Raw genomic sequence first — 57,097 nt, forward strand, 5'->3', positions numbered from 1 at the left:
GCGCAGGTGGACCTGCCGCAGCAGGAATTCGCCAAGATCAGGGCAACCCGCGACGCTGAGAACCGTGCGGCCCGGGAACTGGCTGAAATCATCCGCACCGATATCGCCGCCACGCTCGGCCGCTGAGAGCGGCGGCCGTGACGGAGATAAAGTCCCATGAATTTGAGCGCTTCGCCGAAAATCCGGCGGAGCGCTTTCGCGTTTTCGTGCTTTACGGCCCGGATCGCGGTCTCGTATCGGAACGCGCAGGCGTCATCGCCAAAAAGACCGGTATCGATCCCGATGACGCTTTCGCATCGCTGAAACTGACCGCATCCGATCTGCAGGGCGACCCCGGCCGTCTGCTCGACGAGGTGAATGCCATCGGCCTTTTCGGCGGCGAAAAACTCGTCTGGGTCAAAAGTGCTTCGGCCGAAAAGGCGCTGGTGGATGCACTCCAGATCCTTGCCGAGACGCCGCCGGAAGCAAGCTTCCTCATCATCGAAGCAGGCGACATCAAGAAGGGTACGGGACTGCGCAAGATCGCAGAACCGGCGCGCTCCATCGCTGCGATTCCCTGTTACGCCGACGATGCGCGCTCATTGAACGCATTGATCGATCAGGAACTCTCCGCCGACAATCTGCGCATTGCACCAGCCGCAAGACAGAGGCTCATCGAATCCCTGGGTGGTGACCGTATCGCCTCGCGCAATGAAATCCGCAAGCTGGCACTCTATTGCCGTGGGGCCGACGTGGTCGAGGAAGACGATGTGCTAGCGATCATCGGAGACGCCAGCACGGTTTCCGCAGACGATGCCGTCGACGCCATTCTGAAAGGCGACAGAAACGCCTTTTTCCACGCGACGCAGAAGATCGTCTCTTCGAAGACCCCGATCTTTCTTGTGCTCCAGGGGTGCCTCAAGCAATTCCAGTTACTCGACCAGATGCGGGCCGAAATGGATGAGAAAAAACTGCAGGCCGGTCAGGTCATGCAGACACTCGGACGCCACATCCATTTCCGCAGAAAACCCATCATCGAAAGAGCCCTGCGAACCTGGCAGCCAGCGGCGATCGCACGCGAGATGAACCGCCTGCAGGCCGCCATCCTGCAAAGCCGTCAGCGGCAAAGCCTGGAGGAAAGCGCGGCCCTTCTGACATTGCTGTCGACCACGCTGCAATCCGGCCGCGGCGGATGAGGCCCAGCAAAAAGCCCTCGCGCTGCTGCTGCGAGGGCTTTTTAAATCATGGTTTCGCGGTCAGGCCGTAAAAACTCAGTCGCCTTGTCCGGGCTCGGCGGAGAAATAGAGCTCGAGCTTGCCTTCGACACCGTCCATTTCCTTGGCTTCCGGCATCGGGTCGCGCTTGATCGTGATATTAGGCCAGATTGCCGCATATTCGGCATTGAGCTTCAGCCATTTGTCGAGACCCGGCTCCGTATCGGGCTTGATGGCTTCGGCGGGACATTCCGGTTCGCACACACCGCAATCGATGCATTCATCGGGATTGATCGCGAGGAAATTTTCACCCTCGTAAAAGCAGTCGACGGGGCAGACCTCAACGCAATCGGTATATTTGCAGCGGATGCAATTGTCGGTCACGACATATGTCATGATGAACTCCAGAATATGCAGGCCGGGTCTGTGGGCTTCGGAACACAAGCCGTCGCCCGGAATTCAGACAGGGCAATTTCGCAAGTGACGTAATGCCTTTGCTTGCAGATAGCAAGGATAAACAATTCTGAAAAACGGGTGCGACCCGGAGGTTTATTCTAATCTTTGCTTCCGTCGCTGTCAGACAGAAACCTGTCGAGCGCCCTGCGCTCTTTTTTGGTGGGACGCCCGCTGCCCGGCTGGCGCAACGCCTGCTCGAGGGGTGTCAGCCTGTCGGAAGGTTCCCGTGGCGGCGTCTCGTCGTCATAGAGAAGTCTGGCTTCCTCATAGGGTCCACGCCGTGTTCCGCCGGACCTGACGACAAGCACCTTGTGCATCCGCTCGAAGCCGATCTCCAGCCTGTCACCCGCCTTCACCACATGGCTGGACTGGCGAATGACAATGCCGTTGACCTTGACGTGGCCAGACTGAATGTAGCTCTGGGCAAGCGAACGGGATTTTGCCATGCGGGCAAAGAACAGCCACTTGTCCAGACGCTGACGCGTGCTTTCCAGTGGCTGTTCGTTGCTTCCCATGGGCTTACTTCTTCAGCTGCTCCTTGAGAGCAGCGAGCTTTGCGAAAGGCGAATCCGGATCGAGCGGCTTTTCCTTGCGCGGCGGCTTGGCTTCGAAGCGCTGCTGACCCTGCGGCTTTCCGCCACGGTCATTGCGTTCCGGCCGGTCCTTGCGCTCCCCGCGATCGTGACGATCATTGTTGCGGTTGTTGCCACGGTCCGGACGGCCGCCATCGCGCTTGCGCTCGCCGTCGCCACTGCGATTGGCAGCTTCACGGTTTGCACCGTCACGATTGTCGCGACGGCCTTCGCCACGACGCTCGCCCTGTTCACGTGCTCCTTCACCACGGCCCTGACCGCGATTGCCGGGACGACGGTTTTCGCCACGCTGATTTTCGTTGCGACCACCCGGACGCCACAGAAGAACGGGCTTGGGCTCGGCAGCCTCGGCGCCTTCCGGCACGGCCTCGGCTGCGACAGCCTCTTCGCTGGCAGCTTCCGCAACCGGCGCCTCGACAGCTTCGCCTTCGACAGCAGCCGCCGTCTCGGGCACCTGTTCTTCGGAAGCCGGCTCGTGTTCCTCGGTCTCGACGCTTTCCTCTTCAGCCGTCGCCGCTTCCGCGGCAGCCGGAGCAGAGGCACCGGCGTGGCTGGCGAGGAAGGCCTGCGCCTCTTCCGCCGTCACCTGATCGGCGCGGTAACCGAGGCCCTTCAGAATTTCTTCCATGTCGTCAAGCGTCGCGCCGAGAATGGAAAGCATGGCGGTCGTTGTCGTGAAACGGCGACCGTCATAAGCGCCTTCCGGCCGCGGCTGCTGACCGGGCTTCCACTGCAGCAGCGGGCGGATGAGATCGGCCAGACGCTCGAGAATGTCGATACGCACGGCGCGCTTTCCGAGGAAGCGGAAACCGGCAAGCTTGTAGAACATGCGCTCGAAGCTGGCATCGGTGACGACCGAGGTACGGCCTGCGGCCAGCACCGGAATGAGATCGCCGTAACCCGGCTTGCCGAGACCGTCATTCTTCAAAGCCCAGAGCAGCGTCACAAGCTCCGCCGGGGCGGGCTTGAGAAGCGCTGGCAGGAAAACGTGATAAGCGCCGAAACGAACGCCGTAACGGCGCATGGAGGCGCGCGCATCCTGATCGAGAGACTTCACGTCTTCGGCAACGTCGCGGCGGAATAGCACGCCAAGATTTTCCACGAGCTGGAACGCCAGACCCTTCGCCAGACCCTGAAGGTCCTCGGCGCGGGAAATATCGTCCAGTGGCTTCAGCACGGTCGCAATCTGATGATTGACGAAACGCTCGACGCGCGCCAGCGCGTGATCACGGGCATTGCCGTTCAGCTGCTCGTCGGCAAGCAGGATCACCCGCGGCTTCATGATGTTGTCGCCGGCCGAAAGGCGGGCGACCGGTTCGCCCAACCAGCGAACCAGACCATCGGAGCTCAAAGCGAGATCGCCATTTCCACTGGCATGCAGACGCGCGGCACGCGCCTCGAATTCGAGCGCGAGCGCCTTCTGCGCCGCAGCCTGCACGGCCTTCTGATCCGGCCCTTCCATTCCCGGCACCGGCGTGAACCGGAACCCGGCCAACTGGCCGACGTGATGACCTTCTACGAAGACATCACCATTTACACTGATTTCAGCTTCAAGCATCGCATTCTCTCTCAGGCGCCTCATGAGCACAGATGTCCTGCGATCAACAAAGCGTTTCGTCAACCTTTCATGTAGCGCATCGGACAATCGATCCTCGATTTCCCGAGTCTTTTCTTGCCAGTGTGTCGGATCGGCAAGCCATCCTGGGCGGTTCGATACATAAGTCCATGTTCTGATCTGCGCAATCCTCGCAGACAAGGTATCGATCTCTCCATCCGTCCGGTCGGCGCGACGCACCTGCTCGGCCATGAAATCCTCGTTCACCGCCCCGCGTTTGACGAGGTCGAAATAGAGCGTGGAGATCAGGTCCGCATGCTGGGCAGGAGCAATGCGGCGATAGTCTGGAAGCGCGCACGCCTCCCAGAGTTTTTCCACCCGCGCATCGCTCGTCGTCACATCGATGATCTCGGGATAACGCGACAGATATTCCAGCGCCTGCTGGTCGATTGCCGGCAGGGCGCGCGAAAGTCCCTGGATCGCCGGCGCGGCATCGAGGCTCAGGCGCAGATTGGCGATGGAGGAAAAATCGAAATTTTTCGTCCGCCACTGCAGAACCTTCACCGCATCGAACTGATGGGTTTCGATCCGCTCCACCAGCTCGTCATCGAACGGATCGACACGCCCCGTCACGCCGAATGTGCCATCGCGAAGATGGCGGCCGGCGCGGCCGGCGATCTGGCCGATTTCGCCCGGATTGAGATTGCGGAACTGATAGCCATCGAATTTGCGGTCCTGCGCGAAGGCGACGTGGTCGACATCGAGGTTGAGACCCATGCCGATGGCGTCCGTCGCCACCAGATATTCGACGTCGCCGGATTGGTAGAGCCCCACCTGCGCATTGCGCGTGCGCGGCGAAAGCGCGCCCAGCACCACAGCCGCACCGCCGCGCTGGCGGCGCACCAGCTCGGCGATGGCATAGACCTCATCGGCGGAAAAGGCGACGATCGCCGTGCGTTGCGGCAGGCGGGTGATCTTCTTCTGACCCGCATAAAAAAGCTGCGACAGGCGCGGGCGTTCCACAACGGTAATTCCCGGCAGCAGTTTTTCGAGGATAGGACGCATCGTGCCGGCGCCAAGCAGCAGCGTTTCCTCCCGCCCGCGCAGATGCAGCACCCGGTCGGTGAAGATATGCCCGCGTTCGAGATCGCCCGCCAGCTGCACCTCGTCGATCGCGACGAAGGCGGCCGTCGTCTCGCGCGGCATGGCTTCCACCGTGCAGACGGAATATTTGGCTTTGGGCGGTGCGATTTTTTCTTCGCCGGTAATCAGCGCCACATTCGGCGCCCCCACCTTTTCAACGAGACGGGTATAGACCTCCCGCGCCAGAAGACGCAGCGGCAGGCCAATGACACCGCTGCCATGCGCGACCATCCGCTCGATCGCGTAATGGGTCTTGCCGGTATTGGTGGGGCCGAGAACGGCCGTGACACCGCGGCCGCTCAGGATCATGGGGCGAAAATTCAACGTACTATCCGCGAATCGACTTCATCTGCTTGCCGTGCGCCCAGCATTGCTGATGCGGGCCGCACGCACCACACATGGCAACGCCCGCCGACAAAGGCAATAGGCCTCACCCGCAAAGTGGCGCAGGGCGACCGGTCGACGGAATTTTCCGTTCAGATTCAAACAGTTGAACGAACAAAAAGAATCCGGCGAAAATGAAATCGATTCGGCTGCGGAACAGTCTGCGAACGAATCGAATACGAATCGCTGACTCGATGGGATTCAGCTTTTGTTCTCCGCAATATCTGGTTGGTGAGGGCGCAGACCATACCAGATTGTGAATCCGGATAAGTCCTTGGCCGGATTCGGCTTTACGGTAAAGCCGCCGGGCAGAAAATCCCGGAATCGGCTGTCAAGCGGCAATCCCGGAAAAGCCGATCCGAAAGATGACGAAGGGTCGGGTCAGAGCGCCTCGCCGGCAAGCAGACGCGGCGCATTAGCGTCCGTCGTGCCGGCGGCCTGACCGATGAAATAGGATTTGAGACCCGGCAAACGATCCACCACGCCGAGACCGAAATCACGCATGATACGGATAGGGCCAATATCGTTGGAGAAAAGCCGGTTCAGCACATCCGTCGTCACGCCCATCCGCAACGTGTCGAAACGCCGCCACGACTGGTAACGCTCCAGAACGTTGAGTGAGCCGATATCGAGGCCGAGCCGGTCGGCCTCGACCACGGTTTCGGCGAGAGCCGCCACGTCCTTGAAGCCAAGATTGAGGCCCTGCCCGGAAATCGGGTGAATGCCGTGGGCCGCATCGCCCGCAAGCGCGAAACGCGGTGCAACGAAAGAACGCGCCAGCGTCAGACCCAGTGGGAAGGCGCGGCGGGGACCGACCGGACGAAGAGGACCCAGCTTGTGACCGAACCGGCGCTCCAGTTCCTCCTCGAACACCAGATCGTCGGAGGCTACCAGCCTGTCGGCATCGGCCGTGCGTTCGGTCCAGACGAGCGAAGAGCGGTTTCCCTTCAGCGGCAGGATGGCGAAGGGGCCGGATGGCAGGAAATGCTCTTCGGCGCAGCCCTCATGCGGCCGCTCATGCTCAACGGTCGTCACGATACCGGACTGATCATAAGCCCAGTGCACGGTCTTGATACCGGCCATGTCCCTGAGCGCGGAGCGAACGCCGTCACAGGCAATCAGCAATCGCGCTTCGAGCGTCGACCCGTCGGAAAGGCGAATGGCCGTCGACTGGGGACCCGCGGTAAAATCGGAAACACTGAGACCGTGACGGATTTTTATGCCAAGGCGCTCGCACAGGCCTCGCAATGCGCCCACCAGGGCGACGTTCGGAACCATATGGGCAAACGGCCTGTCTTCTTCCACGGCGCCGTCGAAAGTCAGGAACACAGGACGCACCGGATCGGCGGTCTTCGAATCGGTGACGATCATCTTGTGTATCGGCTGCGCTTCCGGCTCGATCTCGTTCCATATGCCGAAAACATCGAGCATCCGGGTGGCTGCGGCAATAATGGCGGAAGCGCGAACGTCCTTCGACCAGACATCCTCGGGAGAGGCCTCAACCACCTGCACATCAAGATGCCGGGCCGCCTGCTTGATTGCGACAGCAACGGAAAGACCGACATATCCGCCGCCTGCCACCACTACGTCCAGCATCGCGCTTCTCCTCGAATCTTGTGCACGCATCATCGGCGCACTATAGACCATGTGACGTCTTCCTACAGCCGGAGCAGGCCGAAAAAATGTCGCATCCCTCGCAAACGTCAGACCCGATGGCCAATCTCATCGCCACACTCGATCTTGAGAAGCTGGAAGAGAACCTGTTCCGGGGCGAAAGCCCGCAGATCGGCTGGCAGCGGGTTTTCGGCGGCCAGGTCATCGCGCAGGCCCTGATCGCCGCGCAAAGAACCGTGGATAACGACCGTTTCGTGCATTCGCTGCATGCCTATTTCATGCGCCCCGGCGATCCGCTGGTGCCTATCGTCTACCAGGTGGAGCGCATCCGCGACGGCGCGAGCTTCTGCACACGCCGGGTGGTCGCCATCCAGCATGGCAAGGCCATTTTTTCCATGTCGGCGTCGTTTCAGATTTTCGAGGATGGTTTCGACCATCAGATCAAAATGCCTGACGTGACGCCGCCTGAAAAACTGATGAGCGAAGAGCAGATGCAGGCGGCCTTTCTTGCCAAGGCGCCCGCCTCTATCCGCAAATACTGGAGCAACAAGCGGCCGATAGAGATACGGCCGGTATCGCTGACCCACTATATCTCCAGGGAAAAACTCGAACCGCAACAGGATATCTGGGTTCGCGCCGTCGGCGATGTGCCTGATGATCCGCGCCTGCAATCGGCCATTCTCGCTTATCTGTCGGATATGACCCTGCTCGACACCTCCCTCTACGCCCATGGCACGACCATCTTCGATCCGTCCATTCAGGTGGCGAGCCTCGACCACGCCATGTGGTTCCACCGCCCCTGCCGACTGGATGACTGGCTGCTCTACACACAGGACAGCCCCAGCGCTTCCGGCGCACGCGGTTTGACCCGTGGCAATATTTTCACCAGACAGGGTGAACTGGTCGCCTCCGTGGCGCAGGAGGGTTTGATCCGCAAAAGGGCAAATGATTAAATAATGTGCTTTTTTTTAAAATCGCACATTTAATAGACGCAAATTTTGGCGACAAATGCCCCTTTTTCAGACGCCCTTCATATAAATTTTATATTTCAATACGTTAGATACACACTCAAAACTGGCACGCCCTTTGAATGTATGTCCGCAGTCGCTGTTACTGATCTGCCAGCGGCAGGAGAGTCGGCTCCGTGCCGAGGACAAAACAAAGGATGGGAAACCAGATGAAAATTGTGATGGCCATTATCAAGCCGTTCAAGCTGGATGAAGTGCGCGAAGCGCTCACCGGCGTCGGCATCCAGGGCCTGACCGTGACCGAGGTAAAGGGTTACGGACGCCAGAAGGGGCATACCGAGATTTATCGCGGCACGGAATATGCGGTGAGCTTCCTTCCCAAGCTGAAGATCGAGATCGCAGTTCCATCCGACGTCGTCGACAAGGCTGTCGAAGCGATCGCGTCTGCGGCAAAGACCGGGCAGATCGGTGACGGCAAGATCTTCGTCTACTCTATCGAACAGGCCGTGCGCATCCGTACCGGCGAAACCAACACAGAAGCGCTTTGAAGCACGGCTGACAGGGGAGTTTTCTAGCTATGCAACTCAACAAGTTTTCAACGCTCGGCAAGCTGGGCGCCGCAGCGGCGGCCCTGATGGCTCCGGCCATCGCCTTTGCCCAGGATGCAGCGCCGGCAGTGGCCGCGGCCGCTCCCGTTCCGGAAAAAGCCGACACCGCATTCATGTATGTCGCGACGATCCTCGTACTTTTCATGATCGTTCCGGGCCTCGCCCTGTTTTACGGCGGTCTTGTCCGCACCAAGAACATGCTCTCCGTTCTCATGCAGTGCACGGTCGTCGGCGCAGTCATGATGCTCGTCTGGGTAATCTACGGTTACTCCTTCGCCTTTGGCGGCGGCACCGGCCCTTATTTCGGCGGTTTCGGCAAGCTGTTTCTGTCGGGCGTTTCGCTTGACAGCACCTCGGCAACCTTCTCTGAGGGCGTCGTGATCTACGAATACACCTTCATCGCCTTCCAGATGACCTTCGCGGCCATTACGCCGGCGCTGATCATCGGCGCCTTCGCAGAACGCGTCAAATTCTCCGCCGTCATCCTCTTCACCATCCTGTGGGCCACCTTCGTCTATTTCCCGATCGCTCACATGGTCTGGGATGCAAACGGCCTGATCTTCGGCATGGGCGCTCTCGACTTCGCCGGCGGCACTGTCGTTCACATCAATGCCGGCATCGCAGGCCTGATCGGCGCGATCATGGTCGGCAAGCGTACCGGCTTCGGCAAGGACATGATGGCCCCCCACTCGATGACGCTGACGCTGGTCGGCGCAGCCATGCTGTGGTTCGGCTGGTTCGGCTTCAACGCCGGTTCCAACCTCGAAGCATCGGGCGGTGCGGTTCTCGCAACCATGAACACCTTCCTCGCAACTGCAGCCGCCATCGTTTCCTGGTCGCTGGTTGAAAGCTTCACCCGCGGCAAGGCCTCCATGCTGGGCGCCGCTTCGGGCATGATCGCCGGTCTCGTCGCCGTCACGCCCGCCGCTGGCTCCGTCGGCCCGATGGGTGCCATCGTTCTCGGCCTCATCGTCTCGCCGATCTGCTACTTCTTCGTCTCCGTGGTGAAGAACAAGTTCGGTTACGACGACACGGCTGACGTCTTCGGCGTACACGGCATTGGCGGTATCATCGGCGCTCTTGGCACCGGCATCTTCACCTCGCCGCTGCTTGGCGGCACAGGCAAGGAAGACTTCTCCATCGCCTCGCAGGTCTGGACGCAGTTCGTCGCCGTCGCCATCACCATCGTCTGGTGCGCCATCGTCTCCGCGATCCTCTACAAGATCGTCGACGTGATCGTCGGTCTGCGGGTTCCGGTCGAAGCCGAACGCGAAGGTCTCGACCTCGCAACCCACGGCGAAGCCGCGTACCACTCCTGATATCCGGGAAAAGGGGTTCTCCATCCCCTCTCCCAAAAGAAGGCCCGCTCCGGCGGGCCTTTTTCTTTGCCGTAAATCTGAAGCGCTTCAAAAAACCGCATGGTTAACACGACATTAACCAGCAAGCGGTTAGTTTTCCCTGTCAATCCGGGATCAGGTCTCCTGCCGGATCTTGCCGAAACCATAAAACGACGGGTTCAGGGACATGGGCAGAATGCATTCTCCGACATTCGATGGTCGTCACACGCGCTTCGTGTTGACGGCGTTTTTCGTGCGTCAGATCATGGCTCTCGCCGGTTTCGCTCTGCTGGCCACGATTGCACTGGGCATCGCCGCGCTCGCGACATGGAATGTCGCGGATCCGAGCCTCTCCTACGCGACAGGAAACCAGCCCACCAATCTTCTGGGTTACGGCGGTGCGATTTTCGCCGATATCGTGATGCAGTTCCTCGGGCTTTCCGCAATCATCTCGCTCCTGCCTGTCATCGCCTGGGCGATCGCGCTGATCGCCGGCTGCAAATTCCACCGCATACCCGTTCGCCTTGTGGCCTGGGTCGCAGGCGCCATCGTCTGCGCCGCCTCGCTCGGCTGCTTTCCGGCCCCCGTGACATGGCCGCTGCCGAACGGCATCGGCGGCGTCATCGGTGACATGATCCTGCGTTTTCCCGCCCTTTTTATCGGCGCTTACCCCACCGGCACGATTGCCACGGTACTGGGTCTGATATTCGCGGCGCCTGCCGCATGGCTGATGCTGTTTGCCGCCGGTGTCGTTGGCGGTCTGGATGACGAGCTGGAACGCGAAGAGGCCGCTCCCGTCGCCCCCAGCAAGGCCCGCGCCGCCCGTGAGGCCGAAGAGGATGACGAAGACGACGGCGAGGGTTTCTTCGCCAATATGCTCGCCTTCGGCGCGCTGGCGCATTACTGGTACATCACCCAGGCGCGCCTGCGCCGCCTGTTCGGCCTGAAGTCGAAATCACTGCACGATGAATTCGAACATCCTTACGACTTCAACGAATATGAATTCGGCACGCTGAACGAACCGTCGCGCCTCAAGACCGCGATCAACCGCCTCGACCAGCGCGCAGAGCCGTCTTTCGAAGAACGCGCCGCATCGCGTCGCCAGATGTCACCTCCCTCCATCGCGCTCGATCATGACGAGGACATGGATGACGAACAAACCTTCGACGCGGATGGACGCAGGCTGCCGAACGGCATTCTCTCCGACGACGAGTCCGACCAGAAATTCACGGCCCGACAGGCGCCGGGACGCGGGCAGCCCAGAATAACCGCCCCTTCCGCACGCCCGAAGCCCAGTGAGCGCGTGGCAAGGGAAGCGCAGGCCTCTTTCATCGCCGCAGACGGTTTCCAGCTCCCCACCGTCCACCTTCTGGCGGAGCCGAAGAATGTCGTGCGCGACAATATGCTAAGCGAGGAAGTGCTGGAACAGAACGCCCGCCTTCTGGAAGGCGTTCTCGAGGATTTCGGCGTCAAGGGCGAAATCATTCATGTCCGCCCCGGCCCGGTCGTCACGCTCTACGAACTGGAGCCCGCGCCCGGCATCAAATCCTCGCGCGTCATCGGCCTTGCCGATGACATTGCCCGCTCCATGAGCGCGATCGCCGCCCGTGTCGCCGTCGTTCCCGGCCGCAATGCCATCGGCATCGAACTGCCGAACCAGACGCGCGAAACCGTGTTCCTGCGGGAACTGATCGGCAGCCGCGATTTCGAAAACAGCAAGGCCAAACTCGCCATGGCGCTCGGCAAGACCATCGGCGGCGAACCCGTCATCGCCGATCTCGCCAAGATGCCGCATCTGCTCGTTGCCGGCACCACAGGTTCGGGCAAGTCGGTCGCCATCAACACCATGATCCTATCGCTGCTTTACCGCATGTCGCCGGAACAGTGCCGGCTGATCATGATCGACCCGAAAATGCTCGAACTGTCGATCTATGACGGCATTCCGCATCTGCTCTCTCCCGTCGTTACCGATCCGAAAAAGGCCGTCGTGGCGCTGAAGTGGACGGTGCGCGAGATGGAAGAGCGCTACAAGAAGATGTCGAAGATCGGCGTGCGCAATATCGACGGCTTCAACAGCCGCGTGCAGCAGGCGCTCGACAAGGGCGAGATACTCACCCGCACGGTGCAGACCGGCTTCGACCGCCAGACCGGCGAGGCGATCTACGAAACGGAAGAGTTCGATCTGAAGCCCCTGCCCTATATCGTCGTCATCATCGACGAGATGGCCGACCTGATGATGGTCGCCGGCAAGGACATCGAAGGCGCGGTGCAGCGCCTAGCGCAGATGGCGCGCGCCGCGGGCATCCATGTCATCATGGCGACCCAGCGCCCCTCCGTCGACGTCATCACCGGCACGATCAAGGCAAACTTCCCGACCCGCATTTCCTTCCAGGTGACGTCGAAGATCGACAGCCGCACCATCCTTGGAGAACAGGGCGCCGAACAGCTGCTCGGCATGGGCGACATGCTCTATATGGCAGGCGGCGGACGCATCCAGCGCGTGCACGGTCCTTTCGTTTCCGACAACGAGGTGGAAGAGATCGTCGCCTATCTGAAGACACAGGGCGCACCGGAATATCTGGAAGCGATTACCGAGGAAGACGACGAGGAAGGCAATGGCGGCGGCCCGACCGGCGCCGGCAGTTTCTCCGATTCCGAGGACCCTTACGATCAGGCCGTGGCCGTCGTGCTTCGCGATGGCAAAGCCTCCACCTCCTATGTGCAGCGGCGTCTCGGCATCGGTTACAACCGCGCCGCCTCGCTGATCGAGCGCATGGAGCAGGAGGGCATTATCGGCCCCGCCAACCACGCCGGAAAACGTGAAATACTCGTACCGACGGAAGCAGACATCATCGAGCGGTAACGTCCGCAACCAAGCGGGGCGAAGAAGCGTTATTACACGCTTTCAACGTCATGAAGCCGCCGCCTTTTATGCGGACAATCGCTGCGATGAAGGAGAATAGAATGAACGACCTCACCACCGGCGAAACGGCCAACGCAAACACACCGCAAAACAGCGTGACGCGTCGTGGCGTGCTGACGGCATTTTCCATGGCCGCAATCATGGCCGGCCTGTCGCCGCTTGACGCCTTTGCCCAGGCAGCCGGCAACACGGCGACAGCGCAGAAAATCGCCAATCACTTCTCATCGGTCAAAACCATGATGGGGGAATTCGTCCAGTTCGGCCCGCGCGGTGAACAGACCGGCGGCAAGTTCTACATCGAACGCCCCGGCAAACTCCGCTTCAACTACGAAGACCCCTCGCCCATGCGGGTCATCGCCGACGGCAAGAACGTCGTTATCGGCAATATGAAGCTCAAGACGTGGGATCTTTATCCGCTCTCCAAGACGCCGCTCAGCCTGCTTCTGTCCGACAAGATCGATCTCGGCAATCAGAAGGTTCGCAACGTCAAGGAAGAATCGGACCTGACCACCATCGTGCTGGGCGACAAGAGCGTCTTCGGCGATTCCACAATTACCCTGATGTTCGATCCGAAGACCTTCGATCTGAGGCAATGGACCACGACCGATGCCCAGAACAAGGACACGACCGTCATGATCTTCAACGTCCAGACCGGCGTGAACCTGGATGAACGCGTCTTCAACATCAATTACGAGGAAGTCCGCAAAGGCGGCTGAGGCTTCAAGCCCCAAGGAAATTCTTGGAAAGGCGACCCTGCGGTCGCCTTTTTCATTTTACCGCTAAAATACATTCCCGTTTTCGTCGCAATGTTATAAGCCTGCGCCCCGGAAACATGTCACGAGCCAGGCGGCTCGCGGCAGTAAAAGCGGAGCACATGCATGTCGTTTTCGATAACCACCTGGAACATCAACTCGGTCAGGCTCAGAATGCCGATTGTTGAGCAGTTTCTGGTACGTTACAAACCCGACATTCTCTGCCTGCAGGAAACGAAATGCCCGAATGGCGAGTTTCCGATGAAGCCGCTGAAGGCGCTCGGTTATGAGCATGTCATCATCCATGGCCAGAAGGGCTATCACGGCGTCGCCATCGCCTCGAAGATTCCGCTGATCGAAGACCATCGGCAGGATTATTGTGGCGTCGGCGATGCGCGGCATATTTCCGCGATTTTCCAGGTCGGATCGCGCCGCGTGCGACTGCATAATTTTTATGTGCCGGCAGGCGGGGACGAGCCGGATCGCTCGATCAATCCGAAATTCGGCCACAAGCTGGATTTTATCGAGGAAATGAAGGCGCTGCGCGCCGATGGCGTGCCTGGCACCTCGTCCATTCTCGTCGGCGATCTCAACATCGCACCGCTCGAAAATGACGTCTGGTCGCACAAGCAGCTTCTGAAGATCGTCAGCCATACGCCCGTCGAAACCGAAGGCATGCTTGACATCATGAAAAAGGGCAACTGGCTCGATCTGATGCGCCTGAACGTGCCGGAGACAGAAAAGATCTATACCTGGTGGAGCTACCGCGCCAAGGACTGGGAAGCGGCTGATCGCGGCCGCCGCCTCGACCACATCTGGTCTTCGCAGGATCTCGGTTCCTCGCTCGAAAAAATCGACATATTGCGCGAGGCCCGCGGCTGGAACCGGCCATCCGACCATGTTCCCGTCACCGCCCATTTCCGATTCTGAACAGGCTGAATTGTCTGGCGTCAGACGAAGCGGTTCTGCAAACGAGCCGCCCCTGCCGCCAGCGACGCGATATTGTCGCGAATACGCGCCGACACGATATCGGCAACCTCCGGAAACTCCTCCACCAGCCGGTGGAAGAGGATGCGCGTTATGCGGATGACTTCGGAATCCTCCACTGCCACGGCAGTAAACTTCCGTTCGCAGAGCGTGAAAAGCGCAAGCTCCGAAAGCAGCGCCCCCTTGCCCGGCGTCGCCTGCAGCACGGGCTTGCCATCCCGCCCTGCCGTGAAAAGCTCGAAATGGCCAGCCGTCACCGCAAAAGCGCATTCGGCCGGCGAGTGTTCCCGAAACAATGTCTGTCCGGCCGATACACGGCGGCGCTCCGCACCGAAGGCGATAAGCCGCAACTGGTCATCGCTGAACCCCGCAAATAACGGCACTTGCCCCAGCAGCATGATATCGTCCGTCAAGGCCATGTCGATCGTTACTCCGGAAAAACGCCTGCACCACTATAGCGGTTTTCCAATATCGGCCCTCAAAATACAAGCTGTTAGAACGCCGCGCGCCTTTTCGGACGCGCAGCGTGAGCTTTGGACACATAACAGGTAAAAAGAAGCACCTGCTCAGGGAACGATCTTGTATCCGCCGTTCTCGGTCACCAGAATCTCGGCGTTGGACGGGTCGCGTTCGATCTTCTGGCGCAGACGATAGACATGCGTTTCCAGCGTATGCGTTGTCACACCGGAATTGTAACCCCAGACCTCTTCCAGCAGGACGTCGCGGGTAACGACGGTGCTGCCGGCGCGGTAGAGATAACGGATGATCGCCGCTTCCTTTTCCGTCAGCCGGATTTTCTTGCCGTCCTCCGTCGTCAACAGCTTCTGGCTGGGCTTGAACTGATAGGGACCGACGGTGAAAACCGCATCCTCACTCTGCTCGTATTGACGCAGCTGCGCCCGGATACGCGCCAGAAGCACGGCGAAACGGAAGGGTTTCGTCACATAGTCATTCGCCCCGGCTTCCAACCCAAGAATAGTATCGGAATCGGTATCATGCCCGGTCAGCATGATGATCGGCGCCTTGAAGCCGCCCTTGCGCAACAGCTTTACCGCCTCACGGCCGTCCATATCCGGAAGGCCGACATCCATGATCAGAAGATCGACCTGGGCGGTCTTGGCGGTCTGCATCGCCTGCGCGGCATTGGCGCCGCTGAGCAGCGAGAATTCCTCATAGGGAGACAATTGCTCGGTCAGCGTCTCCCGAAGATCGTCGTCATCGTCCACCAGAAGGATAGTGCGAGCCGTCATTCGGATTCTCAGCCTTTCTTACTTTAGCGCATCGGCCCAAAAATCAGGCTCGATTTTCGAGAGACACGATGCGTAGTTTAAAAGAGTTAGAGCGTCCCTTATGCATCCCAAAAGACGCCCGGCGCTCTAATTATCAGCCAATTCAGCGGTTTGCCGATAAAAGGTCAACCCATTGCCATGATATAACGAAGTGCTATGACTTCACGTTAAATAACCTGCAAAGCAAAATCTCGTGAAAAACATGAGCACCCAGCCCGTAAGACAACGTAAACGCGCATCGACGCTCATGGTTCGGCCGGTCCCGTCGAAAATCAGCCGCGCCATCGTCCAGCTCGGGCATCTCACCTTTCCAGCCGCGATCGGACGCAATGGCCGCACTGCGCTGAAACGCGAGGGAGACGGAAAATCTCCCATCTCCACCATCGGCCTGCTGCACGGGTTTTATCGCGGCGACCGCCTTCCCGGCATCGCCACGGCACTGCCGATGCAGCGAACACGCAAGTCCATGCTGTGGTGCGACGAGCCCCGTAGCCCCAGTTACAACAGGCTGGTCAAGGCGCCCTTCGCCCCGAGCCATGAAGAGATGATGCGGAAGGACAGCCTCTACGACGTCTGCCTGGTGCTCGACTGGAATATCACCTCGAGACGCCGCAACCGCGGCTCGGCGATCTTCATGCATCTGATCAGGCCGGGATATGAGCCGACCGCGGGCTGCGTCGCCCTTCATCCCCGTGACATGCGGCGCATCCTGCCGCATCTGCGCAAAGGCACGAAAATCCGCATCCTGTGAATTTCAGCCTGCAATCGGGCAACAAAAAACCCGCCATCAAGGCGGGTTTTTTTAGAGGGAGAAAGCCGGTTATTAAGCGGCTTCGTCCTGAGAATCGTCCTCTTCGACGGTCTTGCCGCGCTTGGGGCCCTTGGCAAGGTTCACTTCCACCAGGCGAACAGCCTCGGTTTCGGACATCTTGTTGACGGCGGCGATTTCGCGCGCCATGCGGTCGAGAGCAGCTTCATAAAGCTGACGCTCGGAATAGGACTGCTCCGGCTGATTTTCCGCACGGTAGAGATCGCGCACGACTTCCGCAATCGCGATGAGATCGCCGGAATTGATCTTCGCATCATATTCCTGCGCGCGGCGCGACCACATGGTACGCTTCACACGCGCCTTGCCCTGCACCACTTTCAGCGCCCGCTCGACAAAATCGCCTTCGGAAAGCTTGCGCATGCCGATGCTGACGGCTTTGGCGACGGGAACTTTAAGACGCATCTTGTCTTTTTCGAAATCAATGACAAAAAGCTCAAGCTTCATGCCGGCGACTTCTTGTTCCTCGATGGCAGAAATGGTACCGACACCATGAGCGGGATACACAATCGCTTCACCGGTCTTGAAACCGTGATGTGCTGGAGATTTCTTCTGCTGGGTCGTCATTCGTTCTAAAAACTCCCTGTTACATACCCGGGGATGCCGGGGTTGGGTCGGTCAGGCCCTGATGAGACGGGGGAACCGTCAGGTGACTCCGCACTGGTCCAGCCGTGCACGCAAAAACACACCTTCCCGTCTTGCGGGGTTCGATAACGTAAACGCTCGATATGTCACGGAAACCGCGTGCAAAAGAGGTGTTGCTTTCGTGGTGTTTTTGGGCACACAAATGCCACGCTGTGGATCAGTGTCGTTGGTGTACCACAAAAATAGGCGCAAATCAATAATTTGCTTCGACCGTGGCCGCAACATCACATGGCAGCCAAAGAACCGCCTAAAAATTAGCCGCAGAAATACTGTCAAAATGCTTCGAGACAGGCCTCACGGCAAAAGGAGCAAAAAAATTTCGTTTCCAAACTGAAGAAACACGAAAGCCTCTTAAACTCTTCGTAATTCCACGCCAATATCCGATTCGACTGAAAAGGCAAAATCCGCAAATTGGCGATGCTTTTTTATATTAAAGTGTGATTTTTGGAGGAATCCACGTCAAATGGGCTACAGAAACAATCCAAAACGCGAAAAACAGATCGAAAAAGCGCGCCAGCAGGCAATTGCCGAAAATGTCCAATTTCTTGATCCGGGTATTCTTTATGGAAGGGCAAGCGCCGACGATATAGAATATTATTCCGCTGAGATGCTGGCTGCGAGCGCCGCTCACAGTTTCGAGGCGCTTTCGCACTGGACCGGAGACGCTCCGTACATCGACATCTCCCAGGTGGAGGGCGTTTCGCCGCGGGATATTCCGGTAACGGTCCTGACCATTATTGGCCGCAATATGCCCTTCCTTTACGATTCTGTCATGGGCGAAGTCACCAGCAGCTATCGCGGTCTTTACCTCGCGGTGCATCCGATCCTGGTGCGCGACGAAAGCGCGCAGGCAGGCTACCGTCTTGCGGAACCCGAGGATGATCCCGCTGAAAATATCAGCCTCATCCAGCTGCATATCGCGCCGCTCACGCCGCAAGCCGCAGCAGCGCTGGAAGAAAGACTGCGCTTCGTGCTGACGCAGGTTCAGTTCGCCTATCGCGACTGGCGGCCCATGCTGGCGAAACTCGACGAGGCGCTGGATGAATTGTCCAAGCGCGGCTCGTCACGGCGCAAGACCGAGCGTGCAGAAGCCGTCGAATTCCTCAACTGGCTTCGCAACGACAATTTCACCTTCCTCGGCATGCGTGACTACACCTATTCCGGCAAGGGGAAGAACGCGAAGATCGAGCGCGGTGACGGCGTCGGCCTCGGCAGCCTCAGCGATCCGGATGTCCGCGTGCTGCGCCTTGGCAAGAATGCCGTGACGACGACGCCGGAAATCCTTGCCTTCCTCGACGGCCCGGATTTCCTCATCGTCACAAAGGCCAATGTGAAATCCATCGTGCACCGCCGCGCCTATATGGATTACATCGGCATCAAGCGCTTCGACGAGGACGGCAATGTCATCGGCGAACTGCGCATCGTCGGCCTCTTCACCGCCACCGCCTATACGCGCTCGGTCAAGCAGATACCGCTGCTGCGCGCCAAGGTGGCGGAAGTCGAGCGGCATTTCGGCTTCGATCCGAACAGCCACTCGGGGCGCATCCTGCAGAACACGCTGGAAGCCTATCCGCGTGACGATCTTTTCCAGATCGAAACCGATCTTCTGATCCGCTTCGTCGAGCAGATCATGGAACTGAGCGACCGGCCGCGCGTGCGCGTGCTTGCACGTATCGACCGTTTCGACCGTTTCGTTTCGGCCCTCATCTTCGTTCCGCGCGAGGAGTATAATTCTTATGTGCGCGAGAAGATCGGCGATTATCTGAGCAGGGTCTATGACGGGCATATTTCCGCCTATTACCCCGCCTTCCCCGAAGGCGCCGTCGCCCGCGTCCACTTCATTGTCGGCCGAACGGAAGGCAAGACGCCGCGCATCGCCCAGGACAAGCTCGAAGACGCCGTCAGCGACATCGCGGCGCGCTGGATAGACCATTTCGTCGCCCTCTCCGAGCCGGGTGCACCGGTGCTGGAGGTCGATCAGGCCTATCAGGAAGCCTTCACGCCGGAAGAAGCGATCGGCGACATGCCGGATATTCTCGGTGCCGCGAAGGGCGAACCGGTCCGCATCGAATTTTACCAGCAGGAAGGTCAGTCGGCGGAAACGCTGTCGCTCAAGATTTTCCACCGCGATGGCCACCTGCCGCTTTCGCGCCGCGTGCCGCTGCTCGAAAATCTCGGTTTCAACGTCATCAGCGAACGCACCTTCGATATCGGCGTCGTTTCGGATGGCGAAAAGCGCGACATCGTGCTGCACGACATGGAACTGTCCGTCGCCAAGGGAACGACGCTCGATCTGCCGCACTATGGACAGAAACTCGAAGAAGCTTTCCTCGCCGCCTTCTCCGGCAAGGTAGACAATGACAACTTCAATCGCCTGATCCTCGCCTGCGGCCTCACCGTGCGCGAAGTCTCCGTGCTGCGCGCCTATGCGCGTTATCTCCGCCAGACCGGCATCGTCTATTCGCAGGAGCATATTTCCGAAACGCTCTATAAGTATCCGGCGATTTCCCGCAATATTTTCGCGCTGTTCAAGGCCGGCTTCGATCCGTCTGTCAATGAAAAGAAGCGGCTGAAGAAACTCGCCGAAATACACAAGGCAATCGAAGCGGCATTGAGCGGCGTTCCCAATCTCGACGAGGACCGCACGCTCAGGCGTTACGTCAACGCCATCGACGCGACGCTGCGCACCAACTACTTCCAGAAAAATGCCGACGGCACGCCGCGTGACCTGCTGGCCTTCAAGTTCGATCCGAAACATCTGGACGGCCTGCCCGACCCACGTCCCTTCCGCGAAATCTTCGTCTACGGAACAGAGGTCGAAGGCGTGCATCTTCGCTTCGGCAAGGTCGCGCGCGGCGGTCTGCGCTGGTCGGATCGCGGCCAGGATTACCGCACGGAAGTGCTCGGTCTCGTCAAGGCGCAACAGGTCAAGAATGCGGTGATCGTTCCGGTCGGCGCCAAGGGCGGCTTCTTCCCGAAGAATCTGCCGGCCGGCGGCTCCCGCGACGAGGTCTTCAATGCCGGCCGCGAGGCCTACAAGACCTATATCCGCACCCTGCTGTCCATCACCGACAATATCGTCGACGATGCCATCGTGCCGCCAGCCGACACGCTGCGGCTCGACGGTGACGACCCCTATTTCGTCGTTGCCGCCGACAAGGGAACAGCAACCTTCTCCGATACGGCAAACGGTCTTGCCCATGAGGCCGGTTTCTGGCTGGACGACGCCTTCGCATCGGGCGGTTCGGCCGGTTACGACCACAAGAAGATGGGTATTACCGCCCGTGGCGCCTGGGAAACGGTGAAACGCCATTTCCGTGAAATGGACACCGACATCCAGACCACCCCCTTCACGGTGGCGGGCGTGGGCGATATGTCCGGCGACGTTTTCGGCAACGGCATGCTGCTGTCGGAAAAGATCAGGCTTATCGCCGCCTTCGATCACCGCGATATTTTCATCGATCCGGACCCCGACACCGACGGGTCCTTTGCCGAACGCAAGCGGCTTTTCGAACTGCCGCGTTCCAGCTGGCAGGATTACGATCGTTCGGCCCTCTCCGCCGGCGCGATGATCATCTCGCGCTCCGAAAAATCGGTGACGCTGACACCGGAAGCCGTGGTCGCCATCGGCATCGACAAATCCGTCGCCACGCCCTTCGAGATCATGACGGCCATCCTGAAGGCGCCAACCGATCTTCTGTGGTTCGGCGGCATCGGCACTTACATCAAGGCGGCGGTGGAAACCAATGCCGAGGTGGGTGACAGGGCGAACGACCCGATCCGCGTCAACGCAACCGAGCTGCGCGCCAAGGTCATCGGCGAAGGCGCCAATCTGGGCATCACCCAGAAGGGGCGCATCGCCTATGCGCTTTCGGGCGGCCGATGCAATTCCGACGCCATCGACAACTCGGCCGGTGTGAACTCCTCGGACGTCGAGGTCAACATCAAGATCGCGCTTGCCTCCGCCGTTAACAGCGGTCGCCTGACGATGCCGAAACGCAACCAGCTTCTCGCTTCCATGACGCCGGAAGTGGCGCAGCTGGTATTGCGCAACAACTACCTGCAATCGCTGGCGATCTCGCTGACGGAGCGGCTGGGCCTTTCGAACCGCGAAGAACTCGGCCGCCTGCTGAGCGCGCTGGAGGCGACCGGACAACTGAACCGCAAGGTCGAGACCCTGCCGAACAATGCCGAATTCAGCGAAAGATACGCCACCGGCAAACCGCTGACCCGGCCGGAAATCGGCGTGCTCCTTTCCTATGCCAAGCTCACCTTGTTCGATGCATTGGTGGCAAGCACGCTTCCCGACGAACCCTATCTCCAGCATCTTCTGGTCGATTATTTCCCGGCCAAGATGCAGAAGAACTACGCAGACGATATCAAATCGCATCGTCTGCACCGCGAAATCGTCGCCACCGCGCTCGCCAATGCCGTCGTCAATCGCGGCGGCCCGGGCTTTGTGCAGAAACTTGCCGATGCGAGCGGCCTTCTGGCGGCCGACGTCGTCAAGGCTGCGGTGATCGTCGAAGATGGTTTCGGCCTCAAACGCCTGTGGAGCGAAGTCGACGCGCTTGACGGCAAGGTCGGCGGTGAAGTCCAGAACGAGCTTTATGCCACGATCACGCGCATCTTCTCGGATGCGAGCAGGCTTTACCTGCAAACCGGGAGCGCCGGTGCGGCCGCAGGTGACATGGCGACCGAAATCGAGCGCCTGAAAACCGCCATCAAGACGCTATCGCCGGCAGCTGCGAAGTATCGCCGCGAACTCGGCGTCACGGAAATTGACGGCGTTCCCTCCGGTCTTCTGGAGGAACTCGATACGCTTTCCCTGCTCGTCTATGTGCCGGAGATCATGCGCATCGCCGAAAGCGCCGGTACGACGCTTGCCCGCGCCGCCGAAAGCTATGCCACCGTCTCGTCGACCTTCCGCGTCGCGCGTCTGCTGGATGCAAGCCAGCGCATCACACCGGCGGATCATTACGAGAGCCTGGCTCTCCTCCGCAGCCAGGACCAGATCTCCTCGTCGAGACGCCGGATCGTCATCTCCGCGCTGACCGAATATGCAAAAGAAAAGGATCCGGTTCAGGCCTGGTACGCAGCGGACCGCGTGCGGGTCAACCGCATCGTCTCCGAACTCGGCGCGCTCAGCGACAGCGGCGATACCAACCTTGCCCGTCTGACGGTCGCGGCCGGGCTGCTTGGCGATATCGTTCAGGCACGCTGATCGGCAGCCTCAAAAAACGCCATCCGGGTCCCCCCGGATGGCGCCAGACAAGACCGATGCACGCGCGTCGCGCATTTTATTTCCCGATTTTCCGATAGGACGATGAATGACTGTCCCTTCCCCAAATGCGGAAACAGTGGTTGCCAAACGCGGCATCTGGGGCTGGGTGATGTTCGACTGGGCGGCGCAGCCGTTTTTCACGGTCGTCACGACCTTCGTTTTCGGACCCTATTTCGTCGCACGGCTTACCGATGATCCGATTTCGGCGCAGGCAACTTGGAGCAACATGGCGACGGTGTCGTCGATCATCATCGCCCTCTTCTCCCCCATTCTCGGCTCCATCGCCGACCAGTCCGGCGCACGCAAGCCGTGGATCGCCTTTTTTGCCGCCATCAAGATCGTCAGTCTTTTCTTCCTGTGGTTCGCAACACCCGGATCGCCGCTCATCCTGCCGATTATCTGTATTATCCTCGCTTCCATCGCGGCCGAATTCTCGATTGTCTTCAACGATTCCATGATGCCGCGGCTGACCAACCCGCAAAATGTCGGGCGCATTTCCAATGTCGCCTGGGGGCTTGGTTATCTCGGCGGGATGGTGGTGCTGACCGCCGTGGTGACGCTTCTGGCCGCAAGCCCTAAAACCGGGCTGACATTGGCCGGAATTACGCCGCTCTTAGGACTGGACCCCGCCAGCGGTGCGGATGCGCGAGTAACCGGGCCAATTGCCGCAATCTGGTATCTCGTCTTCATTCTACCAATGTTCCTGTTCACGCCCGATGCGAGAAGGGGCCTGCCCTTCGGCGTGGCGATCCGCTCAGGGCTTTCTGAACTTAACAACACGTTGCGTGAGCTGCGCAGCCGCCCGCTTCTGCTACGATTTTTCATCGCCCGGATGCTGTATCAGGATGGCGTGAATGGGCTCATCATCCTCGGAGGAACGTTTGCTGCCGGAATGTTCGGCTGGGAGACTATGGAAATAGGCCTTTTTGGCATTTTGCTTAATATAGTTGCCATCGCAGGCTGTTTCACGGCCGGGCGCGTCGATCAGACACTCGGTTCTCGTATCACCATTCTGATTAGCCTGTCGCTCCTGCTGCTCGCGACGCTCGGACTCGTCTCGACGGACAAAGACTCCACCCTGTTCGGCCTGCTACAATTGTCGACCGCAGATAATGGCGGCATCTTCGCCACCGGCGCGGAAAAGGCCTATCTGCTTTATGGCGTTTTGATCGGCCTTGCCTTCGGCCCCGTTCAGGCCTCGTCACGATCTTATCTCGCCCGCAACATCACCGTGGCGGAGGCGGGCCGTTATTTCGGTATCTATGCGCTCTCCGGACGCGCCACCAGCTTCATGGCGACGCTGTCGTTTTCCATAGCAACCACAATAAGCGGCTCAGCCCATATCGGCATGGCGACGCTCATCGTATTTCTGGGATCCGGATTCCTGCTGTTGCTGCGCGTGCCGGAAAGAACGGCAGGCTGAAAGTCTGAAGCAAAAGCCGATGCGGTTTGCTGAAACCGGGCATCGGCCCGACAGGATCAAAGCTGATCGAGCTTTTGCTGCAATGCGCGCAACTGCGCCTTCAGCTCATCGATTTCGGATGCATTCGGCTTGCGGGTTTCCTTGGGCGCCTGCGGCATTGCGAAAGGTGTGAAACCCTGCATCGCCTGCCGGAACAGTTCCGTATTACGACGGATCTGCTCTTCCATCATTTGCAGCGGCGCCTGAAAATTGCGGGCAAGCGAGCCATCGCCGAAAGCCTTGGCCATATGTTCCTGCATCTGGCTCTGCTGATCGGAAAAGGTCTTCATCGAATGTTCGAGAAATGTCGGCACGACCATCTGCATCTGGTCGCCGTAATAGGAGATCAATTGCCGCAGAAACGCCGTCGGCAGCAACGTATTGCCGGTTTTGGCCTCCTGTTCGACGATGATCTGCGTCAGCACCGCATGCGTGATGTCTTCGGAAGACTTGGCATCCTGAACCTTGAAGTCCTCGCCGCGCTTGACCATCTGCGCCAGATCATCGAGCGTCACATAGGTGCTGGTGCCGGTGTTGTAGAGCCGCCGGTTAGCGTATTTTTTAATGATTGTTTCGCCGTCGTGTTTCGCCATGCCCGCCTCCTCGCGATGATGGTATTTTCTTGTTTTTTGGTCTTCTTGCTCTTCCCGGCGCAAAGTGTATGCGCAAAACGAGCCCTCTGACAAATGTTTTGTGCATCGCAACAGTTTGTTTTTTGCGCAGCAATTTTCCGCAAGATTTTAGTGTGATTTAGCAACATCTTTTAAAGCAACTTTCGCCATTTGACTTGTATTGAAAGCTTTGCCAGTCTCCGCCCGCAAGTGAGGAGAAAACTGATGACCCTGCCTTCAATCGTGATTGCCAGCGCCGCGCGCACAGCCGTCGGCTCTTTCAATGGCCACTTCGCCAATACGCCAGCCCACGAACTCGGGGCGACCGTCATCAGCGCTGTGCTGGAGCGTGCCGGTGTCGCGGCAAACGAAATCGATGAAGTCATTCTCGGTCAGGTCCTGACGGCGGGCGAGGGGCAGAACCCGGCGCGGCAGGCTGCCATGAAGGCCGGCATTCCACAGGAAGCGACCGCCTTCGGTCTCAATCAGCTTTGCGGCTCCGGCCTGCGTGCCGTGGCCCTCGGTATGCAGCAGATCGCGACCGGCGACGCAAATATCGTCATTGCCGGCGGACAGGAATCCATGTCCATGGCTCCCCACTGCGCCCATTTGCGCGGCGGCGTGAAGATGGGCGATTTCAAGATGATCGACACCATGCTGAAAGATGGCCTTACTGACGCCTTTTATGGCTATCACATGGGCATCACCGCTGAAAACATCGCCCGCCAATGGCAGCTTTCCCGCGACGAGCAGGACCAATTCGCCGTCGCATCGCAAAACAAGGCCGAAGCCGCGCAAAGCGCTGGCCGTTTTGCAGATGAGATCGTGGCTTTCACGGTGAAGGGCCGCAAAGCCGATATCGTCATTGATACAGATGAGCATATCCGCGCCGGAGCTTCGCTGGAAACCATGGCCAAGCTGCGCCCCGCCTTCGACAAGGAAGGGACGGTCACGGCCGGCAACGCCTCCGGTCTGAACGATGGCGCCGCCGCCACGCTTTTGATGTCGGAACAGGAAGCAGGAAAGCGCGGCATCAGGCCGCTCGCCCGTATCGCCTCTTGGGCAACGGCAGGCGTCGATCCGCAAATCATGGGCACCGGTCCCATCCCTGCCTCCCGCAAGGCGCTGGCCAAGGCCGGCTGGTCGATCGGTGATATTGGCCTTGTGGAAGCCAACGAAGCCTTTGCGGCCCAGTCATGCGCCGTGGTGCGCGAACTTGGCCTTGATCCTGCGATCGTCAACGTCAATGGCGGGGCGATCGCCATCGGTCATCCGATCGGCGCCTCCGGCGCGCGCGTCCTCAACACCCTGATTTTCGAAATGCGCCGCCGTAACGTGTCGAAGGGTCTCGCAACGCTCTGCATCGGCGGCGGCATGGGTGTCGCCATGTGCATCGAAGCGCTCTGAAACCGCCGCACGACTTGCCAAAAAGCAATTCCGGTTCAGCGCGCAATAGGGTAGAAGCGGCCTCCCATTGGCCGCATTTCTGTGGCCGGTGAGCACGACGAACAAGTTCTGCAAGATATGGAAGCATCCTTGCATATGCAGGCGCTTCAATGACAGGTCATGGAGGCCGATATGAGCCGGGTTGCGTTGATTTCCGGCGGGACGAGCGGCATAGGCGCCGCAATCGCCCGCGCCCTGCAGGCAGCCGGCTACCGGGTGGCCGTCAATTATGCCTTCACGACGGACAGGGCGGAAGCATTCCAGAAAGAAACCGGCATCCCCGCTTTTCAGTGGGACGTGCGCGACTATGACGCCTGCGTCAATGGCATAGCCAGGGTGGAAGAGACCTTCGGTCCCGTCGAGGTGCTCGTCAACAATGCCGGCATCACCCGCGATGCGATGTTCCATAAAATGTCGCCGCAGCAATGGCGCGAGGTTATCGATACCAACCTTACTGGCGTGTTCAACATGACCCACCCCGTATGGCCGGGCATGCGCGACCGCGGCTTCGGCCGCATCGTCAACATCTCCTCCATCAATGGCCAGAAAGGCCAGGCGGGACAGGCCAATTATTCCGCCTCGAAAGCGGGCGACATCGGGTTTACCAAGGCGCTCGCCCAGGAAGGCGCCAGCCGCAATATTACCGTTAACGCCATCTGCCCCGGCTATATCGGCACGGAGATGGTGAGAGCTATACCGGAGAAGGTTCTGGCAGAACGGATCGTGCCGCAAATTCCCGTTGGACGGTTGGGTGAGCCGGAAGAAATCGCACGCTGCGTTCTGTTTCTGGTTTCCGACGAGGCCGGTTTCATCACCGGTTCGACCATGACGGCCAATGGCGGACAATATTTCGCCTGAGGGCCGTCGATCCTGACTTCCCGGCCTCCTGAACCCAGTAAACTTTCCGTGATCTCGGCTTCAATAATCTTGCCGCGCACAAAAACTTGAAGATGAAACACTGGAATGACACGTAGCCTAAACTAATGAAAATACGATAGTTTTTGTATAGTTTAGAATGAGTCTAGAAAATCCTCAGCGACTCATTAAGAGGTTTTTCTTGACATTTGCTGTCCTGTTTTGGTTTAAGAACGAAAACAACGTGTTGCGTCATACAGGCAGTCCATCATGCTGGTTTGCAGCTGCAATTACATCACCGATCACGATATCCGGGACGTCATCAACGAGCTCCTCGACGAGGACTGTTGGCAGCTCATCGTTCCTGCAAAAGTGTATCACGCCATGGAAAAACGTGGCCGCTGCTGCGGCTGTTTCCCCACCGTTGTCGACCTGATCATCAAAACCACCGAAGAATATCATGCCCGTCGCCACTCGACTGAGGCCGATGTTTTTGATTTTATGTCCCGCCTGAAGCAATTCCATGAAGAGAACAGGAGAGCGGACATTGAAAGGCGACAAAAAAGTCATCGAGCGGCTTAACGAGGCCCTTTTTCTCGAACTCGGTGCGGTAAACCAGTACTGGCTCCACTATCGTTTGCTGGAAGACTGGGGCTACACGAAGCTCGCCAAAAAGGAACGTGCTGAATCCATCGAGGAAATGCAGCACGCCGACAAGCTGGTCGCACGCATCATCTTCCTTGAAGGCCATCCCAACCTTCAGACCGTCGCGCCCCTGCGCATCGGCCAGAACGTCAAGGAAGTTCTGGAATCCGACCTTGCCGGCGAATATGACGCCCGCACCTCCTACAAGAAATCGCGTGATATCTGTTATGAGGCCGGAGACTACGTCTCCATGAAGCTTTTCGAAGAACTGCTGATCGACGAGGAAGGCCATATCGACTTTCTCGAAACCCAGCTCGAACTGCTCGGCAAGATCGGCGAGGAAAAATACGGCCAGCTCAACGCCGATTCCGCCAACGAAGCGGAATAAGCACTGGCGACAAAACAGAAAAGGCGGCCTTGGCCGCCTTTTTTATTTGCCGGAAAGGTGCTGGAACTCCGCCACGACCTGCTCGTATACGGCGCGCTTGAACGGTACGATGAGCTCCGGCAGGCTTTCCATCGGCTTCCAGTCCCACGCGTCGAATTCGGCCGTGTGCCCGGTCGGCGGCGGATCGATCTGGATCTCGCTTTCGTCGCCTTCGAAACGGAACGCAAACCAGCGCTGCGCCTGCCCGCGATATTTGCCCCTGAGACCGATACCGATCAGTTCGGGTGGCAGGTCATAGTGAATCCAGTCGCTCGCCTCCGCAAGCAGGCTCACCGTTTTCATGCCTGTTTCTTCGTAGAGTTCGCGAATGGCGGCCGTCAGAGGCCGTTCACCGTCATCGATGCCGCCCTGCGGCATCTGCCACAGATGCGGTGAGCCATCATATTCGGAATTGCCTTCCTTGATGCGCCTGCCGGCCCAGACAAGGCCCTCGGCGTTCAGCACCATAATTCCCGCACAGGGACGGTAAGGTAAATCTTCTGCTTTGATTGTCATGGGAAACCCGCACTGTCTGAGCGCCAGAAATGGCCGCACGCAAGGTTTACTGCCCTGCCTGCCCGGAAACAAGCGCAGAAACACCGACAATCTCGACGCCGCGCCCGCCAGCCTCGCGCGACCACTTGGAGATCGCGGCAACGCTTTCATCGAAAGCCGAAGCAACGCCGATCGCCTGACCGTTACGCCGTGCAATTCGCTCCAGTTCGTCCAGCTTGCGCAGAATGGCAGCTTCGGTGACTTCACTGTCGAGCAGAATATCGGCAAAACCCTGTGGCGCGGAAATCGCCTTGGCAATGCCGCCGCTCAGCGACTGCGCCGAAGAACCATCATCCAGAAACAGCAGGCCACGCTTGCCGATGTCGCGCATTACCGGCTCCAGTGCCGCCTGCTCGGCAAGGAAACGCCCGCCGAGATAATTCATGATGCCAGTGTAATTGGTGATCTTCGCCATGGAGCGATGCAGCCGGTCGATGTTGACCTTGGCGGGATCACCCGCCAGCAGCGTGTCCGGGCCGGGATTGGTGCCGGGGTAACCGAAAGGCTCAAGCGGTATCTGCAGAAGGATTTCATGTCCCTGTCGGCGCGCTTCCTGCATCCAGCGCTGCAGGCTGTTGCCGCTGGCGGCAAAACCGAGCGTCACCTCCGGCGGCAGCTCCCGGATCGCTTTTTGCGATCCCGTCTGGCTGAGACCCAGCCCGCCGACCACGATCGCCACCCGGGTGCCGCGTGCGCCAGACCAGGGCCGCGCATATTGCTCCATCGGCCGCAAACCGTCCGCACCGACAACCGGCAATTTGCCAAACGCGGTTTCTTCCAGCAGTTCCTCATTGGGTCGCGTCGCCATCCGCGGATCCTGACCATAGGTCTGGCCGCTCATCAGCACCGGTCCGTCACCCTCGCGCGGGCGGGGAGAGTACACCGATACGACATTGCCATCCGGCATTGTCTCGCGATTGATATTGGCGCCGGAGCGGCCGCTTTGCGGCTGGAGACCGGCGGCGTCGCCGGGAGTCGTTACATCGGCCGGTGCGATTTCAGGTGTCTTTTCGGCAAGCTGAGGCTGTGCATCCGGCCCGCTCGCCGTCTTCTGCAAATTGCCGGGCGAAAGCGCCGTATAGACGGACAGGCCGCCGATTGAGAAAACCGCAAGCACCGACAGGGCCATAATGACGGAAAAGCGCCGGTTGATACCGGCGCTTTTTTTCTGACGACCCAGAAGCGGTTTTCGCAGGTCCGAAGGCAATGAACGATCCGTCCAAACGGTTGGGCAATAGATGGAATGCGCCGGCTGACCGGCGCACTATCTTACTGCTTGTTGACCACAGCCTTTTCCGGGTTCGGCGGGAAAGACGGATCCGTCTTTGCGCCGCGCAACAGGTCCAGAGCATAGTTGAGCTGGATGTCATCCTTGGCTTCCGGCGGAACATAAGCGGAGGAACCCGAACCTTCGTCGGTTTCGCTCTGACCCTTGATGTGGCCGGAAAGACCGGATTCACCTTCGGTGGTCACCTTGCCCTGCAACTCGGGCGGCAATGGCTGTTCGACCTTGATGTCAGGCTCAATGCCCGTACCCTGGATCGATTTACCCGACGGCGTATAATAGAGCGCCGTGGTCAGGCGCAACGCACCCGCCTCGCCGAGCGGAATGATCGTCTGGACCGAACCCTTGCCGAAGGAACGCGTGCCGACCACGGTCGCACGGCGCAGATCCTGCAGGGCGCCGGCAACGATTTCCGAAGCCGAAGCCGAACCGCCGTTGACGAGCACGATTACCGGCTTGCCATCGGTCAGATCGCCAGCCGTCGCGTTGAAGCGGCGGGTCTCGTCGGGGTTACGGCCACGGGTCGAAACAACCTCGCCACGCTCGAGGAAGGCGTCGGAGACATTGATCGCCTGATCGAGCAGACCGCCCGGATTGAGGCGAAGGTCGAGCACATAACCCTTCAGCTTGTCGGCCGGCACATCCGCCTTGATCTTCTTGATCGCCTTTTCGAGATCGTCATAGGTCTTCTCGGTAAAGGAGATGACGCGCAAATAACCGACATTGTCGCCCTCGACGCGGGACTTCACCGCGCGAACGGCAATGACATCGCGCATGACGGTGAATTCGAGCGGCTTGTCAGCGCCCTGGCGGATGATCGTCAGCTTGATCGGCGTTTTCACCGCGCCGCGCATCTTTTCGACCGCCTGTTCCAGCTTCAGGCCACGAACCGGCGTACCGTCAATTTCCGAAATGAAGTCGCCGGCGAGAATGCCTGCACGGGAAGCCGGTGTATCGTCGATCGGCGTAATGACCTTGACGAGCTCGTTCTCCATGGTCACTTCGATGCCGAGACCGCCGAATTCACCCTTGGTCTGGGTGCGCATGTCGTTGGCATCCTTGGCATTCATGAAGCTCGAATGCGGATCGAGCGAGCTCAGCATGCCGTTGATGGCGTTTTCCACCAGCTTCTCATCATCCGGCGGCGTCACATATTGTGCGCGCACGCGCTCGAACACATCGCCAAAGATCGACAGTTCCTTATAGGTCGAAGGCCCGGCCGCCTGTGCCGGCATGCTCGCCGAATAAATCACGCTCATCGCCGTGGCGCCCATAAGCCCACCGATAAGGAGAAGCGAAACCTTACGAATCATTGTGCGCCCTTCCGGTATTTTTTGCGGTCCACCACGGTTGAGAATCAACCGGTACACCATCTTTCCTGAACTCAATGTAGAGCGTTGGCCTGTCGGTTTCCAGCGCCAATGCTGCTGCACTCGCTACTCTTTTTGCACCCATGGAGGCGATGGGCTCTCCGGAGAACACGAACATTCCCTGCCGCGTCCTCACATTGTCCATGCCCGTCATCACCACATGATATCCATCACCCGTATTGAGGATGATCATCCGGCCATAACTGCGAAAATCTCCGGCAAACACCACGAAGCCGTCTGCAGGCGCCGTCACGATGGCTTCCGGTCCGCTCGCGACGACAATTCCCTTGGAAAAGTGGCCCGTTCCGTCCGCATCGCCGAAGCGCCGCAACACTTCGCCGGTAACCGGCAGCTCCAGCTTTCCCTTCAAACTCGCGAAGGGATATGCGGGCGCAATACGGTTTTTATCGGGCATTCCAGCCTCGGCCGCGGCCCGCTCCTTTTCGCGTTCCGCCTCCGAAAGACGGGCCAGACGCTGCTCTTCCGCCCGCGCCTTTTCCATAGCCTCCCGCACCGAGGTAATCTCGCCTTCAAGCGAACTGACCAGCCCCTCGAGGCTCGTCGCCTTGCTTGCAAGCTCCTCAGATCGCTTGCGTTCCGCCTCCAGCTCCGCCGCCGTCTGGGTGTTCTTGCGGTCATTTTCGGCAATCAGCAGGTCGAGGCGTTTTTCCTCTTCCAGACTTGCCGTCATCATACCCGTAAGATCGTCCTTTTCGCGAGCGATTGCCTGTCTCAGATCGGTCAATTCTTTGAGAGCGGCAACCAGCTTGTCGGTTTCACCGCGAATGCCGGGCACGACGGCGCCGAGAAGAATGGCGCTTCGCACGGACGCCAGCGCATCCTCCGGCGAGACGAGAAGGGCGGGGGGCGGGTTTCGGCCCATGCGCTGCAACGCCGCCAGAACCTCCGCCAGCACGCCGCGTCTTTCCCGCAGCGACGCCTTGACGCCATCCTCGCGCACCGAAAGCTTGGCCAGTCGATCCTCACCGTCGCTGATCTTGGTTTCCAGCGCCTTGCGCCGGGCAGCCGATGCGATCAGCTCTTCCCGGATGCGGGCGCTATCCTGATTGAGGGAGGCGATGCTTTCCTCAAGCTTCCTTGTCTTGTCTTCCGAAAGACCGATGCTGTCGACCAGCTCCTCCAGATCCTGCCGGTTCTGGTCGCGGCGCTTCTCCAGCGTCTGCAGCGCATCCGGCGACGAATCATCGCCTGCGGCGGGAACGGCGCCCGCATCGTCGCGCGAATAGGTCGGACCGATCCCCATGACGAAAGCAGCAATAACCGCGCCCGCAAGGGCAGCGTGCCGTTTTCGTTGAGGCCTGTTGTCCATGTGAACTTTCTTTGATGCCGAAGCAGAAGCGCCGATATTAGGGATTTTGCTGCGATCTTCCAAGAGGCCCTGGAAAGGCCGCTGCCAAAGCCGTGCGCTGTCAGCGGTGTCGCGAAGCTTCATGTTGAAATTGAGACAATTCTCCGAATCGAAACCCGATCAAACGCGATGATAGGGATGACCGGAGAGGATCGTGACGGCACGGTAAAGCTGCTCTGCGATCAGGATACGAACGATCTGATGCGGCCATGTCAGCTTGCCGAGATTGAGAACGGCCGTCGCCTTGTCGTAGAGCGCGGGATCGAGCCCATCGGCTCCGCCTATGGCGATCACGAGGTCTCGCTTGCCGCTATCGCGTAAATCGCCAAAGAATGAAGCAAAGGCAGGACTGTCCAGCGCCTTTCCGCGCTCGTCCAGCAGCACGAGGGCAGCACCATCCGCCAAATGTTTTTCCAGCATCGCGGCTTCTTCGCGCTTGCGGGTCTCCGCATTGGAAGCGCGGCTTTCGGCAACCTCGATCACCCGCGAAAACTCCAGCCCGATCGCCGGGCCGGTCTTTGCCAAGCGCTCGATATAACGGGCCGCAAGATCCTTTTCGGGGCCGGATTTCAGCCGTCCCACCGCAAAAATTGAAATCCGCATCGCAAACCTGCATTCGTCGTGACCCAACAGGGTCACGCTCTTAACAGCATAGCCCGCGGATTCCTATGCGGCCGGTCTGATTTCCGGCCAGAGGCACCGTTTCCGAAGTCAGATATGATCTTCGGCAAAAGCGATGCACTCGCTCAAAGGCTCACCGCATCAATGCAGCGTCTCTTCCGGGATGTCCGGCGTCGCCCACATTTTTTCAATGTTGTAGAAGGCGCGGATTTCCGGTCGGAACACGTGAACGATGATGTCGCCGGTATCGATCAGCACCCAGTCTCCGGTCTCGAGACCTTCGACGCGGGCGTTTCCGAACCCTTCATCCTTCATGTCCTTGAGAAGATGCTCGCAAATCGCCGAAACATGCCTGTTCGACCGCCCGGAGACCACGACCATGTAGTCCGCAAGCGCCGATTTTCCGGCAATGTTGAGAGAGACGATATCTTCAGCCTTGGAGTCCTCGAGGCTCGCGAGGACGGTTTCGAGGGCATGGCCGGCGGCATCGGCGCCACTGTCCTGGCCCTTCGGGATAGCAACAAATGCTCTTCCCTTGGCGTGTACTGTTGTCAGAGGTTTTCCTTTCCAAGAATGACAAAACAGGTACTGGCGACGCGATTCTCTGCGTCACACAATAAAGGTGGCATCAAAGCATTAACTTTTCAAGATATGGACCCATCGACACCCGGCACATACATCATTTGTGATCGAAGGCGTCATTTACGACCGTTGCGCAGCGCCGTGGAGCTGAGCGTCGAGCGCGGACCGTGAATGAAAACCCAGGCAGGCGCGCGTTTTTTCCACAGAACCCCGGCATCGTCCTCATCGATCCGCGCCTGGCTGAAGGCCTGCGCCATGGTGGAGGAGAGATAAGAGAGCGTGGAGCCTGGCCGATCGATCACGGCAATCGGAAATGTCTCGGCGATCCGCCGCCATTTCTGCCAGCGATGGAAGCTTTTCAGATTGTCCGCTCCCATGATCCAGATGAAACGGACATGCGGATTTTTCGCCTTCACCTTGGCGAGCGTATTGGCCGTATAGCTCATCCCCAGTGATTTTTCGAAGGCCGTCACCTTGATGCGCGGATCGTGAACCAGCTTTTCGCAGGCGGCGATACGATCTTCCAGAGACGCCAGCTCCGAACGGCTTTTCAGCGGGTTGCCCGGTGTGACGATCCACCAGAGCTGGTCTAGACCGAGCCTGCGCAGCGCAATCTCGGCCACAAGCGCGTGACCCGCATGCGGCGGATTGAAAGAACCACCGAACAGGCCGACGACCATGCCGCGCTCCACATGCGGCATGGTGAGATAACGTCTGTCGAGGCGCTTGTCAGCCGGCAAATATCAGGTCCGTGTCTGGCCGGTGCCATGCACCCGGTATTTGAACGAGGTGAGCTGCTCGACGCCGACCGGGCCGCGCGCATGCATCTTGCCCGTGGCAATGCCGATTTCAGCACCCATGCCGAATTCGCCGCCGTCCGCGAACTGCGTCGAGGCATTGTGCAGGAGAATGGCCGAATCGAGTTCGTTGAAGAAGCGCGCGACTACATCGGGATCCTCGGCGATAACCGCCTCGGTGTGGTTGGACGAATAGGTGCCGATATGCTCGATCGCGCCTGAAATACCCTCCACCACGGCGACCGAAATGATCGCATCGAGATATTCGGTGCGCCAGTCCTCTTCCGTTGCCGGTGCGAGACCCGCCACCACGTCGCGAACGGCCTGCGAACCGCGCACTTCGCAGCCAGCTTCGATCAAAGCTTCGACGAGCGGCGCAAGATGGGTGGAAACGGCAGCGGCATCCACCAGCAGCGTCTCAGCCGCCCCACAAATACCGGTGCGGCGCATCTTGGCGTTGACGACGATACGTTTCGCCATGTCGAGATCGGCCGATTTGTCGATATAGACATGACAAATGCCTTCCAGATGCGCGAAGACCGGCACACGGGCTTCCGACTGCACCCGCGCCACGAGGCTTTTGCCGCCGCGTGGCACGATGACGTCAACCGTGCCGTTCAGGCCGCTGAGAAGCGCGCCGACAGCGGCGCGGTCGGTCACCGGCACCAGCTGAATGGCATGCTCGGGAAGACCGGCTATCTTCAGACCTTCCACGAGGCAGGCATGGATAGCACGCGATGAATGTTGCGAATCCGAGCCGCCGCGCAGGATAACGGCATTGCCCGCCTTCAGGCACAATGCGCCGGCGTCCGCCGTCACGTTCGGGCGGCTTTCGTAGATCACGCCGATGACGCCGAGCGGCGTGCGCACGCGCTCGATCTTCAGCCCATTCGGACGATCCCAGGCGGCGATGACTTCGCCTACCGGATCGGGCAGCGCCGCAACCGAACGGATGCCTTCGGCAATACCGGCGATCCTTGCATCGTTGAGGGTCAGCCTGTCCACGAAGGAAGCGGCAAGGCCTGCGCTTTCCGCCGCAGCCAGATCTTTCCTGTTGGCGGCAAGGATCGCATCCCTGGATGCCTCGATGGCGGAGGCCATGGCAAGCAGCGCGCGGTTCTTCTGGTCTGTACCGGCGATGGACAACGGTCGCGAAGCAGCTTTCGCCTGAGCGCCGATGGTGATCATCAGCACGTCAATATCATGGCTCTGCTTCACGGCCTGTTCAGGCATGGACCTCATCCTTTTTTGCATTTTTAACTTTGACGGCAGCGCCCGTCATCACCAGATCGTCACGATGAATCATGGCCGCCCGCCCGACATAACCGAGGATCGCCTCGATCTCGTTGGACTTGTGACCGATGATAAGACGCGCCTCTTCAGCATCGTAACCCGCAAGACCACGAGCGACTTCACGGCCTTCCGCACCGATAATGGCGATTGCGTCACCACGGCCGAAATTGCCCTTCACCAGTCGCACACCCGCCGGAAGCAGGCTTTTTCCGGCATAAAGAGCCTTTTCCGCGCCAGCATCAACATGGATTTCACCAGCCGGCTGCAATTGTCCGGCAATCCAGGTCTTGCGCGCCGTCACCGGCGTGCCCGAAGGCGCAAACCATGAGGAGCGCGCGCCGTTTTCAATAGCCTTCAAAGGATTAAGCGTCTTGCCGGAAGCGATGATCATGCCGCAGCCGGCAGCCGTCGCGATCTTGCCCGCGTCGATCTTGGTGCGCATACCGCCGCGTGAAAGCTCGGATGCCGCACCGCCTGCCATGGCCTCGATTTCGGGGGTAATATCGGCAATCGTCTCAAGGAATTTCGCGTCGGGATCGAGATGCGGTGGAGCCGTGTAAAGCCCGTCAATATCCGAAAGCAGCACCAGAAGATCGGCGCCCGTCATGGTCGCCACACGCGCCGCCAGACGGTCATTGTCGCCATAACGGATCTCGGTTGTCGCAACCGTGTCGTTTTCATTGATGATCGGGATGGCGCCGATCTTCAGCAACTGGTTGATGGTGGCGCGCGCATTGAGATAACGGCGACGCTCTTCGGTATCGGAGAGCGTCAGAAGAATCTGGCCGGCGACGATCTCATGCCGCGACAGGCTTTCCGACCATGCCCGCGCCAGCGCGATCTGGCCGACAGCCGCCGCCGCCTGGCTTTCTTCCAGCTTCAATGCACCGGAAGGCAGGCCAAGCACGGTGCGGCCAAGCGCGATGGCGCCCGAAGACACAACCTGCACATCCGCGCCATTTTTCTTCAGCGCGGCGATATCCTCGCAGATGGCGTCGAGCCAGTCTTTCTTGAGACCGGTCTTCCGGTCCACCAGAAGCGCCGACCCGATCTTGATGACGATTCGGTGATGGCTCGCCAGCGGCTTGCGCGTCAGGCTCATAGACGGTCGTCCTCTTCCTCGGCCTCGCTGTCCTCATGCGGCATCGACCGGTCGGGCAGGGCGGTTTCGCCACCATTGCTCGCCGAGACGATGACATCGCGAAGGGCGCGCAGTGCTTCCGTCATGCCGATATGGGCGGCAGCGGAGAGAAGTAGCGGCGGGCGACCGCAGGCCTTCTCCAGTTCCTTGGCTTTCTTTTTCAGCTCTTTTTCATCAAGCACGTCGATCTGCGACAGCGCCACGATTTCCGGCTTGTCGGTCAGCCCGCCGCCATAGGCGTCCAGCTCGGCCTTAACGGTCTTATAGGCCTTGCCGACCTTTTCTTCCTGCGCGGAAACGAGATGCAGAAGCACACGGGTACGCTCCACATGGCCGAGGAAACGGTCACCGATGCCCACACCCTCATGCGCGCCTTCGATGAGGCCGGGAATATCGGCCAGCACGAATTCACGGCCATCGATTGTCGCGACGCCTAGGTTCGGATGCAGCGTGGTGAAAGGATAGTTGGCAATCTTCGGTCGCGCGCGGGTAACTGTCGCAAGGAAAGTGGACTTACCCGCATTCGGAAGGCCAACGAGACCCGCATCAGCGATCAGCTTCAGCCGCAGCCAGACAGTTTTTTCCTCGCCTGCAAGGCCGGGATTGGCGTGCGTCGGCGCCTGATTGGTCGACGACTTGAAATAGGCATTGCCGAAGCCGCCGTTGCCGCCGGCGGCAAGGCGAAAACGCTGGCCTTCCTTGGTAAGGTCAACGATCAGCGTCTCATTGTCTTCCTCGAAGATCTGTGTACCGACGGGCACCTTCAGCACCACATCCGAGCCCTTGGCGCCGGTGCGGGTCTTGCCCATGCCGTGCTGTCCGATCGAGGCCTTGAAATGCTGCTGGAAACGGAAATCGATCAGCGTGTTGAGGCCGTTGACCACCTCAACCCAGACATCGCCGCCGCGTCCGCCATCGCCACCGTCAGGACCGCCGAATTCGATGAATTTTTCGCGCCGGAAGGAAACGGCGCCCGCGCCACCGTCACCGGACTTGATATAGACTTTTGCTTCATCGAGAAATTTCATCGGACTGCCGTTCTGTCGGTTTGCGGACACAACAATCTTGCCATTGCGTCGAACAAAAATATCGTCGTTTCGAATACAAGCGCTTCTCCGCAAGGTCAAAGACTATCGTGCGGGAAGCCCATGCGTGAGACAAGGCCGGTTTGGGACAAACCGGCCTTGTTTGGGTTGCTAGCGATGCGGCGGAATGAAATCCTCAGCCGTGATCATCGTATCGATATGCGCCACCATGGCGGCGCGCGCCGTGGCATAGATTTGGTGGCAACCGGTCACCCTGAAGCCGAGTTTTTCCTGCACGCGCAGCGAAGCGGGATTATCCGCAAATACGCCGGAGTGAAGGGTCACTCCGGGCATACGGCGGAAGAACCGCTCGACCACGGCGGCCACCGCCTCGGTCATGTAACCCTTGCCCCAGTAGAAGCGGTTCAGCCAATAGCCGAGATGCCACTCGCCGTGCCGCAATTCCACCGAGACGACACCGATCAGGGTATCGTCGCCGCTGGTAATGGCGAAATCCCAGTCGGGCAGGGTGCCGGAGGTGCGCAAGACCAGCCATTCCAGCGCATCCTGCTTGTGGTAGGGCGCGGGAACGCGGGCCAGCATTCTGGTCACGGCGAAATCGCCAAGCGATTCCGCAATGCTGCCGGCGTCGGAAAGCCGCTGCGGCCGCAGCACCAGACGCGATGTCTCGATGACGGGGCAGGGGCCGGGCGGCGCCACGGTGGGGGCAGTCCGCCGTCGGGTCAGTTCGAGCGCACTCATCCCATGTCCCCCCAGCTCTTCAGCGAAACCCAGGTCTTGCGGTCGAGCCTGTACCATTCGACCGGCACCATGCCGCCAAGCGCCAGAGACCCGACCATGCCGGAGCCCTGGAACTGGAAACCGCACTTCTGGATGACGCGGCGCGACGCGATGTTGGTGACCCGGCAACGAGCATCGATCTGATCGATTTCACGCGTGCGGAAGGCCATGTCGATCAGCGCATGCGCCGCTTCCGTCATATAGCCGCGGTTCCAGTAGGGTTCCCCCAGCCAGTAACCGATCTCCAGCGTCTTTTCGTCTTCCTGGGGTTCGAGCGCGCAGCAGCCCAGAAACTCGCCATTGTCCATGCGGGTAATCGCATAGACGCACTTGCCAATCTCGCCAGCTTTGGAGCGTCGCACAAAATCCGCGGCGTCTTTGTCCGTGTAAGGGTGCGGCATACGCGACACCATGGTCGCGATATTGGCATTGTTGGCAAGATGGGCAAGGGCGTCGATGTCTTCTTCGTGAGGCTTGCGCAAAACCAGCCTCTGCGACAGTAAAACGGGGCAATCGCTCCTCGACCGATCGGGCCTCGGCCGTTCCTCGGGTGACCGTGATTGGTCAACCCTCAACAATTCAGCTTGCATGGTTCAGTCCCTCCTTGGGGTTAAAGAAAAAGGGGAGTTGGGTGGTGCCCCATCTCCCCTGTTTTCTTGACTGAACCTGATACGTCTCAGCCGGGTCGATGGGACACCGGCTGCATATGACGCTTACCGGCTTATTCTGCGGCTTCCGCTTTCGGGGCCACGGATACGAATACGCGGCCGTTGGCCTTCGTACGGAAGTTCACGTTACCTGCGGTCAGTGCGAAAATCGTGTGGTCCTTGCCGATGCCAACATTGGCGCCCGGATGCCACTGCGTGCCGCGCTGACGCAGAATAATGTTGCCTGGAATGACAGCTTCGCCGCCGAACTTCTTTACGCCAAGGCGCTTGGATTCGGAATCGCGACCGTTACGCGAGGAACCGCCAGCTTTTTTGTGTGCCATTGGAGTTCTCCTTTAAACCTTGTTTCCCGTGTCGCGCCGATCAGGCAGCAACGATGTCCGTGATGCGGACGACAGTGTGATGCTGACGATGGCCGCGCGAACGCTTGGAGTTCTGACGACGACGCTTCTTGAAGGCGATGACCTTCTTGCCGCGATTGTGCTCGACAACTTCAGCCTTGACGATGGCGCCCTTGACGAAGGGAGCACCGAACTTGGCGTCGGCGCCTTCGCCAACAACGAGAACTTCGGTGAATTCTACAGTTGCGCCTGCCTCTGCTTCCAGCTTTTCGATGGTCAGCACGGCGTCGGCCGCTACGCGGTACTGCTTACCGCCGGTCTTGATGACTGCGAACATTTTTTATCCTTTCATGTTCGTTCCGGCTCTGCCCGCAAATGCAAGCTGGCCGTCTTTTTATCAGTCGGAGTAGCGGAAATCCGTCAGGACTGAACGCCCTTTTGAATGTCTGCCGGTGAAGCCGCCTTTTGAAGGGCGGAATAAACAGAAGGCGCACTACGCCATCAATTTGGGTGCCGATTACGCGAGACGCCCGTTTATGTCAAGATGACGACGGCTTGAAAAGTAACTGTAACGCCAAGAATTTCATGCTTTTTCGGCGGGTGAAGCAGTCGGGTCTCGAAATTTGTCCAGCAAGTGTTTATATGGGCCTTCCAACAAGGAGCAGAAATGGCCCGCATAGACCAGACCGACGATTGGCGGGACCGCCATGCGCCGACACTTTCCGCCTTCGAGTCGCTTGCGATCGAGGCATATGGCCACCTGCCGGAAGAATTTCGCGCGCTGACGAAAGATCTCATCATCGAGATCGCCGATTTTCCGACCGATGACGTGTTCGAAGACATGGCGCTCGAAACACCCTTCGATCTTCTCGGACTGTTCGAAGGACGCGGCATCTCCGAACGTTTCACCATGGAAACGGGTGAGATGGTGAACCGCATCACGCTTTATCGCCGTCCCATTCTCGACTACTGGGCCGAGAACGAGGAAACCCTGGGCGATATCATCACCCATGTCCTCATCCACGAAATCGGCCACCACTTCGGCCTGTCGGATGACGACATGGAGCGGATCGAAGAAAGCGCCGACGAGGCCGCCGCCGATCGCTGATCGGGGCGGCTACCGCCGCTCACTGCTCGCCGAGCTTCATATCCGGATGGTATTCCTTGCCCTCGACCACCTTGGTCACGGCCTGGCCGCAATGCATGACGCCGCTTGCGGCGTTGAAGGCGTAGCTTGGCGAACCCGCGAGTTCCCATCCCTTGTTCAGCGCCTCGGTGACCCGGTGACAGAATTTCGCGTCGTCGGGACCGGTTATGAAACGATAGACCTTCACGTCTTATTTGCCTCTCTTTGTGCGATGATATCGGCCATGGCGACCAGCCTTTCGGCCTGCCCCACATGCAGCCGCTCGATCATGCGGCCGTTCATGTTGATGACGTTCAATTCCACAGATTCGGGTTTTGCGAAAGCGGCAATGATCTCGCGGGCTTCCGCAACCGCTGCCTCGTCCGGGGCGAAGCGCCGGTTGGCCGGCTCGATCTGTGCCGGGTGGATCAGCATCTTGCCATCGAACCCCATGGCGCGACCCTGCTCACATTCGGCTTCGAAAGCGGCGATATCGCGGAAATCGTTCGAGACGCTGTCGATGACATCCAGACCATAGGCACGGGCGGCAAGCACCACCTGCATCATCCAGGGCACGAGATAAGTGCGTCCGGGAAGGGCCGGCACCCGCGTTTCCTTACGCAGGTCGTTGAGCCCGATGACAAAAGCCGAAAGCCGCGCATCCGGCGTATGGGCTGCGTCAGCAATCGAGGCCGCATTCAGGACACCAAGCGGTGTTTCGATCATCGCCCAGATTTTCAGGTGCTCCGGCGCATCCGCCTCGGCCAGAAGATCGGCCACATCGTGAATATCGGCCGGCTGCTCCACCTTCGGCAAAAGAATTGCATCCGGCCGGCAGGAAAGCACAAGCTGTAAATCCGCCTTACCGTCGGGCGTGGAAAGCGGGTTGATGCGGATAATGATCTCGCCCCCGGCCAAGGGCGCTTGCGAAAACAGCTTTTGCAGATTGTCCCGCGCCTCTTCCTTCATCCCGGGGGCGACCGAATCCTCCAGATCGAGGATCACTCCGTCACAATCGAGATCGCGGATTTTTTCCAGTGCCCGGACATTGATGGCCGGCACGGAGAGCAGCGAACGACGTGGTCTCACAAGAATATTTTCGGAAAAGTTGACCATGCCGCACTTGTGTCAAGCTTTTGTGACATCCGCAAGCTGACAATCCACTGAATCCTCTTGCAAGCCGGAAGAAGAAGGCCCACATTCGTCTGGATAGAAAGGTTTGGATCATGCAAGGCATACGTTCGTTTTTCATCGCCGCATCCGGCATTGCAATTCTCGCGATAGTCGCCCTTTTCACCGCGTCGCTCACGGTCGCTTTTATCGGCGTGCTCGCGGTTCTCAGTGCTGCCCGCCTGCTTTCCGCGCGTCTGAAGCCGGCCCCCATTCCGGTCAAGCCCCGTAACCAGCGCGATATGCGCGTCTGGAACGACGGCAAGGGCACGATTATCGATCTCTGAGATCGTCTCGAATCGGCAAAATGCCAGAGCGCCGCGCGCGGCGTACCGAAGAACGCGGGTTTGCGCTTCTAAAGTGATGAGTTTTGCAGTATTTCCCGGCAGAACACGTCCGGTGAGCTTTAACCAGCCCCGGATTTTGTTGAAGGGAAACACGGGAAGCGACAGATGGAAAAATTCACCAAGCTGACGGGCGTTGCCGCGCCCATGCCGGTGGTCAATATCGACACCGATATGATCATTCCGAAAGACTATCTGAAGACCATCAAGCGCACCGGCCTCGGCAAGGGCCTCTTCGCCGAGTCGCGTTATCTTGAGGATGGTTCACCCAATCCGGATTTCGTACTGAACAAGCCCGCCTACCAGAACGCCCAGATTCTTGTCGCCGGTGACAATTTTGGTTGCGGCTCTTCGCGCGAACATGCGCCATGGGCGCTTCTCGATTTTGGCATCCGCTGCGTGATCTCCACCAGCTTCGCCGACATCTTCTACAATAACTGTTTCAAGAACGGCATCCTGCCGATCGTCGTCAGCCCCGAAAACCTCGAAAAGCTGCTGGACGATGCGTCGCGCGGATCGAACGCCGTTCTCTCCATCGATCTGGAAAGTCAGGAAATCAGCGGCCCCGATGGCGGCACGATCACCTTCGAGATCGACGAATTCAAGCGTCACTGCATGCTGAACGGGCTTGATGATATCGGCCTGACGCTCGAACATTCGGGTGCCATCGACACGTTCGAAAAGGCAAACGCCTCGGTCCGCCCCTGGGCCTGACCACATTTCCGCTCTTCAAAAAAGCCGATCCCGTACCAAACAGTACCGGATCGGCTTTTGCTTTGCTTGAAAAGCCCTTGAGGCGGAGATAAGAAGCCTCCGATCCCGTCCGGCTGCGACACGATTTGCCATGTGCAGGACGGAATGAGTTTGACGCCGCGCTCGCCGCAATCGAAAACCCTTCAGGATGTTTTTCGGCGCGCCGCCCAAGGAGGGTTTCTCATGACAGTCCGTTCGCTTTTCCTGCTGCCCGGTGACGGTATCGGCCCCGAAGCCATGGCCGAAGTTCGCAAGCTGATCGATTATATGAACAGCGCGCACAAAGCCGGTTTCACCGTCTCGGAAGGTCTGGTCGGCGGCTCTGCCTATGACGCGCATGGCGTGGCGATTTCCGATGCGGATATGGAAAAGGCGCTTGCCGCCGATGCGATACTGTTCGGCGCGGTCGGCGGCCCGAAATGGGATGGCGTCCCCTACGAGCACCGCCCGGAAGCCGGTCTGCTTCGCCTGCGCAAGGATCTCGAACTTTTCGCCAATCTGCGCCCGGCCATCTGCTACCCGGCGCTTGCCGCGGCCTCTTCGCTGAAGCCGGAACTGGTCGAAGGCCTCGATATCCTCATCGTCCGCGAGCTGACGGGCGGTGTTTATTTCGGTGAGCCGAAGCAGATCATCGATCTCGGCAACGGCCAGAAGCGCGGCATCGACACGCAGATTTACGACACTTTCGAAATCGAGCGCATCGCCAGCGTCGCTTTCGAACTGGCCCGCACCCGCGACAACCGCGTCTGCTCGATGGAAAAGCGCAACGTCATGAAATCCGGCGTTCTTTGGAACCAGGTGGTCACCGAAACCCACGCCGCCAAGTTCAAGGATGTTCAGCTGGAACATATGCTGGCCGATGCCGGCGGTATGCAGCTGGTGCGCAAGCCCAAGCAGTTCGACGTCATCGTCACCGACAACCTCTTCGGCGACATGCTCTCCGACGTCGCCGCCATGCTCACCGGCTCGCTCGGTATGCTGCCGTCCGCTTCGCTCGGCGCGCCTGACGCCAAGACGGGCAAGCGCAAGGCCATGTATGAGCCGGTCCACGGTTCGGCCCCGGATATTGCCGGCAAGGGCATCGCCAACCCCATCGCCATGATCGCGTCCTTCGCCATGTGCCTGCGTTACTCGTTCAACATGGTGGATGAGGCAACGAAGCTCGAAGCAGCGATCGCAAACGTGCTCGACAAGGGCATCCGCACCGCCGACATCATGGCCGAGGGCAGCCGTCAGGTCGGCACCTCTGAAATGGGCGACGCGGTTCTCGCCGAATTCAAGGCGCTTTCGGCGTAAGGCTCGACGAAACCGGTTGGGCAGGCGGCACCTTTGCCCGCCCATCTTCCTTCGGCAGAAGATGCTCATATCTTTTGTCAGTCAGCGTTTTCAGAAAGGCGACGATGGCGTCCACACGCTTGTCGTCCAGCGCCGGCGCGGATGTCAGTTCCGCCATGGCGATATTTTCAGGCACTTCCGGCGCATCCCACGTCTTACCCGTTTCCGGATTGATCTGGCGGCTCGGCTTCTTGCTTTTATATTTCACATAAAACAGCACTACCGTACGCAAATCCTTAAACACACCATTGTGCATGTAAGGACCGGTGACGGCGACATTGCGCAGCGTCGGCACCTTGAACTTGCCACGCTGGGCGGCATCGCCGGCAACTTCAGGATTTTGCGCCAGACCCAGATCGACCGCGCCCGGCTTGGAGCCGTTCACGGCCCGAACCGATGTATTGGCGGGAACGCCGATGTTGAAATATTTGTGGTTGGTGAAGAGGCCGTCCTCCAGGCCCTTGGCGCCACGGATTTCATGGCAGGTATTGCAATTGGTGAATTGCGTCGAGGAGATCAGAACCCGACCCAGCTCTTCCTGATCGGTCAGCTTCTCCTCACCGCGCAGGAAGCGGTCATATTTGGAATCGAAGGTGGAGAACTCATCCGAACGCTCAAAGCTCGCCAGCGCCTTCGTCATCGCGGCATAGGCGGTGTCGTCGCTTTCAAAAACATCCTTGCCGAACTGCGTGCCGAAAGCCGCGACATAGTCCGGGTTTTCCCTGAGCCGTTTGACGACCGAGGCCTTGTCCGGCATTCCCATTTCGAGAGGATTGAGCGGCGGACCGCCCGCCTGATCTTCGAGCAGGGAGGCGCGGCCATCCCAGAACTGCCCGCCGACATACTCTCCCGCCGCATTCCTGCCGAATGGCGGCGTGAAGCGGGCATAAGCTGCAGTCGGCGCGTTGCGGTCGCCCAGTGAAATGCCGTCATCGCCGAGCGATACATCCCGTCCCACCTTGTCGCTCTCCCGCGCATCGGAAAAACCGGCGGCCTGCATATGGCAGGTGGAACAGGCCATGGTGCGGTTCATCGAAAGACTGGGATCGTCGAACAGCGCCGCACCCAGCTTTTCCAGCGTCGCATAGTCTTCACCGCCGTGGGCAGCCATACCATCGACACCGGTGCCCAAGGGGGCCAGCAGAATGGATGCGGCAAGAGCAGCGGAGACAAAAAATCCGGGTTTCATCATCGGTAGGCACGCTCGATATAAATGCGCGAGAGCGGGTTCGGACCGGGAGATAACTCCGCGCGTCCATGCCCTATAAAGAAATCTATAGCACTTTCCCGTGATCCAGGCCTACAAACTTTCGCAGCTTGGTCCACTTTGCCGCAGGTCCACGGGCAACACCCGGAAACGATCAACCACCTCTGGCGATGGCGTGGAAAAAAGTCCCCGAGACAAGACCTCTCCTGCCACCGGATGGCCCGAGCGGACGACCCTGCCCGTCCACAATCTGGGCAAAGGGTTCATCGTGGCCAGGATCGGTAACCCGCGCATAGTGGAATTCATGGCCGCGCAGAACATCACCCGCCGCGCCAAGCGGTCCGCTTGCCGCGATTGTTGCCTGCCGGTAGCCGAGATTCATCTTGCGCGTCGCAAAGCTGGTGGCATGCGACAGAAGCCCGGTCATGGCATGGGTCACGCCATCCGCATCTTCCAGCGCCTCGCCCAGCACCATGTAGCCGCCGCACTCGCCATGAACAGGCTTTGCCGCGGCAAAGCGGGCAATACCCGCCTTGAAACCAGCCGCGTCCGCAAGCTTTCCGGCAAAAAGCTCGGGGTACCCGCCCGGCAGCCAGCAAATATCACAACTCCCGTCAGGCGCCTCATCCGCGAGCGGCGAGAACGGCACGATCTCGGCCCCGGCCGCCTGCCAATGCTTCCTGAGATGCGGATAAAGGAAAGTGAACGCCGCATCCTCTGCCAGCGCGATGCGCTGGCCGGGCGGTGCAATCGCCGCATCCACCGAGCCGGAAGGCACATTCACCGGCGCGGCGAGAGAAAGCAGTGCATCGAGATCGATGGATTTTTCCATCGCATCCGCCAGCCGTTCGATATGCGCATCGATTTCCGGATGCTCGCTGGCCTGCACCAGCCCCAGATGCCGTTCGGGCAAGATGAGCGAGGGATCACGCAGCACGCAGCCGGCAACGGGAAGGCCGATTTTTTCGATGGCTTCCGTGCACAGCGTCCGGTGTCTTTCGCTGCCCGCCCGATTCAACACAACCGCCGCCATGGTAACGGCCGGATCGTAGTGAGCGAAACCATGGGCGACGGCAGCAGCCGTCTGCGACTGGCCGGACACATCCAGTACCAGCAACACGGGAATGCCGAACAGCCGCGCCAGATCCGCCGCCGAACCCGTGCGATTTTCCGCAACCGGAATGCCGTCGAACAGGCCCATGGCGCTTTCGATCAGAACGAGTTCCGCGTCCTCGGTCTGCTGCAAAAACAGATGCCGCAGCAATTCCGGCCGCATGGCCCAGCTATCCAGATTAAGACCGGCTGTGCCGGTGGCGAAGGCATGGAAACCGGGATCGATGTAGTCAGGCCCGGTCTTGATGCCGCGCACCTTGATACCGCGTCGGGCAAAGGCCCGCAGCAGGCCGATGGTCACGCTGGTTTTGCCGGAGCCCGAGCGCGGCGCACCGATGATGATCGCCCGCGCCGTCATGAGCCGGAAACTCCAAGACGCGCCCGCATCGAAACAATCTCGCCGATGACGATCAAAGCCGGCGCCTCGAAATTTTGCCTGATTGCATCGTCAGCTATGCTTTCCAGCGAACCGATGAAAATCCGCTCCTGCGCCGTCGTTGCCGACATGATGACGGCGACCGGCGTTTCGCGGGAACGCCCACCCTGCATCAAAAGGCTGGCAATCGTGCCGATATTCTTCAGCCCCATATAAACGACGATGGGTTCGCGTGTTTTCGAAAGCGCCAGCCAGTCCAGATCCTCTTCGGTGCCCGCCGCGTGGCCCGTGGCCAGCGTCACCGCGCGGCTGATGCCGCGCATGGTGGCGGGGATGCGGGCGGAAGCAAGCGCGGTGAACGACGAGGTCATGCCCGGCAATATGCGGAACGGAATGCCGGCATGGACAAGCGCCTCCGCCTCTTCACCGCCGCGCCCGAAAATAAAGGGATCACCGCCCTTCAACCGCAGCACCTTTTTGCCTTGGCTAGCGAAATCGATCAGCGAAGCAGTAATGTCATCCTGCGTCGCAGAAGGCTTGCCACCCCTTTTGCCCGCAAACACAATCTGCGCCTGCGGACCAAGCGCTATGACTTCGTCGCTCACCAGCGCATCGCGCACGATAATATCGGCCTGAGACAGCGCGAGCGCCACTTCCAGCGTCAGATAACGCACATCGCCCGGCCCTGCGCCCGCGAGCCAGACGTGGCCGGCTTCGAAGACCGGACCTTTTGCGGCAATGCTGTTCAAAATCTGCGCTATCGACATTCTTCCTGGCTGCTTTTTAACGATGACGGAAAAAGCCGTCCCGGCTATAGAAATTCATATGGATACGGATGGAAAGACCCTTCGCCGCGGCTGGACCACGGGCACCTGCGCGGCAGCCGCCACGAAGGCGGCCTGCGCCGCCCTTCTGACCGGCGAGTTTCCTTACCCTGTCGAGGTCGAACTTCCAAGCGGCGCGAGACCGGCATTTTCCCTCGCCACCGAGGAAAAAGGCGAAAACTTCGCGCGCGCCGGCGTCGTCAAGGATGCCGGAGACGATCCGGACGTTACCCACGGTGCCCTGATCGAAAGCACGGTGCGGCGAGGTCAACCGGGACGCGGGATTATCTTCAAGGCCGGAAAGGGCGTCGGCACCATCACCCGGCCGGGCCTGCCCCTGCCGCCGGGAGAACCCGCCATCAACCCCGTGCCGCGCAAGATGATCGAAACCGCCATTCGCGAAGTGGCTGGCGAGGAGGCCGATTTCGAGGTCGAGATTTCCGTCCGCGACGGCGAAAAACTGGCGGAAAAAACCCTGAACGGCAGGCTCGGCATCTTGGGTGGCATTTCCATCCTCGGCACCACCGGCATCGTCATTCCCTTTTCCTGCTCGGCATGGATCCATTCCATCTGGCGCGGCATCGATGTGGCGCGTGCGACCGGATGCACCCATGTGCTTGGCGCCACCGGCAACACCTCCGAAAAAGCCGGGCAGACGCTTTACGATCTGCCGGAAACCGCACTGATCGACATGGGCGATTTCATCGGCGGCATGCTGAAATATCTGCGCAGCCACCCCATCGAGCGGGTGACGATTGCCGGCGGTGTCGCCAAGATGACCAAGCTCGCCCAGGGCATGCTCGACGTGCACTCCAAAAAGGGGCTGGCCGATCTCGATGCGCTGGCGGCATTGGCGACGGAAGCCGGAGGAGATGAAAATCTCGCCCTTGCCATCCGTCAGGCCAACATGGTCGCACACGCCTTCGAATTGGCCGAAGGCGCGGGGATAGACCTCGGTGCGGTAGTTGCGGAAAAAGCCTGGGTAACCGCCGCGGCGGCGCTGAAGACGCCGGCCATTGCGCTCGATATTCTGGTGTTCGATCGTCAGGGCGCGCTCAAGGGCCGCACCACCTCCACGCCGTCGCATCAGCCCTTTGCATCTTCCTTCGGAGAGCGGAACCGCCGGACATAGTCGGTGCTATAGAGCGCGCTTTCGCGAAAATCTGTGGAGGCAAGTCCACGCCCGACGAAGATCAGGGCGGTCCGCTCCACCGGTTCGGCGGCGAGCTTGTCCTCAATGTCGAACAGCGTGCCGCGAATGACCCGCTCATCCGGCCAGGAGGCGCGAACGACGATGGCGACCGGGCAATCCGAACCGTAAAGCGGCGCCAGCTCTTCCACCACCTTGCCGATGGCATGAATGGCGAGATGGACGGCAAGCGTCGCGCCCGTCGCACCGAAAGCCTTTAGCGTCTCACCGTCAGGCATCTTCGATGCGCGCCCGGAAATACGGGTCAGTACAAGGCTCTGCGCCACTTCCGGCACCGTCAGTTCCCGCTGCAAAGTGGCGGCCGCAGCGGCAAAGGAGGGTACGCCCGGCGTGACGGTATAATCGAGACCCAGTCGCCCCAGACGGCGGATCTGCTCGCCCATGGCGCTCCAGACGGAAAGATCGCCGGAATGCAGCCGCGCCACATCCTTGCCGGCCTTTGCTGCGGCCACGAATTCCGCCTCAATCTCGTCAAGCGAAAGTGCTGCCGTATCGACGATGCGGGCGCCCGGAGGGCAATAATCGATGAGCGCCTTCGGAACCAGCGAGCCGGCATAAAGACACACCGGGCAGGCAGCGATTAGATCGCGCCCGCGCACCGTAATGAGATCGGCAGCACCCGGGCCGGCGCCGATGAAATGAACCGTCATTGTTGTTCTCCATGTTCGATGGCGCAGCCGCTATCTCGTGGGGCATCGTCAGTCGTTGCGATGGCCACCGTCACATCGCCAACCACAAGACGCGGCGCGACCAGCCTTGCATTCTCTCCGGCGGCCGCAAGCGCCGCCGCTTCGCTCACACTTGGCAAGCCGGCATGATTAAGGCTTGCCTGTGAAACTGTCATTGTTTTCGAAGCAACCGCCTCGAGCCGTTCCTGCGATACGATTTCAAGCGACAGCGACAAGCTCTTCGCCGCCTCCACAAGACCGGCTTCATCGGCCTTGAGCGGCGCAGTCGCTAAGCATTCCGCCATCATGCCCAAAGCATGCTCCGCAGCGCGCACGGCGGCAATAATAGCATCTGAACCCGTGCCTCTGCGACAGCCTATGCCAGCCACGGTCACCATGGCTTGTTCCAACTCCACTGCGTCACCGGCATTGCCGGACGCCAGCCCGACATGGAGCCAACGGCCGTCACTCGCGACACATCCAGGCGGATCATCGAGCCGCCGTGCCGCGCGTGGGCGGCAAGCAGCACGGCCTCCATTTCCAGTGTCACCGCATTGGCGACCAGCCGCCCGCCCGGTTTCAGGGCCTCCATGGCACCCTCGAGCACGCCCGCTTCACTGCCGCCGCCGCCGATAAAAATCGCATCCGGCCGAGGCAAGCCTTCAAAAGCCGCAGGGGCCGCGCCGATCATGACCTCAAGCCCCGGCACACCGAAAGCTTCGGCATTACGAGCTATACGCTCCGCCCTTTCCGGGTGTTGTTCTATGGCGATGGCTCGGACCGAGTGGTGCGACAGCATCCATTCTATGCCGATCGAACCCGAACCGGCACCGATATCCCACAGCAACTCACCCCGCCGTGGAGCCAGAGAGGAAAGTGTCACGGCGCGGATTTCACGCTTGGTGATCTGCCCGTCATGTTCGAACAGGTCGTCATCAAGCCCACCTGTGAAAGGCAGAACGCGCGCACCCTCATCCGCCACGACATCAATCGCCACCACGTTCAGCGCATCAATATCAGCAAACGCGAAATCGGTCGCCCTGACCTGCCGCCGCCTCTCCCGCTCTCCGCCCAAGGCTTCAAGCAAGACGAATTCCGACTGGCCGAAACCCAAATCTGACAACAGATCCGCGATCAAAGCCGGGGCGTGGGCATCCGAGGTGAGCGCGATGATCCGCGCACCGGCTTGGAGATACGGCCGCAGGAGATCGATGGAACGCCCGTGCAGCGAAATGCAGTCGACCGCTTGCAGCGCCCATCCAAGCCGTGCGGCGGCCAGCGAGAAAGCGGAGGGCGAGGGATAACAAACTGTCTCACCGGCCTCGATCCGCCGCAGAAGCGTGACACCGACGCCATAAAAGAACGGGTCGCCGGAAGCCAGCACGCAAACCCGCTTGCCGCGCAGCGCCACGACATCGCCCATATCCGTGTCGAACGGCACCGGCCAGCGCAGTGCTTCACCTCGAATGGCTGCGGCCGCCAGTTCCAGATGGCGTTTGCCGCCGAAAACCACCTCGGCCGCCTCTATCGCCTCAATCGCGTTCCGGCCCAGCCCCTCGAGCCCGTCCTCACCAATGCCGACGATGGAAAGCCAAGGCTTTTCTCTCTTTTCGGTGGAAGCCTTGTTTTCTCTGGAAGCATCACCCGTTCCGGAATATTCAGACGTCATGACACGCTCCATACTCATCCTTGGCGGCACGGCGGATGCCCGTATTCTGGCCGGCAGGCTGGCCGAAGAACCCGGCTACCGAATCCTGCTCTCCATGGCCGGCCGCACGCTCTCGCCGGTCGAACAGCCGGTGCCGATGCGCAGCGGCGGTTTTGGCGGCGCGGGCGGGCTGGCGGATTTCATTCGCACTGAGGGTTTCGATATTCTGGTGGACGCCACCCATCCCTATGCGGCGAAGATTTCCGCCAATGCCATTGAGGCCGCAGGGCTTGCCAAAGTTCCGCTGGTCGTCCTTTCGCGTCCTGCCTGGCAGCGTCAGCCGGGTGACAGGTGGCGTGAGGTGGACAGCGTCGAACAGGCTGTCACCGCGCTCGGCGACGAAAGCAAACGTGTATTTTTGGCGCTCGGCCGACAGGAGCTTCTTCCTTTCGAAGCCGCGCCCCAGCACAACTATCTCATCCGCAGCGTCGATCCGGTGGAGCCGCCACTGAAACTGCCGCATGCGCGCTATATTACCGCGCGCGGCCCCTTTGCGTTGGACGACGAAATCCGCATGCTGGAAGAAAACCGCATCAAGACGGTGGTCTCGAAAAACTCCGGTGGCAGCGCGAGCTATGGCAAGATCGAAGCGGCGCGACGGCTCGGTCTGCCGGTCATCATGATCGACCGGCCGCGACAGCGGAACGACGCGCCCCTGAATGACGCGACCGTGGCGGATATTACCGCTGCGCTCACCGCCATTCGCCATCAGCTCTCTCTTCTCGAAAAACGAGGCGAATAAACCAGCGGGTCTTTGCCGGAACGCTCGATCAGACGGGTTTCAACCGAACCGACGATGATGCAGGTGGCCATATCCGCCATATCGCTCGTTGCTTCCGACAGGGGCACGACACGAATACGCTCGTCCGCCCGCCCGGCAGCTCGTCCGAAAATCACCTGCACCGAACCGGGCAAATGCGCCCGCAATAGATCGAAGGCTGTACCGAGCTGGTGCGGCCGCGCCTTGCTGACGGGATTGTAGAAAGCCATCACAAAACCGGCCTCAGCCGCCGCGATCAAACGCTTTTCGATAATGCCCCAGGGTTTCAGATTATCCGACAGCGAAATGGCGCAGAAATCATGGCCAAGCGGCGCGCCGGCCTTTGCGGCTACGGCCAGCATGGCAGTCACACCGGGCACGACGGAGAAATCGATATCGCGCCATTCGGCGGGGCCACTTTCGATCGCCTCGCAAACCGCCGCCGCCATGGCAAAAACGCCGGGATCGCCGCCAGAAACCACACAGACCTTGCCGCCGGAAGCTGCAAGTCGCAGCGCCTGTTCAGCGCGGGAGATTTCCTCGCGATTGTCCGAAGCATGGCGGCGTTGATCGGGTCTCAGCGATAGACGGTCGAGATAGGGAATATAGCCGAAGAAATCCTCCGACGCCTCGACGGCGACAAGCGCCTCCGGCGTTACCTGCGCCGCACTGCCGGGGCCGAGGCCGACAACGACCAGCCTGCCGGTCATGGCTTTTCACCTGCAGAGGGTCTGGTTTTCCAGCCCGGTACCAGAACCAGCGAAAAATAGGGGGCAGGCGATGTATCGCGTTCGATGAGCCGCACCGCATGGCTGTTGGCCATTGTGCCACGCTCGACATAAAGCGCGTCTTCAAGCTTACCGGCCTTTTCCAGCGCCCGGCGAATCTTCGGCAGGTTGCGCCCCACCTTCATGATCACCGCACCATCCGTGCCGGACAGACGTTCGGTCAGCACATCTTCACCAAGCGTGCCGGGAAGCACGCTCAAAACATCGTCGCCCTGCACTAGCGGCAAACCAGCCATGGACCAGCAACCGGACATGGCCGTGATGCCCGCAACGACTTCCGCCGGGTAAGATGGCGCAAGCCGCAGATGAAGGTGCATATAAGAACCGTAAAACAGCGGATCGCCTTCCGACAGCACGGCGACGTTGCGCCCGGCTTCGAGATGTACAGCGATGTCCTTCGCCGACTGATCGAAAAAGGCGGCGATGGCATCACGGTAATCGTTGCCGTTTTTATCGCTTTCGACTGTTACCGGATAGACCAGCGGCATTTCCAGCGTTCCGGGCCGGATGAAAGCTTCGACAATACCGCGACCATTACCGCTGCTGCCTTTCTTGCAGAAGAAGGCAAGCACATCGGCATTTTCAATGGCGCGGACAGCCTTCAGCGTCAGAAGCTCGGGATCTCCGGGGCCGGTGCCGACGCCCACGAGTTTACCCTTCGGATGTTCAAAAAGAGCCGCACTCACAGGCCAGCCCTCGCAACGGCATTTATAGCGGCAGCCGTCATGGCCGAACCGCCCATGCGTCCCTTGACGATGGCATAGGGAATGCCAAGCGAACTTGCCTCCAGCGCGTCTTTCGATTCTGCCGCACCGACAAAGCCGACCGGCATGCCGATGATGGCGGCCGGGCGCGGGGCGCCTTTTTCCAGCATCTCGAGCAGATAGAACAGTGCAGTCGGCGCATTGCCAATGGCAACGAGAGCGCCGTCCAGCTTCTCTGCCCAAAGATCAAGCGCGGCGGCGGAGCGGGTGTTGCCGATCTTTTTCGCCAGTTCCGGCGTGCGGGGATCGCGAAGGGTGCAGACCACATCATTGTCAGCCGGAAGGCGCGCGCGCGTCACGCCATGGGCAACCATTTCCGCATCGCAGAGAACAGGCTTGCCGGCTCGTAGAGCACCACGTGCCGCGGCAACAAAATCCGGCGAAAAGCGGAAATGGCTGGCTGCCTCCACCTGCCCGCAGGCGTGGATCATGCGAATCGCGATATCCGCCTGCTCTTCGGTAAAGGCGGATAAGTCCGCTTCCTCACGAATGATGGCGAAGGAGCGCTCATAGATCGCATTGCCGTCGCGAATATAGTCATAGTCGGTCATCGGTCATCCTGTCGAAGCGCCGCACCGATCGCCTGTTGGCCCAGCCGGGCAAACAGGGTGGCGGCGTTTTCACCGGGCTTATGTTCTTTTTCGTAAAGACGGGCAAGCCGCGAAAGCGCCGTCCTCTGATGCTGAAAAGGTAAAATGCCATCCGGCAGGTCACCGGCGCGGCCCGAAATCGAAAAGGCCAGACCATCGGCGGTGCCGGAAAAAGTGAGAAGCGACGGCGCGGGGTGCGCGCAACCTTTGCCGCAGCCGGAAATATGCAGCGTGAAGGAGCCATCCAGCAACGAGGCGCATTCCCCAGACGCAAAGGCGGCCAACTCATGGGTGGGAAGAAAAGCCGAAGCGCAGCCCGTCGCGCCGGGACAGGCGGCAATGGAAGAGCGCGCGTCACCTGCCGTTGTGATGAAACCGGCCGCCCTTGCAATCTCGAGCGATCCGCCGCAGGCAGATGACGATCCAAAGAATAGCAGGCTATGGTTTGGTGCCGGCCGCAGGGCCGTGATGCCGAGGGTACCGGCCGCTTCGCAGAGATGCGACAAATCGCAGCCCCGGATTTGCCCGAAAGCAGGCGCGACGGCAATGGCGAAGCGATCCTTTCCCGTCATCATCAGCCCCAGAGGCGCAGAAGCCGCTCTGGCGTTATCATCAATCACCCGATCCAGCAGGCGATCACCGCAGATTTCTTTTATCGTCGAATGGTCCAGATCGCGGCCACGGGCAAACGGCCCTTCGCCGGCCAGATAGACGAGCAGCGACAGGACGACACCCGCCGCTATGTCCGTCTCGACCAAGCCGGCATTCAGCGCCCTGCTTTCCGCTCCACCCACGAGCAATCGCCAGACGGCCCGCCCATCAAGCGACACAGCTCTCAGGCGAATATCGGCCAGCAAATCTTCCATGGAAAGACGCCCGCCGCCATCAATGACGACAGACATTTTAGCGGCAAGCTTTTCATGGAGAGCGAGCCTGTCGACCTCTTTTCGAATCTCCGCGGCGACAGGACCACCATCGGCAATCTCCGCGTCATCCCGACCGGCGAGAGGCGACGTCTCGACCGCGAGCCCCGCACGCAGCGGCAAATCCAGGGCCAGCACATCTTTTTCCAGAGCGCCGGCGCTTTCCGGTGTCAGGCCGCGAAATTGCAGGCTGCCGCGGGCGGTAATGTCGATCAATCCGTTGCCATGCCGCTCGGCAAGCTGACAAAGCACCACCATGTCGCGCGGGTCGATATCCGCCTCGAAAGCGATCCGCGACAAAAAACCGTCGCCGGTGCGCATGGGAGCGGACAGGGCCGGGCAGAGGCCACGGCGGCCGAATGGCTGAACTGGATCGGCAGCGGCCATCATAACGCCTCCACCCTTTGGGGGCGCGGAAGGACCAGCATTTCAAGTTCCGCATCCACCGCGTTGCGGCGGCTGTGCCACAGCCCGCGACGGCGGGCGGATAAAAAGCGTTTGGCCATCACCTGCGCCGCCTTCGGGTTTTCCCGCAGAATGAAATCGCGCACCTCCTCATTGCCGAAATAGGCATCGTAAAGCGCCTCGATCAACGAGGAGGACACCGCATGGGTGGTTTCGGCAAAGCCGATCAACCGGTCCACCGTCTCGAGGAATTCCGCCGCCCCGCGCGGACCGTGCCGCATCTGACCGGCAATGAAACGGGGATTGATGGCACGCGCGCGCACCACCCGCGTCAGCGCCTGCGTCATCGACCTTGCACGCGGGCGTGCCGGATCTGTCGTATCCAGCGCAACAATATCGGCGACGCCGCCAAGCACAGCCTTCGCGGCGGAAAAACCGCCGATGAAGGCGACATCCGAAGAACCGTCCAGAAGATCACGGCCCGGATCGTCCCCGGTATGAACCAGAAGATCGGCGCGCCTGACCAGCTCCACAAAACCGGTATCTTCGAAAATCTCCAGCCCGTCCGCACCGCCGAAAGCGTGGCTCGCCGCATCGAGATAGGCCTGCCCCAACTCCTCGCGTTCGTCCCATTTCCCGCTGGCCAGCTTTTCTTCGATACCGGCACCATAGGTGCCGGGCGCGGAGCCGAAAATGCGCGCCGGAATATGCCCGAGCGTGGCGGCCTCTTCCGCAAGCGGATTGTCGCCGGGCGCTTCCTCCCGCCGCGCGACGGCCTTGGCGGCGGCGTCGAGAAGCGCGATCAGCGCAGGGAACATGTCGCGGAACAGGCCGGAAATGCGAAAGGTGACGTCGACACGCGGCCGCCCCAGGCTCGCCGGCGGCAGCACCTCGATGCCGGTGACCCGGCCGGTGGCGGGGTCGTGGATCGGTCTCGCCCCCATCAGATGCAGCGCCTGCGCCACATCCTCACCGCCATTGCGCAGGCTGGCGCTGCCCCACAGATCGAAAACCAGATGTTTCGGCCAGTCGCCATGGGACTGAAGATGATGGCGCAGCACCTCTTCGCCCGCCATGCGACCCAGCTCGAACGCCGTTGGCGTCGGCATGGTGCGCGGATCGGCGGCATAGAGATTGCGGCCCGTGGGCAGCACATCGAGCCGCCCGCGCGCAGGTGCGCCG

The 57,097-nt window shown here is 60.0% G+C and carries 56 protein-coding genes (2 of these 56 cut by a window edge); 21 read left to right on the forward strand and 35 right to left on the reverse strand.

Going from position 1 to position 57,097, the window contains the following annotated elements:
• Positions 1–126 carry the final stretch of an LPS assembly lipoprotein LptE gene (gene lptE, locus PH605_RS04705; protein ID WP_161987770.1) on the forward strand. 420 nt of this gene lie to the left of the window's left edge, so the window shows 126 of its 546 coding nt (coding positions 421–546); its start codon lies off the left edge, out of view; its stop codon occupies positions 124–126.
• A gap of 11 nt (positions 127–137) precedes the next feature.
• Positions 138–1,175, forward strand: coding sequence for a DNA polymerase III subunit delta (holA, locus tag PH605_RS04710; RefSeq protein WP_080856875.1), 1,038 nt, complete (start codon positions 138–140; stop codon positions 1,173–1,175).
• 75 nt (positions 1,176–1,250) lie between these two features.
• Here the strand turns inward: holA and fdxA are convergent, their stop codons facing one another.
• The 4 genes from fdxA to PH605_RS04730 form a co-directional block, all read right to left on the reverse strand.
• Positions 1,251–1,589, reverse strand: coding sequence for a ferredoxin FdxA (gene fdxA / locus PH605_RS04715; protein ID WP_003520294.1), 339 nt, complete (start codon positions 1,587–1,589; stop codon positions 1,251–1,253).
• Positions 1,590–1,747: 158 nt separating this feature from the next.
• Positions 1,748–2,164, reverse strand: coding sequence for an RNA-binding S4 domain-containing protein (locus tag PH605_RS04720; protein ID WP_142844420.1), 417 nt, complete (start codon positions 2,162–2,164; stop codon positions 1,748–1,750).
• Positions 2,165–2,168: 4 nt separating this feature from the next.
• Positions 2,169–5,249 (reverse strand): helicase-related protein, encoded by a 3,081-nt coding sequence (locus PH605_RS04725; RefSeq protein WP_142844421.1) that lies wholly within the window; start codon positions 5,247–5,249, stop codon positions 2,169–2,171.
• Between the two features lie 456 nt (positions 5,250–5,705).
• Entirely contained in the window at positions 5,706–7,031 is a 1,326-nt protein-coding gene (locus tag PH605_RS04730; protein ID WP_374996949.1) for a ubiquinone biosynthesis hydroxylase, read from the reverse strand.
• Between PH605_RS04730 and tesB the strand changes: the two genes are divergently transcribed.
• The 6 genes from tesB (at position 7,007) to PH605_RS04760 (ending at position 14,456) form a co-directional block, all read left to right on the forward strand.
• Positions 7,007–7,891, forward strand: coding sequence for an acyl-CoA thioesterase II (gene tesB / locus PH605_RS04735; protein ID WP_142844422.1), 885 nt, complete (start codon positions 7,007–7,009; stop codon positions 7,889–7,891). The genes PH605_RS04730 and tesB overlap by 25 nt on opposite strands.
• 212 nt (positions 7,892–8,103) lie before the next feature.
• Complete coding sequence (locus PH605_RS04740) at positions 8,104–8,454, forward strand: P-II family nitrogen regulator (protein ID WP_004444057.1); 351 nt, start codon at positions 8,104–8,106, stop codon at positions 8,452–8,454.
• 29 nt (positions 8,455–8,483) lie between these two features.
• Positions 8,484–9,833, forward strand: coding sequence for an ammonium transporter (locus tag PH605_RS04745; RefSeq protein WP_065656878.1), 1,350 nt, complete (start codon positions 8,484–8,486; stop codon positions 9,831–9,833).
• A gap of 214 nt (positions 9,834–10,047) precedes the next feature.
• Positions 10,048–12,714 carry an FtsK/SpoIIIE family DNA translocase gene (locus PH605_RS04750; protein WP_161987771.1) on the forward strand — a complete coding sequence of 889 codons (2,667 nt, stop codon included), beginning with the start codon at positions 10,048–10,050 and terminating at the stop codon, positions 12,712–12,714.
• 50 nt (positions 12,715–12,764) lie between these two features.
• Positions 12,765–13,490, forward strand: a complete 726-nt coding sequence (locus PH605_RS04755) for an outer membrane lipoprotein carrier protein LolA (RefSeq protein ID WP_065656876.1) — start codon at positions 12,765–12,767, stop codon at positions 13,488–13,490.
• Positions 13,491–13,652: 162 nt separating this feature from the next.
• Complete coding sequence (locus PH605_RS04760) at positions 13,653–14,456, forward strand: exodeoxyribonuclease III (protein ID WP_065656875.1); 804 nt, start codon at positions 13,653–13,655, stop codon at positions 14,454–14,456.
• A 20-nt stretch (positions 14,457–14,476) separates the two neighbouring features.
• Here PH605_RS04760 and PH605_RS04765 read toward each other — a convergent pair whose 3' ends face one another.
• Together PH605_RS04765 and PH605_RS04770 are read right to left on the reverse strand one after the other, a co-directional pair.
• Positions 14,477–14,932: a cyclic nucleotide-binding domain-containing protein gene (locus PH605_RS04765; RefSeq protein ID WP_003520283.1), complete on the reverse strand. Its 456-nt coding sequence runs from the start codon at positions 14,930–14,932 to the stop codon at positions 14,477–14,479.
• Between the two features lie 147 nt (positions 14,933–15,079).
• Entirely contained in the window at positions 15,080–15,763 is a 684-nt protein-coding gene (locus PH605_RS04770; RefSeq protein ID WP_003505216.1) for a response regulator transcription factor, read from the reverse strand.
• A gap of 286 nt (positions 15,764–16,049) precedes the next feature.
• Between PH605_RS04770 and PH605_RS04775 the strand changes: the two genes are divergently transcribed.
• Complete coding sequence (locus PH605_RS04775) at positions 16,050–16,553, forward strand: L,D-transpeptidase family protein (RefSeq protein ID WP_142844424.1); 504 nt, start codon at positions 16,050–16,052, stop codon at positions 16,551–16,553.
• Positions 16,554–16,625: 72 nt separating this feature from the next.
• Here PH605_RS04775 and PH605_RS04780 read toward each other — a convergent pair whose 3' ends face one another.
• A complete protein-coding gene (locus tag PH605_RS04780; RefSeq protein WP_003505223.1) occupies positions 16,626–17,195 on the reverse strand; it encodes a CarD family transcriptional regulator in 570 nt (189 codons plus the stop codon).
• A 541-nt stretch (positions 17,196–17,736) separates the two neighbouring features.
• Between PH605_RS04780 and PH605_RS04785 the strand changes: the two genes are divergently transcribed.
• On the forward strand, positions 17,737–22,497 hold the full coding sequence (locus PH605_RS04785; RefSeq protein ID WP_142844425.1) for an NAD-glutamate dehydrogenase: 4,761 nt from the start codon (positions 17,737–17,739) through the stop codon (positions 22,495–22,497).
• 106 nt (positions 22,498–22,603) lie between these two features.
• Entirely contained in the window at positions 22,604–23,980 is a 1,377-nt protein-coding gene (locus PH605_RS04790) for an MFS transporter (protein WP_142844426.1), read from the forward strand.
• 56 nt (positions 23,981–24,036) lie between these two features.
• Here PH605_RS04790 and phaR read toward each other — a convergent pair whose 3' ends face one another.
• Entirely contained in the window at positions 24,037–24,612 is a 576-nt protein-coding gene (phaR, locus tag PH605_RS04795; protein WP_003520279.1) for a polyhydroxyalkanoate synthesis repressor PhaR, read from the reverse strand.
• A 243-nt stretch (positions 24,613–24,855) separates the two neighbouring features.
• Between phaR and PH605_RS04800 the strand changes: the two genes are divergently transcribed.
• The 4 genes from PH605_RS04800 (at position 24,856) to bfr (ending at position 27,964) form a co-directional block, all read left to right on the forward strand.
• On the forward strand, positions 24,856–26,037 hold the full coding sequence (locus tag PH605_RS04800; protein WP_142844427.1) for an acetyl-CoA C-acetyltransferase: 1,182 nt from the start codon (positions 24,856–24,858) through the stop codon (positions 26,035–26,037).
• Between the two features lie 171 nt (positions 26,038–26,208).
• Positions 26,209–26,934, forward strand: coding sequence for an acetoacetyl-CoA reductase (phbB, locus tag PH605_RS04805; protein WP_003520276.1), 726 nt, complete (start codon positions 26,209–26,211; stop codon positions 26,932–26,934).
• A 267-nt stretch (positions 26,935–27,201) separates the two neighbouring features.
• On the forward strand, positions 27,202–27,513 hold the full coding sequence (locus PH605_RS04810; RefSeq protein WP_003505234.1) for a (2Fe-2S)-binding protein: 312 nt from the start codon (positions 27,202–27,204) through the stop codon (positions 27,511–27,513).
• Entirely contained in the window at positions 27,479–27,964 is a 486-nt protein-coding gene (bfr, locus tag PH605_RS04815) for a bacterioferritin (RefSeq protein WP_003520274.1), read from the forward strand. Before PH605_RS04810 ends, bfr begins: the two co-directional genes overlap by 35 nt.
• Before the next feature lie 42 nt (positions 27,965–28,006).
• Here bfr and PH605_RS04820 read toward each other — a convergent pair whose 3' ends face one another.
• The 14 genes from PH605_RS04820 to rplU form a co-directional block, all read right to left on the reverse strand.
• A complete protein-coding gene (locus PH605_RS04820; protein ID WP_020811992.1) occupies positions 28,007–28,519 on the reverse strand; it encodes an RNA pyrophosphohydrolase in 513 nt (170 codons plus the stop codon).
• Between the two features lie 46 nt (positions 28,520–28,565).
• On the reverse strand, positions 28,566–29,765 hold the full coding sequence (locus tag PH605_RS04825; RefSeq protein ID WP_142844428.1) for a divergent polysaccharide deacetylase family protein: 1,200 nt from the start codon (positions 29,763–29,765) through the stop codon (positions 28,566–28,568).
• A gap of 62 nt (positions 29,766–29,827) precedes the next feature.
• Positions 29,828–31,156 carry a S41 family peptidase gene (locus PH605_RS04830; RefSeq protein WP_065656868.1) on the reverse strand — a complete coding sequence of 443 codons (1,329 nt, stop codon included), beginning with the start codon at positions 31,154–31,156 and terminating at the stop codon, positions 29,828–29,830.
• A complete protein-coding gene (locus tag PH605_RS04835; RefSeq protein WP_080857110.1) occupies positions 31,146–32,543 on the reverse strand; it encodes a murein hydrolase activator EnvC family protein in 1,398 nt (465 codons plus the stop codon). Before PH605_RS04835 ends, PH605_RS04830 begins: the two co-directional genes overlap by 11 nt.
• 159 nt (positions 32,544–32,702) lie before the next feature.
• Positions 32,703–33,185, reverse strand: coding sequence for a 23S rRNA (pseudouridine(1915)-N(3))-methyltransferase RlmH (gene rlmH, locus PH605_RS04840; protein ID WP_035265250.1), 483 nt, complete (start codon positions 33,183–33,185; stop codon positions 32,703–32,705).
• Between the two features lie 159 nt (positions 33,186–33,344).
• Entirely contained in the window at positions 33,345–33,788 is a 444-nt protein-coding gene (rsfS, locus tag PH605_RS04845; RefSeq protein WP_161987795.1) for a ribosome silencing factor, read from the reverse strand.
• Between the two features lie 113 nt (positions 33,789–33,901).
• Positions 33,902–34,486: a nicotinate-nucleotide adenylyltransferase gene (locus tag PH605_RS04850; protein WP_142844482.1), complete on the reverse strand. Its 585-nt coding sequence runs from the start codon at positions 34,484–34,486 to the stop codon at positions 33,902–33,904.
• Positions 34,487–34,528: 42 nt separating this feature from the next.
• On the reverse strand, positions 34,529–35,815 hold the full coding sequence (locus PH605_RS04855; protein ID WP_161987773.1) for a glutamate-5-semialdehyde dehydrogenase: 1,287 nt from the start codon (positions 35,813–35,815) through the stop codon (positions 34,529–34,531).
• The gene (gene proB, locus PH605_RS04860; RefSeq protein WP_059759775.1) at positions 35,808–36,977 is read right to left on the reverse strand and encodes a glutamate 5-kinase; all 1,170 of its coding nucleotides are present in this window, start codon (positions 36,975–36,977) and stop codon (positions 35,808–35,810) included. Before proB ends, PH605_RS04855 begins: the two co-directional genes overlap by 8 nt.
• Positions 36,974–38,044 carry a GTPase ObgE gene (gene obgE, locus PH605_RS04865; RefSeq protein WP_035265258.1) on the reverse strand — a complete coding sequence of 357 codons (1,071 nt, stop codon included), beginning with the start codon at positions 38,042–38,044 and terminating at the stop codon, positions 36,974–36,976. Before obgE ends, proB begins: the two co-directional genes overlap by 4 nt.
• A gap of 168 nt (positions 38,045–38,212) precedes the next feature.
• The gene (locus PH605_RS04870) at positions 38,213–38,803 is read right to left on the reverse strand and encodes a GNAT family N-acetyltransferase (RefSeq protein ID WP_142844429.1); all 591 of its coding nucleotides are present in this window, start codon (positions 38,801–38,803) and stop codon (positions 38,213–38,215) included.
• Positions 38,800–39,432, reverse strand: a complete 633-nt coding sequence (locus PH605_RS04875) for a GNAT family N-acetyltransferase (RefSeq protein ID WP_142844430.1) — start codon at positions 39,430–39,432, stop codon at positions 38,800–38,802. The genes PH605_RS04870 and PH605_RS04875 overlap by 4 nt, the downstream gene beginning before the upstream one ends.
• 131 nt (positions 39,433–39,563) lie before the next feature.
• Positions 39,564–39,833 (reverse strand): 50S ribosomal protein L27, encoded by a 270-nt coding sequence (gene rpmA / locus PH605_RS04880; RefSeq protein WP_003492686.1) that lies wholly within the window; start codon positions 39,831–39,833, stop codon positions 39,564–39,566.
• Positions 39,834–39,873: 40 nt separating this feature from the next.
• On the reverse strand, positions 39,874–40,188 hold the full coding sequence (rplU, locus tag PH605_RS04885; protein ID WP_003492690.1) for a 50S ribosomal protein L21: 315 nt from the start codon (positions 40,186–40,188) through the stop codon (positions 39,874–39,876).
• 330 nt (positions 40,189–40,518) lie between these two features.
• Between rplU and PH605_RS04890 the strand changes: the two genes are divergently transcribed.
• Positions 40,519–40,959, forward strand: a complete 441-nt coding sequence (locus PH605_RS04890) for a metallopeptidase family protein (RefSeq protein ID WP_003520258.1) — start codon at positions 40,519–40,521, stop codon at positions 40,957–40,959.
• A 19-nt stretch (positions 40,960–40,978) separates the two neighbouring features.
• Here PH605_RS04890 and PH605_RS04895 read toward each other — a convergent pair whose 3' ends face one another.
• Positions 40,979–41,185, reverse strand: coding sequence for a DUF1737 domain-containing protein (locus PH605_RS04895; protein ID WP_003505258.1), 207 nt, complete (start codon positions 41,183–41,185; stop codon positions 40,979–40,981).
• On the reverse strand, positions 41,182–42,093 hold the full coding sequence (locus tag PH605_RS04900; protein WP_161987774.1) for an HpcH/HpaI aldolase/citrate lyase family protein: 912 nt from the start codon (positions 42,091–42,093) through the stop codon (positions 41,182–41,184). Before PH605_RS04900 ends, PH605_RS04895 begins: the two co-directional genes overlap by 4 nt.
• 110 nt (positions 42,094–42,203) lie before the next feature.
• Between PH605_RS04900 and PH605_RS04905 the strand changes: the two genes are divergently transcribed.
• The 3 genes from PH605_RS04905 (at position 42,204) to leuB (ending at position 44,540) form a co-directional block, all read left to right on the forward strand.
• Positions 42,204–42,434 (forward strand): hypothetical protein, encoded by a 231-nt coding sequence (locus PH605_RS04905; protein ID WP_020809819.1) that lies wholly within the window; start codon positions 42,204–42,206, stop codon positions 42,432–42,434.
• Between the two features lie 165 nt (positions 42,435–42,599).
• Positions 42,600–43,205, forward strand: coding sequence for a 3-isopropylmalate dehydratase small subunit (leuD, locus tag PH605_RS04910; RefSeq protein WP_003520255.1), 606 nt, complete (start codon positions 42,600–42,602; stop codon positions 43,203–43,205).
• Positions 43,206–43,427: 222 nt separating this feature from the next.
• Positions 43,428–44,540, forward strand: coding sequence for a 3-isopropylmalate dehydrogenase (leuB, locus tag PH605_RS04915; RefSeq protein ID WP_142844431.1), 1,113 nt, complete (start codon positions 43,428–43,430; stop codon positions 44,538–44,540).
• Here leuB and PH605_RS04920 read toward each other — a convergent pair.
• The 3 genes from PH605_RS04920 to cobA all read right to left on the reverse strand — a co-directional run bounded on the left by PH605_RS04920 (position 44,521) and on the right by cobA (position 48,042).
• Positions 44,521–45,771 carry a cytochrome-c peroxidase gene (locus tag PH605_RS04920; RefSeq protein WP_142844432.1) on the reverse strand — a complete coding sequence of 417 codons (1,251 nt, stop codon included), beginning with the start codon at positions 45,769–45,771 and terminating at the stop codon, positions 44,521–44,523. The genes leuB and PH605_RS04920 overlap by 20 nt on opposite strands.
• 169 nt (positions 45,772–45,940) lie before the next feature.
• Positions 45,941–47,257, reverse strand: coding sequence for a cobyrinate a,c-diamide synthase (locus PH605_RS04925; RefSeq protein WP_142844433.1), 1,317 nt, complete (start codon positions 47,255–47,257; stop codon positions 45,941–45,943).
• On the reverse strand, positions 47,254–48,042 hold the full coding sequence (gene cobA / locus PH605_RS04930) for a uroporphyrinogen-III C-methyltransferase (RefSeq protein ID WP_065656859.1): 789 nt from the start codon (positions 48,040–48,042) through the stop codon (positions 47,254–47,256). Before cobA ends, PH605_RS04925 begins: the two co-directional genes overlap by 4 nt.
• 58 nt (positions 48,043–48,100) lie before the next feature.
• Between cobA and PH605_RS04935 the strand changes: the two genes are divergently transcribed.
• Positions 48,101–49,231, forward strand: coding sequence for a cobalt-precorrin-5B (C(1))-methyltransferase (locus tag PH605_RS04935; RefSeq protein ID WP_161987776.1), 1,131 nt, complete (start codon positions 48,101–48,103; stop codon positions 49,229–49,231).
• Here the strand turns inward: PH605_RS04935 and cobM are convergent.
• From cobM to cbiE, 3 genes are read right to left on the reverse strand one after another with little or no spacing between them, the layout of a single operon-like run.
• Positions 49,186–49,959 carry a precorrin-4 C(11)-methyltransferase gene (gene cobM, locus PH605_RS04940; protein WP_142844434.1) on the reverse strand — a complete coding sequence of 258 codons (774 nt, stop codon included), beginning with the start codon at positions 49,957–49,959 and terminating at the stop codon, positions 49,186–49,188. The two genes, PH605_RS04935 and cobM, sit on opposite strands and share 46 nt — an antisense overlap.
• A complete protein-coding gene (locus PH605_RS04945) occupies positions 49,956–50,375 on the reverse strand; it encodes a cobalamin biosynthesis protein (protein ID WP_161987777.1) in 420 nt (139 codons plus the stop codon). Before PH605_RS04945 ends, cobM begins: the two co-directional genes overlap by 4 nt.
• Positions 50,369–51,646, reverse strand: a complete 1,278-nt coding sequence (gene cbiE / locus PH605_RS04950) for a precorrin-6y C5,15-methyltransferase (decarboxylating) subunit CbiE (RefSeq protein WP_142844436.1) — start codon at positions 51,644–51,646, stop codon at positions 50,369–50,371. The genes PH605_RS04945 and cbiE overlap by 7 nt, the downstream gene beginning before the upstream one ends.
• Here cbiE and PH605_RS04955 point away from each other — a divergent pair.
• On the forward strand, positions 51,645–52,427 hold the full coding sequence (locus PH605_RS04955) for a cobalt-precorrin-6A reductase (RefSeq protein WP_142844437.1): 783 nt from the start codon (positions 51,645–51,647) through the stop codon (positions 52,425–52,427). The genes cbiE and PH605_RS04955 overlap by 2 nt on opposite strands.
• On the opposite strand, the gene PH605_RS04960 is transcribed toward PH605_RS04955, so the two are convergent.
• The 5 genes in view from PH605_RS04960 to cobN are tightly spaced (each overlapping or abutting the next) and all read right to left on the reverse strand, a layout consistent with a single transcriptional unit that may run on beyond the window.
• Positions 52,394–53,155: a precorrin-3B C(17)-methyltransferase gene (locus PH605_RS04960; protein ID WP_142844438.1), complete on the reverse strand. Its 762-nt coding sequence runs from the start codon at positions 53,153–53,155 to the stop codon at positions 52,394–52,396. The two genes, PH605_RS04955 and PH605_RS04960, sit on opposite strands and share 34 nt — an antisense overlap.
• Positions 53,152–53,919 (reverse strand): precorrin-2 C(20)-methyltransferase, encoded by a 768-nt coding sequence (locus tag PH605_RS04965; RefSeq protein WP_142844439.1) that lies wholly within the window; start codon positions 53,917–53,919, stop codon positions 53,152–53,154. The genes PH605_RS04960 and PH605_RS04965 overlap by 4 nt, the downstream gene beginning before the upstream one ends.
• Positions 53,916–54,548, reverse strand: coding sequence for a precorrin-8X methylmutase (locus PH605_RS04970; protein WP_142779903.1), 633 nt, complete (start codon positions 54,546–54,548; stop codon positions 53,916–53,918). Before PH605_RS04970 ends, PH605_RS04965 begins: the two co-directional genes overlap by 4 nt.
• A complete protein-coding gene (cobG, locus tag PH605_RS04975; RefSeq protein ID WP_142844440.1) occupies positions 54,545–55,900 on the reverse strand; it encodes a precorrin-3B synthase in 1,356 nt (451 codons plus the stop codon). The genes PH605_RS04970 and cobG overlap by 4 nt, the downstream gene beginning before the upstream one ends.
• On the reverse strand, positions 55,897–57,097 hold the final stretch of the coding sequence (gene cobN, locus PH605_RS04980; protein ID WP_142844441.1) for a cobaltochelatase subunit CobN. The gene runs 2,153 nt beyond the window's last position; 1,201 of the gene's 3,354 nt are visible here — the last part of the coding sequence; the start codon falls outside the window, past its right edge — the gene reads right to left on this strand; the stop codon is at positions 55,897–55,899. Before cobN ends, cobG begins: the two co-directional genes overlap by 4 nt.

The organism is Agrobacterium sp. CFBP 3001 (genome assembly GCF_027871605.1).
GTDB classification, from domain to species: domain Bacteria; phylum Pseudomonadota; class Alphaproteobacteria; order Rhizobiales; family Rhizobiaceae; genus Agrobacterium; species Agrobacterium leguminum.

Coding starts and splice junctions, on each gene's coding strand:
- fdxA (WP_003520294.1), bottom strand. CDS start 1,589: ATGACATATGTCGTGACCGACAATTGCATCCGCTGCAAATATACCGAT.
- PH605_RS04720 (WP_142844420.1), bottom strand. CDS start 2,164: ATGGGAAGCAACGAACAGCCACTGGAAAGCACGCGTCAGCGTCTGGAC.
- PH605_RS04725 (WP_142844421.1), bottom strand. CDS start 5,249: ATGATCCTGAGCGGCCGCGGTGTCACGGCCGTTCTCGGCCCCACCAAT.
- tesB (WP_142844422.1), top strand. CDS start 7,007: ATGTCGCATCCCTCGCAAACGTCAGACCCGATGGCCAATCTCATCGCC.
- PH605_RS04740 (WP_004444057.1), top strand. CDS start 8,104: ATGGGAAACCAGATGAAAATTGTGATGGCCATTATCAAGCCGTTCAAG.
- PH605_RS04745 (WP_065656878.1), top strand. CDS start 8,484: ATGCAACTCAACAAGTTTTCAACGCTCGGCAAGCTGGGCGCCGCAGCG.
- PH605_RS04750 (WP_161987771.1), top strand. CDS start 10,048: ATGCATTCTCCGACATTCGATGGTCGTCACACGCGCTTCGTGTTGACG.
- PH605_RS04755 (WP_065656876.1), top strand. CDS start 12,765: ATGAAGCCGCCGCCTTTTATGCGGACAATCGCTGCGATGAAGGAGAAT.
- PH605_RS04760 (WP_065656875.1), top strand. CDS start 13,653: ATGTCGTTTTCGATAACCACCTGGAACATCAACTCGGTCAGGCTCAGA.
- PH605_RS04765 (WP_003520283.1), bottom strand. CDS start 14,932: ATGGCCTTGACGGACGATATCATGCTGCTGGGGCAAGTGCCGTTATTT.
- PH605_RS04770 (WP_003505216.1), bottom strand. CDS start 15,763: ATGACGGCTCGCACTATCCTTCTGGTGGACGATGACGACGATCTTCGG.
- PH605_RS04775 (WP_142844424.1), top strand. CDS start 16,050: ATGGTTCGGCCGGTCCCGTCGAAAATCAGCCGCGCCATCGTCCAGCTC.
- PH605_RS04780 (WP_003505223.1), bottom strand. CDS start 17,195: ATGACGACCCAGCAGAAGAAATCTCCAGCACATCACGGTTTCAAGACC.
- PH605_RS04785 (WP_142844425.1), top strand. CDS start 17,737: ATGGGCTACAGAAACAATCCAAAACGCGAAAAACAGATCGAAAAAGCG.
- PH605_RS04790 (WP_142844426.1), top strand. CDS start 22,604: ATGACTGTCCCTTCCCCAAATGCGGAAACAGTGGTTGCCAAACGCGGC.
- phaR (WP_003520279.1), bottom strand. CDS start 24,612: ATGGCGAAACACGACGGCGAAACAATCATTAAAAAATACGCTAACCGG.
- PH605_RS04800 (WP_142844427.1), top strand. CDS start 24,856: ATGACCCTGCCTTCAATCGTGATTGCCAGCGCCGCGCGCACAGCCGTC.
- phbB (WP_003520276.1), top strand. CDS start 26,209: ATGAGCCGGGTTGCGTTGATTTCCGGCGGGACGAGCGGCATAGGCGCC.
- PH605_RS04810 (WP_003505234.1), top strand. CDS start 27,202: ATGCTGGTTTGCAGCTGCAATTACATCACCGATCACGATATCCGGGAC.
- PH605_RS04820 (WP_020811992.1), bottom strand. CDS start 28,519: ATGACAATCAAAGCAGAAGATTTACCTTACCGTCCCTGTGCGGGAATT.
- PH605_RS04830 (WP_065656868.1), bottom strand. CDS start 31,156: ATGATTCGTAAGGTTTCGCTTCTCCTTATCGGTGGGCTTATGGGCGCC.
- PH605_RS04835 (WP_080857110.1), bottom strand. CDS start 32,543: ATGGACAACAGGCCTCAACGAAAACGGCACGCTGCCCTTGCGGGCGCG.
- rlmH (WP_035265250.1), bottom strand. CDS start 33,185: ATGCGGATTTCAATTTTTGCGGTGGGACGGCTGAAATCCGGCCCCGAA.
- PH605_RS04850 (WP_142844482.1), bottom strand. CDS start 34,486: ATGCCGCATGTGGAGCGCGGCATGGTCGTCGGCCTGTTCGGTGGTTCT.
- PH605_RS04855 (WP_161987773.1), bottom strand. CDS start 35,815: ATGCCTGAACAGGCCGTGAAGCAGAGCCATGATATTGACGTGCTGATG.
- proB (WP_059759775.1), bottom strand. CDS start 36,977: ATGAGCCTGACGCGCAAGCCGCTGGCGAGCCATCACCGAATCGTCATC.
- obgE (WP_035265258.1), bottom strand. CDS start 38,044: ATGAAATTTCTCGATGAAGCAAAAGTCTATATCAAGTCCGGTGACGGT.
- PH605_RS04870 (WP_142844429.1), bottom strand. CDS start 38,803: ATGAGTGCGCTCGAACTGACCCGACGGCGGACTGCCCCCACCGTGGCG.
- PH605_RS04875 (WP_142844430.1), bottom strand. CDS start 39,432: ATGCAAGCTGAATTGTTGAGGGTTGACCAATCACGGTCACCCGAGGAA.
- rpmA (WP_003492686.1), bottom strand. CDS start 39,833: ATGGCACACAAAAAAGCTGGCGGTTCCTCGCGTAACGGTCGCGATTCC.
- rplU (WP_003492690.1), bottom strand. CDS start 40,188: ATGTTCGCAGTCATCAAGACCGGCGGTAAGCAGTACCGCGTAGCGGCC.
- PH605_RS04890 (WP_003520258.1), top strand. CDS start 40,519: ATGGCCCGCATAGACCAGACCGACGATTGGCGGGACCGCCATGCGCCG.
- PH605_RS04900 (WP_161987774.1), bottom strand. CDS start 42,093: ATGGTCAACTTTTCCGAAAATATTCTTGTGAGACCACGTCGTTCGCTG.
- PH605_RS04905 (WP_020809819.1), top strand. CDS start 42,204: ATGCAAGGCATACGTTCGTTTTTCATCGCCGCATCCGGCATTGCAATT.
- leuD (WP_003520255.1), top strand. CDS start 42,600: ATGGAAAAATTCACCAAGCTGACGGGCGTTGCCGCGCCCATGCCGGTG.
- leuB (WP_142844431.1), top strand. CDS start 43,428: ATGACAGTCCGTTCGCTTTTCCTGCTGCCCGGTGACGGTATCGGCCCC.
- PH605_RS04920 (WP_142844432.1), bottom strand. CDS start 45,771: ATGATGAAACCCGGATTTTTTGTCTCCGCTGCTCTTGCCGCATCCATT.
- PH605_RS04925 (WP_142844433.1), bottom strand. CDS start 47,257: ATGACGGCGCGGGCGATCATCATCGGTGCGCCGCGCTCGGGCTCCGGC.
- cobA (WP_065656859.1), bottom strand. CDS start 48,042: ATGTCGATAGCGCAGATTTTGAACAGCATTGCCGCAAAAGGTCCGGTC.
- PH605_RS04935 (WP_161987776.1), top strand. CDS start 48,101: ATGGATACGGATGGAAAGACCCTTCGCCGCGGCTGGACCACGGGCACC.
- cobM (WP_142844434.1), bottom strand. CDS start 49,959: ATGACGGTTCATTTCATCGGCGCCGGCCCGGGTGCTGCCGATCTCATT.
- PH605_RS04945 (WP_161987777.1), bottom strand. CDS start 50,375: ATGGTGACCGTGGCTGGCATAGGCTGTCGCAGAGGCACGGGTTCAGAT.
- PH605_RS04955 (WP_142844437.1), top strand. CDS start 51,645: ATGACACGCTCCATACTCATCCTTGGCGGCACGGCGGATGCCCGTATT.
- cbiE (WP_142844436.1), bottom strand. CDS start 51,646: ATGACGTCTGAATATTCCGGAACGGGTGATGCTTCCAGAGAAAACAAG.
- PH605_RS04960 (WP_142844438.1), bottom strand. CDS start 53,155: ATGACCGGCAGGCTGGTCGTTGTCGGCCTCGGCCCCGGCAGTGCGGCG.
- PH605_RS04970 (WP_142779903.1), bottom strand. CDS start 54,548: ATGACCGACTATGACTATATTCGCGACGGCAATGCGATCTATGAGCGC.
- cobG (WP_142844440.1), bottom strand. CDS start 55,900: ATGATGGCCGCTGCCGATCCAGTTCAGCCATTCGGCCGCCGTGGCCTC.